This window comes from Pseudomonas sp. GD04091, assembly GCF_029836165.1.
Taxonomy (GTDB): Bacteria; Pseudomonadota; Gammaproteobacteria; order Pseudomonadales; family Pseudomonadaceae; genus Aquipseudomonas.
Genome location: NZ_JAOEBG010000001.1, coordinates 399,638 through 455,226 on the forward strand (window position 1 = coordinate 399,638; position 55,589 = coordinate 455,226).

Sequence of the window (55,589 nt, forward strand, 5' to 3'; positions counted from 1 at the left end):
ACTGCTCGGCGGTGCCCCAACCGAAGGCGACGACGTGGGATTCGTTGATGAAGGGGTCGCCCTTCTCGTCGTTCTTCAGGAACAGCTCGAAGGTGGACGGCTCCAGCTTGATGCCCTCCTCCACGCCCAGGCGCTTGACCAGGCTGCCGGCGGCGTAGTTGCGCACCACGCACTCGACCGGAATCATGTCGAGCTTCTTGACCAGGCACTCGTTGTCGCCCAGCAGCTTGTCGAACTGGGTCGGCACGCCGGCTTCTTCGAGCTTCTGCATGATGAAGGCGTTGAACTTGTTGTTCACCATGCCCTTGCGGTCGAGTTGTTCGATACGCTTGCCGTCGAACGCCGAAGTGTCGTTACGGAACAGCAGGATCAAGCGGTCGGCGTCGTCGGTCTGGTAAACCGATTTGGCCTTGCCGCGGTAGAGTTCGTCGCGTTTTTCCATGATGGGCTCCGCTTGCTTGAGTAGGTGGGCTAGGCGATCTGGCGCCAGTCGAGCCCTTGATCCTGATTGGCCACCTGGAGCCAGTCCGGGTCGCACCCGAGGGTGTCGACGAAGCACTGGCGGGCCAGATGTGGCAGGTTGTTCTTGCTGCTGAGGTGGGCCAGCACCAGGTGCTGCAGGCGTTGCCAGCCCAGCTCGGCCACCAGGCTCGCGGCCTGGTGGTTGTTCAAATGTCCCTGGCTGCCGCCGACCCGCTGCTTGAGAAAGTACGGGTAATGCCCGCGGGCCAGCAGGTCACGGCAATGGTTGGCCTCGATCAACAGTGCGTCCAGATCCTGGTAGCGCGCCAGCAAGTGACTGTCGTAGCTGCCCAGGTCGGTCAGCATGCCGAAGCGTCGGCGACCATCGCTGATCACGTACTGCAACGGCTCGTAGGCGTCATGCTCGACCCGCGCCGCGCTGACCTCCAGCTCGCCGATGCGCAGCACATCGCCACAACCGATGAAACCGGCCACCTCAACCGGCTTGCGCATGCCGCGCAAAGTGCCCTGGCTGAGGTAGACCGGTACATTGTAGCGGCGCGACAGCAGGCCCACCCCATGCACGTGGTCGGCATGTTCGTGGGTCACCAGCACCGCGCTCAGTTGCGTGGCCGACACCCCGAGCAGCGCCAGGCGCCGCTCGGTCTCGCGCAGGGAAAAGCCGCAATCGACCAGGATGAACGTGTCACCACTGGCGATGAGCGTGCCGTTTCCCTGGCTACCGCTTCCAAGAACCGCGAAGCGCACTTAGCCCAGACGGTCCTGGATCGCGCTCAGCACGCGGCGGGCGACATCGGCCGGGGCCACGGTGTTGATGTTCTTCTCGACCGTCACCTGAACGTTCTCGCCGACTTTGCTCAGGCGTACCTGGTAGCGCTCGGCACGGGCTTCACGTTCTTCCTTGCTCGGCTCGCTGCCGAACAGGCGGCTGAAGAAGCCAGGCTCCTTCTGCTTGTCGTCAGGCTTCTCGGACAGGTTGATGTAGTACAGGCCCAGGCTGCGGTTGATGTCCTCGACACGCCACTCGCCCTGCTCCAGCGCACGACCGACACCGGACCAGGCGCGGTCCAGGTCGGAACCGAGGTACAGCACCGGGTTGCCGCTGCCATCCTCGCTCAGGCTGACCTGGCTCGGGGCATCGAAGTCGCGGGCGGCGAGCAGGGACACCGAACCGCCCTTCTCGGCGCTGCGGTTCATGCTGGCCAGCATCTCGTCGACCAGCAGGGCGTCGGCGCCGCTGTTGGTGGAGCTGGACGGGAAATCAGGCTCGGCGCTGCTGCCAGCCGGGCGCTCGACCGTGACCACATACACCTCGCTGGTGTTGCGCTGCACGCCGGGCTCCATGCGCACCCGCACGCGGACTTCGCTGTCCGGGCTGCTGGAGGCGCTGGCCAGGCGCTGGCCAAGGGAGGCCGACAGTTCGTCGAAGCGCTGCCAGGTGGTGTTGAACTCGCCAGTCTGCGGACGCTCTTCGGCGATACGGAAACCGTTGTCCTCGAAGAACTGGCGGGCCACCGGCCAGACTTCGGCCGGCGAATGCTGGGCCAGCACCCAACGGCTGCTGCCGCTGCGCTGCAGGGTGTAGTCGCTGACGTCGGCGCTGGCCGACAGCGGCTGCGGACGCGGCACTTCGAACTCGCCGGTGGCGCGATCGTCGGCCACGTTGCGCGGGATCGGCAGCAGCGGATCCAGGCGCTTGACGTTGCTGGCGTCCGGCGGCAGCTGCATCGGCGCGGTCGGGTGCGCCTGCAGGTAATCACTGCCGCGGTCGCGGAAATAGCCATCCTCGCCCCACAACCAGCCGCACCCGCTGGTGCTGGAAATGATCAGGGCGAGAGCGGAAAGACCAGCCAGTCGCTTCATGCGGTGTACTTCCTCGATTAAACCAGTACGCCGGACTGGCGCAAGGCAGTACGGACTTTTTCGTGACAGCCTTCGCTCAGCCAGGTCAGCGGCAGGCGGATGCCCTGCTGCATCAGGCCCATTTCGACGAGCGCCCATTTCACCGGGATCGGGTTGGCCTCGCAGAACAGGTCCTTGTGCAGCGGCATGAGTTTTTCGTTGATCGCGCGGGCCTTCTCGGCATTGCCCTCAAGGGCGGCCTCGCACAGGTCGGCCATTTCGCGCGGAGCGACGTTGGCGGTGACCGAAATGTTGCCTTTACCGCCCATGAGGATCAGCTCGACGGCGGTCGGATCGTCGCCAGACAGGACGATGAAGTCCTTGTCGACGCCGTCCAGGATCTGCTTGGCACGAACCAGGTCGCCGGTGGCTTCCTTGATGCCGATGATGTTCTTGACCTTCGACAGGCGGATCACGGTGTCGGCCTGCATGTCGCAGGAGGTGCGGCCGGGCACGTTGTAGAGGATCTGCGGAATGTCGACGGCTTCGGCAATGTGCTTGAAGTGCTGGTACAGGCCTTCCTGGGTCGGCTTGTTGTAGTAAGGCACGACCAGCAGGCAGGCGTCGGCGCCGGCATTCTTGGCGTTCTTGGTCAGGTGCACGGCTTCGGCGGTGGAGTTGGCACCGGTACCGGCGATCACCGGAATCGGCTTCTTGCTGTGCTTGACGCGCTCGACCACATGTTTGATGACCAGAATGTGCTCTTCGACATCCAGGGTGGCGGACTCGCCGGTGGTGCCGACAGCTACGATCGCGTGGGTGCCGTTTTCCAGATGGAAGTCTACAAGTTTGTCGAGGCTGTCCCAGTCCAGACGCCCTTGTGCATCCATGGGTGTGACCAACGCCACCATACTGCCCGCAATCATGTAATTGCTCCTGCCGGAAAAAGAGAGCGGTAATGGTACTGGCGCCATCGGCCTTGCACAAGCGAAGCAGGCGGGCGGAGCATTCCCCTTCGCGCCGCTTTTCGCTACCCTTGATCCTTTGATCGGTGCAGCCCGGCCCGCCGGGCCGTCGACAGTGCTCCCGGCCTGCGTCCACAGCCGCCCAAACCGGCCGGAACCACGCTGACAAAGAAGGCTCGACCTCGTCCTGCACCGACCGCTCATCGCTTTAGGAATGCTGCATGTCCACCCCCACCGTTCGCGAACAATTCCTCGTCATCAGTGCCTTGGGCCCCAACCCCATGGAGCTGGCCAACGTCCTCAGCCGCGCCGCCTTCGAGAACCGTTGCGCGGTGGTCACCTCGCGCCTGTCGCGCCACGGCGAGACCAGCGCCCTGGTGCTGCAGGTCGGCGGCAGCTGGGATGCCCTGGCCCGCCTCGAAGCCACCCTGCCGGGCCTGGGCAAGAAGCACGGCCTGACCCTGGACGTGGTGCGCAGCGCCGACCAGGAAGTGCGCCCGCAGGCCCTGCCCTATGTAGCCTACGTCAGCGCCGCCTACCGCCCGGACATCATCAACGAACTCTGCCAGTTCTTCCTCGACCACCGCGTCGAGCTCGAAGCGATGACCTGCGACACCTACCTCGCCCCGCAGACCGGCAGCAGCATGCTCAATGCCCAGTTCACCGTGATCCTGCCGGCCGGCACCCAGATCAGCTGGCTGCGCGACCAGTTCCTCGATTTCGCCGACGCCCTCAACCTGGACGCGCTGATCGAACCGTGGCGCCCACAAAACCCCATGTAAGGAAGCTCCCATGGCCGTAGCACTCGACCAACCCGTCGCCGATTTCCAGGTCCAGGCCACCAGCGGCCAGACCGTCAGCCTTGCTGACCTCAAGGGCCAGCAGGTGGTGTTGTACTTCTATCCCAAGGACAGCACTCCGGGCTGCACCACCGAGGGCCAGGGTTTCCGCGACCAGCACGCGGCGTTCCAGGCCGCCAATACCGTGGTGTTCGGCGTTTCGCGCGATGGCATCAAGTCGCACGAGAACTTCAAGGCCAAGCAGGCCTTCCCCTTCGAGCTGATCAGCGACAAGGACGAGGCGCTGTGCCAGCTGTTCGACGTGATCAAGCTGAAAAAGCTGTATGGCAAGGAATACATGGGCGTGGACCGCAGCACCTTCCTGATCGACAGGGACGGTGTGCTGCGCCAGGAATGGCGTGGGGTGAAGGTGCCGGGGCATGTGGATGCCGTACTGGCGGCGGCGCAGAACCTCGCCAAGGCTTGAGATCGTAGGGGGCGCTTTGCGCCCCATTCGCGACACAAGGCCGCTTCTACAGGGGAGCGCGATCCCTGCAGGAGCGGCCTTGTGTCGCGAAAGGGCTGCAAAGCAGCCCCAGAATTACAGCATCGGCGCCACAGACCTGTCCTGCCGCGGCCACGCATCCAGCACCGCCTTGAACAGCGTCGCCAGCGGGATCGCGAAGAAGATCCCCCAGAACCCCCACAGCCCGCCGAACAGCAGCACCGCGCAGATGATCGCCACCGGGTGCAGGCTCACGGCCTCGGAGAACAGCAGCGGCACCAGCACGTTGCCGTCGAGCGCCTGGATGATCGCGTACACCGCCATCAGGTAGATGAACTGGTCGCCCCAGCCCCACTGGAACAGCGCGATCAGCGTCACCGGCACGGTCACCACCACGGCACCGACATACGGCACCACCACCGACAGGCCCACCAGCAGCGCCAGCAAGGCGGCATAGTTGAGGCCCAGGCTGATGAAGGCGATATAGGTGGCGATCCCGCAGATCAGAATCTCGATGCCCTTGCCGCGGATATAGTTGGCGATCTGCCGGTTCATCTCGTCGCCGACCCGATTGAGCAGGGTGCGCTCACGCGGCAGGTAGCCGCTGACCCAACGGCCGATCAGCTCGCGATCCTTGAGGAAGAAGAACACCAGGATCGGCACCAGCACCAGGTAGATCATGGCGTTGACCAGCAGCGGCAGGCTCGACAGCGAGAAGGTCAGCGCCCATTGGCCGAACTTGCCGATCTCGCCGCGCACCGACTCGATGGCACGCAGCACCTGTTCGTCCGACACCAGGTGCGGGTAACGCTCCGGCAACAGCAGCAGCAGCGACTGCCACTTGCCGAGCATGCCCGGCAACTCGTTGAACAGGGTGATCAGCTGATGCCAGAGCAGCGGCACCAGCACCAGCAGGAACACCGCCAGCGCGCCCATGAACAGCGCGAACACCAACCACACCGCCATCCGGGTCGGCACCCTCAGGCGCTCCAGGGCGTTGACCAGCCCCTGCATGAGAAACGCCAGCACCATGCCCGCCAGCACCGGCGCGAGCATGCCGCCCAGGGTCAGCACCACCGTGAAGGCCAGGAACAGCAGGACCGCCAGCACCACCGCCTCCTCATCGGAGAAGTAGCGCTGCATCCAGTCGCGAAGCACTTTGAACATTGACGATCCTTGGAAAAGACTCAGGCCTTGCGCAGCCAGTAAGTGTACACGCCGGCCTCGGCCGTTTCGCGCAGCAGCGTATGACCGGCAAGCTGGGCAAACGTGCGGAAGTCGCGCTGGGAACCGGCGTCGGTGGCGATCACCTTGAGCACCGCGCCACTGGCCAGGCGATTGAGCTCCATCTTCGCCTTGAGCAGCGGCAACGGGCAGTTCAGCCCGCTGGCGTCGAGTTCGGCGTCGCAGGTCGGGGTATCACTCATCGGGCGCGTCTCCAGGGCGGGGCGAAAAAGAACGGTAGGATACCGCCACTGGTCTGCATCGCGCGACCCGGCTACAGTAAGGCTTTTGATCGACGCGAGCTTCTGCATGAATCTACTGCGCCCTACCCTGTTGACGCTGGCTTGCCTGATGGCCCTGCCCGGCCACGCCGACGACCTGCCGTCACTGGGCGACGCCAGCTCCGCGATCGTTTCGCCGCAACAGGAGCACCAGCTTGGCCGCGCCTGGCTGAGCCTGTTGCGCGGCCAGGTCAACCAGCTCAACGACCCGCAACTCAAGGACTTCGTCGAAACCAGCGTGTACAAGCTGGCCGAGACCAGCCAGCTGCAGGACCGGCGCCTGGAATTCATCCTGATCGACAGCAAGGAACTCAACGCCTTCGCCGCGCCTGGCGGTATCGTCGGGGTCAACGGCGGCCTGTTCCTCAATGCCCAGAGCGAAGGCGAGTACGCCTCGGTACTGGCCCACGAACTGGCGCACTTGTCGCAACGCCACTTCGCCCGCGGCGTCGAGGCCCAGCAACGCATGCAGTTGCCGATGATGGCGGCCCTGCTGGCCGGCATCGTGCTGGCCGCGGGTGGCGGCGGCGATGCCGGCATCGGTGTCATCGCCGGCACCCAGGCCGCGGCGATCCAGGAACAGCGGCGCTTCTCCCGGCAGAACGAGCAGGAAGCCGACCGTATCGGCATCCTCAACCTGGAAAAGGCCGGCTACGACCCGCGCAACATGCCGTCGATGTTCGAGCGCCTGGCCCGTCAATACCGCTACGACGCCAAGCCGCCTGAGTTCCTGCTGACCCACCCAGTCACCGAGTCGCGTATCGCCGACACCCGCAACCGCGCCGAACAGGCGCCCAAGGGCGGTGTCGAGGACAGCTTGCGCTACCAGCTGATCCGCGCCCGCGTCGGCCTCACCTACGAAGGCACCCCAGGTCTGGCCGCCAAGCGCTTCCGCGCCCAGCTCGACGACAACCCGCAGATGGACGCCGCGCGCTACGGCCTGGCCCTGGCACAGATCAAGGGCGGCCAGCTCAACGAAGCGCGGGAGAACCTCAAGCCGCTGCTGGCCAAGGCCCCCAACGACATCACCTACAACCTGGCGCAGATCGACCTGGACATCACCAACAACCGCCTGGCCGACGCCCAGCAGCGCGCCACGCGCATGCAGGGGCTGTACCCGGGCAACTACCCGCTGAAACAGGTACGCGCCGACCTGCTGGTCAAGCAAGGCAAGCCAGCCGAGGCGGAGAAAGTGCTGGATGACCTGGTCAAGAACCGCCCGGACGACCCGGACGTGTGGTACGACGTCGCCGAAGTGCGCGGGCTGTCGGGCAACACCATCGGCCTGCACCGCGCCCGCGCCGAGTACTTCACCCTGGTCGGCGACTTCGATCAGGCGATCCAGCAGCTCGACTATGCCAAGCGCCGCGCCGGCAGCAACTTCCCGCTGGCCGCGCAGATCGACCAGCGCCAGCGCGAGATCATGGAGCAGCAGCGCATGGTCAAGGAGATGATGGGGCGCTAGGCCTGGCACTGATCGCGCTGTAGGAGCGGCCTTGCCGAGGCGTCGGCAAGGCCGCTCCTACAAAGCGATGTCCACCTTGTGTCAGGCGTTGCCCGACAACTTCAACCGCGCCGCCTGGGTGAAATCGAGCATGCGGTTCAGCGGCTTGATCGCCTTGGGAATCAGCGCAGGCTCCACGAAGATCTCGTTGCTGCCGGCACGTAGGCAATCGAGCACCCGCTCCAGGGTGTTCATCGCCATCCACGGGCAGTGCGCGCAGCTGCGGCAGGCCGCGCCGTTGCCGGCGGTCGGTGCCTCGACGAACTCCTTGTCCGGGCACAGCTGCTGCATCTTGTAGAAGATGCCGCGGTCGGTGGCGACGATGAAGGTCTTGTTCGGCAGGGTCTGCGCCGCCTTGATCAGCTGGCTGGTGGAACCCACCGCATCGGCCAGCTCGATCACCGCCTCCGGCGACTCCGGATGAACCAGAATGGCCGCATCCGGATACAGCGCCTTCATGTCGGCCAGCTGGCGCGACTTGAACTCCTCGTGAACGATGCAGGCACCATCCCACAGCAGCATGTCGGCGCCGGTCTGCTTCTGGATATAGCGGCCCAGGTGCTGGTCCGGCCCCCAGATGATGGTCTCGCCGTTGTCCATCAGGCTCTCGACGATCTCCAGCGCGCAACTGGAGGTCACCACCCAGTCGGCACGCGCCTTCACTGCGGCGGAAGTGTTGGCGTAGACCACCACGGTACGCTCGGGGTGCTGGTCGCAGAACGCCGAGAAAGCCTCGACCGGGCAGCCCAGGTCAAGGGAGCAGGTCGCTTCCAGGGTGGGCATCAGCACGCGCTTTTCCGGGGTGAGGATCTTCGCGGTCTCGCCCATGAAGCGCACGCCCGCCACCACCACGGTGTCGGCCGGATGGTTCTTGCCGAAACGCGCCATCTCCAGCGAGTCGGACACACAACCGCCGGTTTCCTCGGCCAGGGCCTGGATCACCGGATCGCAATAGTAGTGGGCCACCAGCACGGCGTTCTGCTTCTTCAGCTCGGCGGCGATGGCCGCACGGTAATCGGCCTCCTGCTCGGGCGTCAGCGGATTGGGCTGCTTGGCATCGAGATGGGCCTGAACCAACAGGCGTTCGGAAATCTGGGTCATGATCGCTGGACCTGCGGGGCGCCTGGGCGCGTCAGTCGAGTGTATCACCCGGCCCTGACAGATCGGCTAACGGTGCCGGACGGCCAGCGTCACGGCCCCTCTGCGGGCACGGATTATTATCGGACGGCGAAGGCTACAGGCAATCGGGGCGATGCAAAAGGGGTTTTTGCGTTGGCCAACCCAATGCAATCGCGGGGCAAGCCCGCGCCCACGAAGCCACCCGACTCATAGCGGCTTCGTGGGCGCGGACTTGCCCCGCGACGGGTTCTCGAGCCAGCAATCAGCCCTGCGGCTGAAGGGCCGCGAGGTGGCCACTGATCAGCATGGCGAACTCTTCGACGGTCATCTTCTTGCCGTTGAAATCGACCATGCCGTCGGCGTAATGCAGGCTCGACACCACATCGTTGCCCTGCACCGTGGCCATGCCGCTCTGCAGCGCCATCATGCCGACCATCTCACCCGCCTGGCTGGACTGCTGGGCGATGGCCTGGGCATCGGTCTCGCCATCGAGCAACGCCTGCAAGGTGGCCAGGTCGGCGACCATCGGCTTGGAGACGCTGAGCTTGGCCTTCAGTTGCGTGACCAACTGCTTGCCCAGCTGGTCCGCCGGCAGGTCGAATGACGTCGGGTTGGCGAAGTCCATGGCCAGGTTGAACTGGCTCACCCCGTTTGCAGTCTTGAACGCCAGCTTCTCCACCGCCACCTGCGGCTTGGCCTGGAGCAGCTTCTGCAAGTCGCCCTGGACCTTGGCCTGTTCCTCGGGCGTCATGTCGAGCGACGGCATCGCCTCGCCCTCGGCAGCGGCCTGCTGAATCTCCGGCATGCGCGTCTGGTACCACTCCATCAAGGCCTGCATGGCCGGAATATCGATGGATTTCATGGTCAGGACCATCTCGGCACTGCCAACCTTGCGCCCGGCGTAGCTGATGTCGTCGACCTTGTATTCCAGACGCCCGGCCAGCTTGTCCTTGGCCTCGCCCTCGGCGTTGTACAGGTTGTTCTGCTGCAGGCCCTTGAGCACCAGCACTTCCTGTTTCGGCCCGAAGGTGACCTGGGTGTCGGCCAGGGCCAGGTCGAAGTTGCCGACATAGACCATGTCGTGGGCGGTCTCGCTAAGCTTTCCGCCGGCCTTGAAGCCGTTGAGCAGGATCTTCACCGGCCCCTGCTGCTCGTCGACGAAGTTCAGCTCCAGGCGTTCGGCATTGCTGTGGATCTCCACCGCCTTGCCTTCGCGATCGCCACGCAGCTGCAGCTGCAGACCGGAGAAGTCCAGAACGTTGCTACCGTCTTCCTTGAGCGTGACCGGCGCCAGGCGGATATCACTGTCGACGCCGCCGTTGTAACCCAGGCTGACCTGGCCGGTGACCGGCGGCTTGTCACCGGCGGCGGCGAACCAACCAGCGGTGAAGTCATCCTTCTCCAGTTCACTGTTGCTGGTGGCCAGCACCGGCATCAGCTTGAGCGCCTTGACCCGCGACCAGGGAAACGGACCGTGCTCGATCTGGTCGACCACGCCCACCTGGAAATTCAGCTTCTCGGCCTCGCCGACCTGCACGTTCTCGGCCTTGAAGCGGTAGTGCGCGGTGCTGGTGAAGAAGCGCTGTTCCAGCGAGACCAGCTCGATGGTCATGCTGCCACCGTTGCCGATCATGGCCTTCTTCAGTTCTTCGTTGCCACGTGCGACGGAACGCTCCAGCTCGGCGGGCAACTGCTTGCCGGTATACCAGGCGCCAGCAGTGGTTGCGACGGCGATGGCGACGGCCAGGCCGGAAAGGATGCCTACTGTTTTCTTCATGAATAGAACCGATTGCTGTCCATAGAGGGGCGAATACGCGGACCACGGAAGTCGGCGTGCAAGGCGGCAAGAATACCACCGGCACTTGGGCAATGCGGTGTCCTCACCGAGAATTCTGCACCTGGGCACATCACCTCGCGGCGTCGTATCTCTTCATTTGCGGGCATCGAATCGTAAATTTTTACGAACACCGAAATCGACTTATGGCCTGCTCGATCCGCCAAAAATACTGCATAACGGCCAATAAAGCCGATTCTATGCTCACAATGTAAGCAACCTGTCATGTTTAACTTGACACTCATTTGGCCATCGTTTTTTATTCTTCGCACCTTGCACGCGCCCATGCCACGAAGAAGAAAACGCGCCGCCATGCCCGTCCGTCCCTGCCCTCACGCGCCGCCTTCCTCGCCCAGGCCCGGCCAGCCCTGATACCAGCGCCTACCCGCGCACTTCGCAGCTCCAACATAAAAGGTGAACAACATGGAGCCCATCCGCTCGACCTTGTCGTGCCCGTCGCACGCCGTGCCCGTTGTCCAGGTCCAGGAGCGCCGCCCGCATGCAGCCTGACCAAAGCGCCCCCGGCGACGCCCAGTTCCGCAAGTCCCTGCGCCTCTGGCACGTGGTGATCATCGGCCTGGCCTACCTCACCCCGATGACCGTGTTCGACACCTTCGGCATCGTATCCGGCCTTACCGCCGGGCATGTCCCCAGCGCCTACATCCTGGCCCTGGCCGGCATCCTCTTCACCGCCGTGAGCTACGGCACCTTGGTGCGACGCTTCCCACAATCGGGCTCGGCGTACACCTACACCCAGCGCGCCATCAACCCGCACGTGGGCTTCCTGGTGGGCTGGTCGTCACTGCTGGACTACCTGCTGCTGCCCATGGTCAACGCGCTGCTGGCCAAGCTGTACCTGTCGGCGATGTTCCCCGAGGTGCCGGCCTGGATCTGGGTGGCCGGCTTCGTCACCCTGATCAGCCTGATCAACATGCGCAGCGTCAACCTGGTGGCGCATTTCAACCTGCTGTTCGTGGCCGTGCAGGTGGCGATCATCGCCGTGTTCATCTACCTGTGCTGGCGTGGCCTGGACCACGGCGAGGGACTGGGCACCGCCTGGAGCCTGGTGCCGTTCGCCGACGAGCAGACCCAGTTCGCCGCCCTGGCCGCCGGCGCGACCATCCTGTGCTTCTCGTTCCTGGGTTTCGATGCGGTGACCTGCCTGTCGGAAGAAACCCGCGACCCGGGCAAGACCATCCCCCGCGCGATCTTCCTCACCGCGCTGATCGGCGGCGTGGTGTTCATCCTGGTGTCCTATTTCATCCAGGCCTACTTCCCGACCATGGCGCGCTTCCATGACCAGGAAGCGGCCCTGCCGGAAATCGCCCTGTATGTCGGCGGCAAGCTGTTCCAGTCGGTGTTCATCGCCTGCACGGTGATCAACACCATCGCCTCGGGCCTGGCCTCGCAGACCAGCGTGTCACGCCTGCTGTACGTGATGGGCCGCGACAACGTGATCCCGGCCGGCGTGTTCGCCCGCCTGCACCCGCGCTACAAGACCCCGGTGCTGAACATCGCCGTGGTCGGCCTGATCGCGCTGTCGGCGATCTTCTTCGACCTGGTCACCGCCACCTCGGTGATCAACTTCGGCGCGCTGGTGGCGTTCAGTTTCGTCAACCTGTCGGTGATCAACCACTGCTACCTGCGTGAAAGGCAGAACAAGGGCCTGACGAACAACCTCAAGTATCTGATGATGCCGACGATAGGCTTTTGCATCATCGTCTCGCTGTGGCTGGACCTGAACGAACACTCGCTGCTGTTCGGCGGCGCCTGGGCACTGCTGGGTGCGTGCTACCTGGCCTGGCTGACCAAGGCCTTCAGGATCGCGCCACCGAACTGCATCGCCGACTGAACCCGCCGACGCCCGCCTGACCGCGGGCGTCCTGTTTGTCCGAGAAGGAAAAGCCCATGTCGCTGCGCCGTCTCTCCATCCAGTGGAAGATCACCCTCCTCGCCGGCCTGTGCCTGCTGGCCATCGTCGCCCTGCTGGTGACCACCTCGCTCACCCAGGCCCGACGCAGTGCCGAGCAGGTGTTCCAGGCCAACACCGAACTGCTCGACCACAGCGCCCGCCTGCGCCTGCAGGCGCACGGTGAAACCCAGGCCCTGCGGATCCAGCGCTACTTCATGGACGCCTACCAGTACGGCAATGGTTTCGCCCGGCTGGTGCAGGCGCTCAAGGCCCGCGGCGGCGCCGACCTGCGCGGCGAGCTGACCCGCCAGGCACAGTCCGCCCTCGCCGGCAACGCCGACCTGATCGGCCTGTACCTGGTGTTCCAGCCCGATGCCCTGGATCAGCAGGACGCCCAGTACATCGGCCAGACCGACCGCGGCAGCAACGACAGCGGGCGCTTCTCCCTGTACTGGTCGCAGCCCAGCCCCGGCGCGCTGGAGGTGGAAGCCATGCCCGAATCGATGCTCGCCGACACCAGCGTCGGCGCCAACGGCTCGCCCTACAACCGCTGGCTGACCTGTCCTCAGGAGACCGCCAGGGCCTGCGTGCTCGACCCGTACTTCGACGAGGTCAACGGCCGCCAGGTGCTGATGACCAGCATCGCCCTGCCCCTGCTGGAAAACGGCAAGGTGATCGGCGTGGTCGGCCTGGACATCGGCCTGGACAACCTGCAGCAACTGAGCCTGGCCGGACGCCAGGAACTGTTCGACGGCCAGGGCCAGGTCAGCATCGTCAGCCCCGCGGGGCTGCTGGCCGGACACAGCCAGGATGCCACCCAGCTGAGCAAGACCGTGGAGCAGGCCTTCGGCGCCAGCGCCGCCGCCCTCACCGCGCCGCTGCGCGCCGGCCAGGCGGTCGAACGCCTGGACGCCGGCACCATGCGTATCTCCCGGCCATTCGCGCCGATTCCCGGCTCGGCGCCGTGGCAGGTCTTGCTGGAGCTGCCCGAGCAGGTCCTGCAGGCGCCCGCCGTCGCCCTCAACCAGCGACTGGACAGCCAGAACCAGAGCGCCAACCTCACCAGCCTGCTGATCGGCCTGGGCGCCGCGGTGCTGGGGCTGCTGCTGGTATGGCTGACCGCCCGCGGCGTGACCCGGCCGATCCTGGCCGTGGCCGCGCGCCTGAAGGACATCGCCAGCGGCGAAGGCGACCTGACCCGGCGACTGGACTACGCCCGCGACGACGAACTGGGCCAACTGACCGGCTGGTTCAACCGCTTCCTCGACAAGCTGCAGCCGGTGATCGCCCAGCTCAAAGGCTCGGTGCAGGAGGCCCGCGGCACCGCCGACCAGTCCGCGCTGATCGCCAGCCAGACCAGCGACGGCATGCAGCAGCAGCATCGCGAGATCGAGCAGGTCGCCACCGCCGCCAACGAAATGAGCGCCACCGCCCATGACGTGGCCCATAACGCCGCCCAGGCGGCCCAGGCGGCACGAGGCGCGGACCAGGCGACGCGCGATGGCCTGGCGCTGGTCGCCGCGACGCGCACCGCGATCGGCCAGCTGGCCGGCGGCATGGACGCGGCCATGGACGAGGCCCGCGCCCTGGAGAGCCGTGGCGAGCAGATCGGCTCGGTGCTCGAGGTAATCCGCGCCATCGCCGAACAGACCAACCTGCTGGCCCTCAACGCCGCCATCGAGGCCGCCCGCGCCGGCGAGGCCGGACGTGGCTTCGCGGTGGTCGCCGACGAGGTACGCAGCCTGGCCCAGCGCACCCAGGTGTCGGTCGAAGAGATCCGCCAGGTGATCGAAGGCCTGCAGCAAGGCACCCAGGACGTAGTCGGCGCCATGCACGCTGGCCAGCGCCAGGCCCAGGACAGCGCCGCGCAGATGGAGCAGACCTTGCCGGCCCTGCAACGCATCGGCGAGGCAGTGGCGGTGATCACCGACATGAACCTGCAGATCGCCTCGGCAGCCGAAGAGCAGAGCGCGGTGGCCGAGGAAGTGAACCGCAATGTGGCGGGGATCCGCGATGTGACCGAGTCGCTGTCCGGGCAGGCCGACGAGTCGGCGCGGATCAGCCAGGCACTGAACCGGCTGGCCAACCAGCAGCAGGTACTGATGGCGCAGTTTCGGGTCTGAAGTCCACCTCCCAACGGCGAGACCTGCAGATCTTTTACCAATCCCCCGCGAGCGAGGCCGATATCCGAGCAGTCAGGTATCGGCCTTTTTATTTGCTTTGAAGATGAGTTTTTTTCAGGAGTGCATTTTCAGGCACTTTTTATATTGCGCAAAAAGACGAGCTCCAATAGCAAAATGACGTGAACGACACCCATGAAAACCCTGAACAAAACGGAATCTTGCACGATAGAGTGGCTTTAACACCCTGACAAATTGACGAAACCATTCATTCCTAATTGGAATGATGTGGCAACTAATGGTCGTTTGTTGTGCACGCCTTTGCGAGCCGATACTGATTTCAATCAATGCAATCAATACCGCCGCGGCCCTGGAGAAACCGCTGGCAGGCCGGCGCCCACCCACCGCCAGCCCCTGCAATGGAAGTGGTCAGAACACAACAAGAACAACAACTCACCCGAATGCAGATCAGCAGGTTGCCCATGACCCATTCGAACAACGACGCAAAGTTGCCTGCCGCAACCCCACCCTCCGGACACCTCAAGCGCACCCTCACCAGCCGTCACCTGAACATGATCGCCATCGGCGGCTCCATCGGTACCGGCCTGTTCGTCTCCTCCGGCGCCACCATCGCCCAGTCCGGCCCCGGCGGCGCACTGCTGGCGTTCGCGGTGATCGGCCTGATGGTCTACTTCCTGATGACCAGCCTGGGTGAACTGGCGGCGTGCATGCCAGTCAGCGGCTCGTTCTCCACCTACGCCTCGCGCTACGTGGATGAGAGCTTCGGCTTCGCCCTGGGCTGGAACTACTGGTACTCCTGGGCCGTGACCATCGCCGTGGACCTGGTGGCCGTGCAGATCATCATGGTCTACTGGTTCCCGGACACGCCCGGGGTGATCTGGAGCGCGGCCTTCCTGGTCTTGCTGTTCGCCCTGAATGTCGCCTCGGTGCGCTTCTTCGGCGAGGCGGAGTTCTGGTTCGCGCTGATCAAGGTCGTCACCATCATCATCTTCATCGCCGTGGGCGTGCTGATGCTGCTGGGCATCCTCGAAGGCGGCCAGGACGGCGGCATCCACCTCTGGCAGATCGGTGACGGGCCTATCGCCGGTGGCCTGCCGGCGCTGATCGGCGTGGCGATGATCGTCGGCTTCTCGTTCCAGGGCACCGAGTTCGTGGGCATCGCCGCGGGCGAAACGGCGAACCCCGGGCGCAACATTCCCAAGGCCGTGCGCCAGATCTTCTGGCGGATCCTGCTGTTCTACGTGTTCACCATCATCGTGATCGGCCTGCTGATCCCCTATACCGACCCACGACTGCTCAAGGACGGCCTCGCCGACATCACCATCAGCCCATTCACGCTGATCTTCGCCAAGGCCGACATGCTCGCCGCCGCCGCGGTGATGAACGCGGTGATCCTCACCTCGGTGCTGTCGGCCGGCAATTCGGGCATGTATGCCTCCTCACGGATGCTCTACAGCCTGGCACGGGAGCGCAAGGCACCGGCCATCTTCGCCCGGGTGACCCGCAGCGGCACGCCGGTCTGGGCGTTGCTGGCCACCGCAGTGGTCGCCGGCCTGTGCCTGCTGAGCTTCCTGTTCAGCCCCGGCAAGCTCTACCTGTGGCTGCTGAACACATCCGGCATGCTCGGTTTCATTGCCTGGCTGGGCATCGCCGTCAGCCACTACCGCTTCCGCCGCGGCTACCTGCTGCAGGGCAACGACCTGGCCAGGCTGCCGTACGTGTCGAAGTTCTTCCCGTTCGGGCCGTTGTTCGCCTTCGGCCTGTGCGCCGTGGTGATGCTCGGCCAGAACTACCAGGCCTTCATCGGCGGCCAGATCGACTGGATCGGCGCCTTCGCCACCTACGTCGGCCTGCTGCTGTTCACGGTGATGTGGTTCGGCCACAAGCTGGTCACCGGCTCACAAGTCGTGCGCTATCGGGAGATGGATTTCTCGGTCATCGAGACGCGCAAGGCCAACGACCGGCAGGCTGTCGCCGCCGAAACGCCCGTCGCCACCAGCCAGCAGCCCGCCTGAGAACGCCAATGGCGGGCCTGACCCGGCCCGCCCATCACTGCCCGGGATCATGATGAACAGCACTTTCCTCGACTCGTACTACGAAGCCACCGCCAACAGGCCACTCTACCCGACCCAAACAGGCCGCACCGACACCCGCGTGTGCATCCTCGGTGGCGGCCTGGCCGGCCTGTCGACCGCACTGGGGCTCGCCGAACGCGGAGTCGGCGACGTGACCATCCTCGAGTCGCAGCGCGTCGGCCACGGCGCCTCGGGACGCAACGGCGGCTTCGTGTTCGGCGGCTACAGCCTCGGCAACGCCGAGCTGCTGGCAACCCTCGGCGCCACCGAGGCACGCCGCCTGTACCAGCTGACGCTCGACGCCGTCGAACTGATTCGCGAGCGTACCCGCAGGTACGCCATCGACTGCGACCTGATCGACCAGGGCGTGATCCTGGCCAACTGGTTCAACGACCCATCACGCCTGGAAAAACCGCGCCAGCTGATGAAAGAGGCCTATGGCGTGGAGTGGGAGCGCATCACGCCCGGCGAGCTGAAAGAACAGCTCAGGAGCGAGCGTTACTACGGCGGACTACGGGAACGCAACGCCTTCCACTTTCACCCGCTGAAGTACGTCTGCGGCATCGCCCGGGCCGCCGTGCAAGCGGGCGTGACGATCTTCGAGCAGTCACCGGTCATCGCCATCGAGAAGCAGGCCAATGGCTACATCGTGCGCACCGGCCAGGGTGAAGTCCATGCCGAGGAAGTGGTGTTCTCCGGCGGCGGCTACGCCCGAGGTGTCTACGCGCCGATCGAACGCGCCGTGCTGCCCATCGCCACCTACGTGGTGGCGACCCAGCCACTGGGCGCGCGCCTGGCCGACGCCATCGACTGCAAGGCGGCCATCTACGACACGCGCTTCGCCTTCGATTACTACCGCCTGCTGAAGGACACCCGGATTCTCTGGGGCGGGCGCATCTCCATCCTGGATCGCGGGCCGCAAGCCATCGCCCGCTTGCTCAAGGCCGACCTGACGAGCGTCTACCCACAGCTCGAGGATGTGCAGATCGACTACTCGTGGGGCGGCCTGATGAGCTACGGGCGCCATCAGATGGCGCAGATCGGCCAGGACGACAACGGCATCTGGCACGCGGTCGGCTTCGGCGGGCACGGCATGGCGCCGACCACCGTGGCGGGGGAAGTGCTGGCGGACGCCATCACCCGGCGCCTGCCGATCCCGGACGGCTTCGGCCAGTTTGGCCTCGACCGTACCTACGGCCTGGCTGGCCTGGTGGCCGCACAGGCCACCTACACCGCCTACCAGGCGCGCGACGCCTTCGATGCCCGACGCCTGAACCGTTGACACCGGCTCAGGATGCCTTTCAACAGGCATGAAAAAGCCCGCCATGTAGGCGGGCTCTTTCATACAGCATATGGTGGGTCGTGTAGGATTCGAACCTACGACCAATTGGTTAAAAGCCAACTGCTCTACCAACTGAGCTAACGACCCGTTGGATGGCGCGTATATTACTGATTTCTCAGAGGAAATCAACACCCCATCGGAAAAATTTTCAAGAATACCGGGTCGGGTCCTCTACACCGGCCGCCTTGAAGCCGTCGGCGCGCAGGCGGCAGCTGTCGCATTTGCCACAGGCGCGGCCGTCGTCATCGGCTTGATAGCAGGAGACGGTCAGGCTGTAGTCCACGCCACGGGCAATACCCGCCTGGACGATCTGTGCCTTGCTCAGGTTCTGCAATGGCGCCTGGATACGGAAGCCCTGCCCTTCGACACCCGCCTTGGTAGCCAGGTTGGCCATGCGCTCGAACGCTTCGACGAACTCCGGGCGGCAGTCCGGATAGCCGGAGTAGTCCACGGCATTGACCCCAATGAAGATGTCACGGGCCTCGAGCACCTCGGCCCAGCCCAAGGCCAGGGAGAGGAACACGGTGTTGCGAGCCGGCACATAAGTGACCGGAATACCTTCGGTCGGCGCCTCTGGCACATCGATGCTGCTGTCGGTCAGGGCCGAGCCGCCAATGCCATCGAGGCTCAGGCCGATCACCTTGTGCTCGACCACGCCCAGGTCACGGGCAACCCGCGCCGCCGCGTTGAGTTCGGCACGATGGCGCTGCCCGTAGTCGAAGCTCATGGTGTAGCACTGGTAGCCGTCAGCCTTGGCCATGGCCACCACGGTGGCCGAGTCCAGGCCGCCGGACAGCAGGATTACCGCGCGTTTCTCAGTCATGTCTCTTCCTCTCAGCGTCCAGGTTCGTCGTTCCACAGCAGCTTGTGCAGCTGCAGCTGGAAACGCACGGGCAGGTTGTCGGCAACGATCCAGTCGGCCAGGTCGGTGGCGCTGACCTGATGATGGCTCGGCGAGAACAGGACCTCGCCGGCACGCTCGGCCAGGTTGTACTGGATCAGCTTGGAAACCGCCCAGTCGTAGTCTTCACGGGAGCAGATGACGAACTTGACCTGGTCGTTGCGGGTCAGCAGCTCGATGTTCTCGTAGCGGTTGCGGTGCGACTCCTCGGAGCCGGGGGTCTTGAGGTCGACCACGCGACTGACCCGGGTGTCGGTGCCGCCGATGTCGAGGGCGCCGCTGGTTTCCAGCGATACGTCATAGCCGGCATCGCACAGGCGCTGCAGCAACGGCAAGGCATTGGGCTGGGCCAGCGGCTCGCCGCCGGTCACACAGACGTAACGTGGCTTGAAGCCGGCGACTTGCTCGAGGATCGAGTCGAGGGTACGAATGGTGCCGCCACTGAAGGCATAGGCACTGTCGCAGTACTGGCAGCGCAGGGGGCAACCGGTCAGGCGCACGAATACCGTGGGCAGCCCGGCCGTTCGCGTTTCACCCTGCAACGAGTAAAACACTTCGGTGATGCGTAATGTGTCTTGCATGATCGCCACGGGCGTGACAGCTGAACAGGCTGTCCGCCTCCGTCAGGCACTGTCGCGGACTCGACATGGCGTTATCCGCGGCAGCGTGTTTAGGAAAAAAGGGCAGAGATTCTAACGAAAAAACCCGCGACAAGCGCGGGTTTCTTTCAAACGGTACTGCTTACAGCTTCTGCAGATCGCGCTGGGCCAGTTGCGCGGCGGAGGTGCCAGGATACTGGGTGATGACCTGCTGCAGGATGCCCTTGACCTTGTCGGTATGGCCCATGCGGCGCTCGACATCGGCCAGTTTGTAGAGCGAATCCGGCACCTTGCTGTGCTGCGGGTACAGCTGGCTGACCTTGGCGAAGGCCTGACCCGCGCCTTGCAGGTCGCCTTTGGCGAGATTGACCTCGCCAAGCCAGTACTGGGCATTGCCGGCGTACTGGCTGTTGGGGTACTTGCGCAGGAAGGCATTGAAGGCCTGGCTGGCCTTGTCGAAATCCTTCTGCTTGATCAGGTCGAAAGCGGCATCGTAATACAGCTTCTCTTTCGCCGGATCACCCGGCTCGCTGCTGGCGGCCGGTTGCTGCGCGGCGCTGGCGCCGGCGGCGGCACCCGTGGCTGCGTTGTTCGCACCACCGGTGGAGGAATTGTCGGGAGTCGCGGCAGGCGCGGCACCGCTGCTGATGCGGCGGTCGAGATCCTGGTAGCGCTCGAGGTTTTCCTGCTTCATGCGCGACACATCGTTTTGCAGCTCTTCGATAATGCCTTGCTGGCGGGAAATCTGGTCCTGCATCTGCTGCAGCTGCATGAACAGCTGGCCATTTGCAGAAGCAGGGGCCGAAGCCCCTGCTCCGGCATAGGCGCCGCTCGTGCCATAACCCGCAGGTGGATAGCCACCGGCGTTGTCATCTACTACGGGAACCGCAGCCCACGCCGAGAGGGGCAGGCTGAGTGCGAGGACGGTTACAACACGACGGCACATACGCATAAGAACTTACTTACGCAGTTCTACGCGACGGTTCTGAGCCCAGGACTGCTCGTCGTTGCCGGTGGCAACTGGACGCTCTTCGCCGTAGGAAACCAGTTCCAGCTGAGCAGGGGAAACGCCCTGCAGAACCAGGTAGCGCTGAACGGCCTTGGCACGACGCTCACCCAGAGCCATGTTGTACTCGCGGGTGCCGCGCTCGTCGGTGTTGCCTTCCAGGACAACGCGGTTGCCGTTGGCTTTCAGGTCCTTGGCGTGAACGTCCAGGGCGCGCATGGCTTCTGGCTTCAGATCCGAGCTGTCGTATTCGAAGTAGAAGGTGGTGATTGCGCGCAGGGCGGCTTCTTCGCTCAGGGAGCCGTCGACAGCGCCAGTGTTGGCACCGTAGCCAGCGTTCGGGTCGACAGCGCCTTCACCAGCATTGTCACCGCCCTTCGAGGAGCAACCTACAGCTACGGCCATGGCCAGAGCCAGCGCAGCGAATTTACCAAACTTCAGCATTTCCATCGTGAAACTCCTAATGAAACCCCAGTGTGTTAAGCAAAAATATTACGCCGCAATCAGTTCAGGTAAGGGGACCAGGACGGTTCTCTGACTTCGCCTTGAGCGGTAGGAAGTGGGAGCCTCACACGGCCGTTAAGCGACACGAGCATCAAGACTCCCCGGCCCTGCTGGCGGGTGGCGTAGATTAGCATGGTGCCGTTTGGCGCAACAGTGGGAGACTCATCAAGACTGGTCTCGGAGAGAATCTTTACACTTCCGCGTTGCAGGTCCTGGGCGGCCACCTTGAAGTTGGTGAAACCCTGCTGGCGATGGATCATCACCAGGGTCTTCTCGTCCGCCGACAGTTTCGGGTTGGCGTTGTAGTTACCAACGAACGTCACACGCTCGGCACCACCGCCACCCACCGACTGTTTATAGATCTGCGGCTTGCCGCCACGGTCGGAGGTGAAGTACAGGGTGTTGCCATCCTTGCCCCAGAACGGCTCGGTATTGATGCCCGGGCCTGCGGTGACGCGGCTGATCTGACGCGACGCCACGTTCATCACGTAGATGTCCGGGTTACCGTCCTTCGACAGCACGAACGCCAGGCGGGTACCGTCAGGCGACCAGGCCGGCGCGCCGTTCAGGCCTTCGAAGTTGGTGATCTGCTCGCGGCGACCGGTGTCGATGTGCTGGATGAAGATGCGTGGACGCTTCTGCTCGAACGAGACATAGGCGATGCGCTTGCCATCCGGCGCGAAACGCGGCGACAGGATCGGCTCGCGCGACTGCAGCAAGGTCACCGCACGAGCACCATCGTAGTCCGAACGTTGCAGGGTGTAGCGGGTGTTGTTGGTCGAGAAGCGCTCGGCGGTCACGTACAGCATGCGGGTGGAGAACGCGCCCTTGATGCCGGTGAGTTTCTCGAACGACTGGTCGGCGATGTAGTGCGCCATGTCGCGCAGCTGGTCGACGCCGCCCGCGACGCTACCGGTCAGCACCTGCTGCTCGGTGGCGACGTTGAACAGCGCGTACTGCACCTGCAGGCGGCCACCGGCCGGCACGATGCTGCCGACCATGACGTACTGGGCGCCCAGCGCTTTCCAGTCACGGAAGATCACTTCGCTGGCCTGGCTTGGCAGGCTGATCATGTTCTGCCGCGGAATGGGCGCATAGTAACCGGAGTTACGCAGGTCGTTGCCGATGATGTCGGCCATGTCTTCCGGCAGCACGCTGCCGCCCTGCACGCCGAACGGCACTACCGCGATGGGGGTTGCCCGGTCGCTGCCACTGGTGACCAGGATGTTCTTTTCCTCGGCCATGGCCATGCCTGCCACGCAGCAGAGCAAGACCAGGAGTCCTCTCAGACGTTTAATCACAACGCTAGATCCTCAGGTGTAAATGTCATCTTGAATGAACGATACGGATTGAATTCGTTCGGCTTCAAGCCCTGCATTTCGGTCAACCGACCAATGTTCTTCACCGCGGCCACGGCCGAGCTGTCGAACGGACCGTCGCCGCTGGATTTGGCCACACTCACGTTGGTGATGGTGCCGTCCGGCAGCATGTTGATCTGCAGAACTACCGTCATGCCCTTGCGCGCAGATGGCGGACGCGCCCAACCTTCGGCCGCGCGCATGCGAATCAGGTCGTCGAAGTCGCCGGCCACCTGGTCACCCTGCTCGTCAGCCAGCGCCTGCTGCCGCTCGGTGGTGTCGGACAACAACTCGGCCAGTGCCTGCGCCTTCTTGTCTTCCGCCGCCTTGCGGGCCGCTTCCTGTGCTTTTTTCTTCTGGGCGTCTGCAGCGGCCTTTTTCTTGGCCTCTTCAGCTGCCTTCTTCTTCGCGTCCTCGGCCGCCGCTTTCTTCTTGGCGTCCTCGGCTGCTTTTTTCTTCGCGTCTTCGGCGGCTTTCTTCTTCGCCTCTTCCGCGGCTTGTTTCTTGGCCTCTTCTTCGGCCTGTTTCTTGGCCTCTTCCTCGGCTTTCTTCTTGGCGATGTCGGCCTGTTGCTTTTCGGCGGCCTTCTTCGCTTCTTCGGCTTTCTTGGCCTCGGCGGCCTTCTTCTGCTCGGCGGCTTCGGCTTTCTTGGCCTCGGCGGCCTCGCGCGCCTCCTCGGCCTTTTGAGCTGCGTCGGCTTTCTTTTGTTCCGCCGCCTTCACGGCCTCCTGCTCGACCTTCTTCTGCTCCAGCTGCTCGACTTCGGTCTGGCGAGAAGCGGTCTTCTTGGCCTCCCCGGCAATCTTCTGATTGGTCTGGGTAGTCGCCTGACTCTTGGACTTGAGCTGGTAGAGCGTGGCCTGGACGATCGGCTTGGAGGGCGGCAGCTCGGGCGTCATGGCAAAGCTGACGAACAGCATGCCGAACACCAGCACGTGCAGGCCAATGGCCCAGACACTGGGCCAGAAGTAGCTTTCCGAGGCGGATGGCTCTCGCTGTTGCATCAGGGCGCCTCGGTAATCAGGCCAACGTTTCCGACACCGGCCTTCTGCAACCCGCCCATGGCGCCCATGACCGCACCGTAGTCGACGGCCTTGTCGCCACGGATGAAGACCTGGGTCTGCTTGCCCTGGTCACGGCCGGCGGCGATGATCTTGGTCACCGCACCCGTCATTTCCGGCAAGGTCATGGCCTTGTCCATCTGCTTGTCGGTGTCGACTTCGCTGCCAAGGTTCCAGTAGTAGGTCTTGTCTGCCTTGATCGAGATGGTCAGGACCTGGACGTTGTTGTCCTGCGGCAGGGCTTCACTGGAAACCTTGGGCAGGTCCACCTTCACGCCCTGGTTGAGCATGGGGGCGGTCACCATGAAGATGACCAGTAGCACCAGCATCACGTCGATGTAGGGCACCACGTTCATCTCGGCGACCGGCTTGCGTTTGTGGCGAACTCGGGCCATGGGTTTCTACCTGATCACTCTTCGCTGGTGTGTACTTTGCGGTGCAGGATCGCCTGGAACTCGTCGGCGAAGGTGTAGTAGCGACCAATCAGCACTTCACTGCGCGCGGCAAAACGGTTGTAGGCGATAACAGCCGGGATCGCAGCGAACAGGCCGATCGCGGTGGCGATCAGGGCTTCGGCGATACCGGGAGCCACGGTGGCCAGGGTTGCCTGCTGGGCACTGGCCAGGCCACGGAACGAGTTCATGATGCCCCACACGGTACCGAACAGGCCGATGTACGGGCTGGTGGAACCGACGGTGGCCAGGAACGGCAGGCTCTGCTCGAGCTTTTCTTCCTCGCGGGAGATGGCCACGCGCATGGCACGACCGACGCCTTCCATGACCGCGTCCGGGTCGACACCCGGCTGCTGGCGCAGGCGCGAGAACTCCTTGAAGCCGGCGCGGAACACCTGCTCGACACCCGAGTCCGGATCAGGGTTGCTGCCCGCCTGACGGTACAGCTTGGAGAGGTCGATGCCCGACCAGAAGCGCTCTTCGAAAGCGTCCAGTGCACGACGACCGGCGCGCAGCATGGTGCTGCGCTGGAAGATCATGATCCAAGAGGTCACCGAGGCTGCCACGAGGGTCAGCATTACCAGCTGAACCACGATACTGGCATTGGCGACCAGGCTCCACATGGAGGTATGGTCGACGACGTTTGCTTCCACGCTTATTCTCCTGCGTTCGATTGAGTACCCGTGCCGTCCGCCAGGAAGGCGTCGCGCAGTTCTGGGGGAATGGCCCGGGGTTTGAAAGTGTCGGCGCGCACCGCGGCCACAAGGAACTGCCCTTCGCAGAGCAGCACTTCATCCTTTGCTCGCCATACCTGCTGCACGAAGCGCAGGCTGGCGCGATTCAATTCAAGCACCTGCGCGGTCACCCGCAATTCGTCGTCCAGGCGCGCCGGCGCGTGGTAGCGCGCTTCGCTCGAGTGGACCACGAACAGCAGGTTGTCCTGCGCCAGCTGGGCCTGGGAGAACCCCAGGTGACGCAGCCGTTCGGTGCGTGCGCGCTCCATGAATTTGAGGTAGTTGACGTAGTACACCACCCCGCCGGCATCGGTATCTTCGTAATAGACGCGACAGCGGTGTGCGAACGGTTCCAGCCCATTTTGCGCGCGCATACTCTAGTGCTTACTCCTGTGCTTGCCAATCCGCCCCGGCAACTGTTTTTGCTTCGATAATGTCGTATTGCCAGCGAACCGGCGGCATGCCAGCGGTAGGACCACGAAAATGCCGATTCGATCTGTCATTCGTCGTCCTGCGCTGCATATTCCCCGCCTTCGCAGAAGCGCCCGGGTATGTTCAGGCCGAAATGCAGGTAAGCATGACGGGTGACCACGCGCCCCCGTGGGGTGCGCATGATGTAACCCTGCTGGATGAGGTAGGGCTCGAGCACGTCCTCGATGGTGTGGCGCTCTTCGCCGATCGCTGCGGCAATGTTGTCGAGCCCCACCGGCCCACCGTCGAACTTCTCGATCATGGTCAGCAACAGACGCCGGTCGGAGTGATCGAAACCGCGCTCGTCGACATCCAGCAGGTTGAGCGCCATATCCGCGACCGCCTTGGTGATCTCACCCTTGCCACGCACTTCGGCATAGTCGCGCACCCGGCGCAGCAGGCGATTGGCGATCCTCGGCGTGCCCCGTGCCCGGCGGGCGATCTCGAAGGCACCCTTGTCATCCATCGGCAGCCCGAGAATACCGGCCGAACGACTGACGATGGTGGCCAGGTCCTTGTTGCTGTAGAACTCCAGGCGCTGGACGATGCCGAAACGGTCGCGCAGCGGGTTGGTCAGCATGCCGGCGCGGGTGGTGGCGCCGACCAGGGTGAACGGCGGCAGGTCGAGCTTGATCGAGCGTGCAGCCGGACCTTCGCCGATCATGATGTCCAGCTGGAAATCCTCCATCGCCGGATAGAGCACCTCCTCGACCACCGGCGACAACCGATGGATCTCGTCGATGAACAGCACGTCATGGGGCTCGAGGTTGGTCAACATCGCCGCGAGGTCGCCCGGGCGTTCGAGAATCGGGCCCGAGGTGCTCTTGACCGACACGCCCATCTCCTGGGCAATGATGTTGGCCAGGGTGGTCTTGCCCAGACCCGGCGGGCCAAAGATCAAGGTGTGGTCAAGGGATTCGTTGCGCCCACGCGCGGCCTGGATGAACAGCGCCATCTGCTCGCGCACCACCGGCTGGCCGATGTACTCGTCCAGGCGCAGCGGGCGGATCGCGCGGTCCTGGACTTCTTCACGGTCGCGGCCACTGGCGGCGATCAGGCGGTCGGTTTCGATCACTTGGCAATCATCCCTTTAAGGCTGCGACGGATCAGCTCCTCGCTGCTCAGGCCGGCCTTGTCCTTGATCGCGGCAATCGCCTTGCTCGCCTCTTGTGGCTTATAGCCCAGGGAGACCAGGGCACTGACCGCGTCGGCCTCGGCCGAGGACTCACTGGCCGCCGGCAGCGGGCCGTCGGAGACCAGGGTGAACATCGCCGGGGAGGTTTCCCACGCCTTGAAGCGATCCTTGAGCTCGACCAGCAGGCGTTCGGCGGTTTTCTTGCCAACACCGGGCACACGCACCAGGACCGAGGCGTCCTGGGCCTGCACGCAGCGCACCAGCTCGTCCACTTCCAGGCCGGACATCAGCGCCAGCGCCAGCTTCGGCCCAACGCCGTTGAGGCGGATCAGCTCGCGGAACAGCTCGCGCTCGCGCTTTTCCGCGAAACCATAGAGCAGGTGGGCGTCTTCGCGCACCACCAGGTGGGTGTGCACGGTCACTGGCTCGCCGACCTTGGGCAGGCGGTACAGGGTGGTCATCGGCACTTCCAGCTCGTAGCCCACGCCGTTGACGTCGATAATCAGGTGCGGCGGCTGTTTTTCCGCCAGGGTGCCACGCAAACGTCCAATCACGTTCCGATCCTTCCTCTCGGGTACCGGTCGAAAACCGGTCCACCCTATCAGCAAATGCGCCGGGAGCGCGCGCCACCCGGACAAAATGTGTATCAGCGCATGAAGCGGTTACAGACGCAAGCGCCCGCCGCGCCGCCGCGCCGTCGCCAGCCCATGGGGAATCAGGCTGGAACGGGTATGGGCATGGCACAGGGCGATGGCCAGGGCGTCGGAGGCGTCGATCTGCGGCTTCTGGGTCAGCTTGAGCAGGTGCATGACCATCATCATCACCTGTTCTTTATTGGCCCCGCCGGTGCCGGCCACGGCCTGCTTGACCTGGCTGGCGGTATATTCGGCGATCTCCAGGCCCGCCTCGGCCGCAGCGACGATCGCCGCACCGCGGGCCTGGCCCAGCTTGAGCGCAGAGTCGGCATTGCGCGCCATGAACACCCGCTCGATGCCCATGGTCACCGGCTCGTGCTGGCGGATGATCTCGCTGACCCCACGAAAGACGATCTGCAGGCGCTCGTGCAACTCACCACCGCCCGTGCGTATACAGCCCGACGCCACGTACTCGCAGCCACGGGCGGTCTGGCGGACCACGCCAAAACCGGTAATGCGCGAGCCGGGGTCGATACCAAGAATGAGAGTCATAGCGCCTACAAAGGTGTGCGAATTTGCCGACCTTATCGCGGGACAAGCCCGCCCCCACAAAGGCTACACCGCAATCCGGCGCAGGCCTTGTGGGGGCGGGCTTGCCCCGCGATCAAGCCGATTGCCGAAACGATCAGCCCAACGTTTCCATGATCTCATCGGAGATCTGTGCATTGGAGTAGACGTTCTGCACGTCATCCAGGTCCTCGAGCATGTCGATCAGCTTGAGCACCTTCTCCGCGCCGTCCTTGTCCAGTTCGGCGCTGGTGGTCGGCTGCATCACGATCTCGGCGTCCGAAGCCTTGAAACCAGCCTCTTCGAGCGCATTGCGCACGGCATAGAAGCTGTTGAACGAGGTGAACACCTCGAAGGAACCGTCGTCGTTGGCCACCACGTCGTCGGCGTCGGCCTCCATCGCGGCCTCCATCAGCACGTCCTCGTCGAGCTTCAGCTCGGCGGCGAAGCTGATCTGCCCCTTGCGCTCGAACAGGTAGGCCACCGAACCGTCGGTACCGAGGTTGCCACCGCACTTGGTGAAGGCATGACGCACGGCGGCGGCGGTACGGTTGCGGTTGTCGGTCATGGCCTCGACCATGATCGCCACACCGCCCGGACCGTAGCCCTCGTAGCTCAGCTCCTCGACGTTGTCGCTTTCGTTGGTGCCGGCACCGCGGGCCACGGCGCGATCGATGATGTCGCGACTCATGTTGGCACCCAGAGCCTTGTCCAGCGCCAGGCGCAGGCGCGGGTTGGAGGCCGGATCAGGGCCACCCTGCTTGGCCGCGACGGTCAGTTCGCGGATCCACTTGGTGAAGACCTTGCCTCTCTTGGCATCCTGGCGCTCTTTGCGGTGCTTGATGTTCGCCCACTTGGAATGACCAGCCATAACGACTCCGAATCCTTGAAACAGAAACAGGTTCCGCCCCGAAGGGCGGAACGTGAAGAATCCTGCGCTTCAAGCGCGGGGCGCCCCGCTACCGGGGCGCCCAGGCCGATTACTCGACCTTGGTCTGCTCGCGCAGACGGATGTGCAGCTCGCGCAGAGCCTTGGCATCGACCATGCCCGGGGCCTGGGTCATCACGCAAGCGGCGCTCTGGGTTTTCGGGAAGGCGATCACTTCACGGATCGACTGAGCACCGGTCATCAGCATGACCAGACGGTCCAGGCCGAAGGCCAGGCCACCGTGAGGCGGTGCACCGAACTTCAGGGCATCGAGCAGGAAGCCGAACTTCTCTTCCTGTTCTTGCGCCTCGATACCCAGCAGGCGGAAGACCGCTTGCTGCATCTCTTTACGGTGGATACGGATCGAACCGCCACCCAGCTCGGTGCCGTTCAGGACCATGTCGTAGGCACGCGACAGCGCGGTGGCCGGGTTGGCCTCCAGCTCTTCAGGGGAGCACTTCGGCGCGGTGAACGGGTGGTGCAGCGCGGTGAAGCTGCCGTCTTCGTTCTCTTCGAACATCGGGAAGTCGACGACCCACATCGGCGCCCACTCGCAGGTCAGCAGCTCGAAGTCGTGGCCCAGGCGGATACGCAGCGCGCCCAGGGCTTCGCTGACGATCTTGAACTTGTCGGCACCGAAGAACACGATGTCACCATCCACGGCACCAACGCGATCAAGGATGTTGTTGAGGTTGGCCTCGGGGATGTTCTTGACGATCGGCGACTGCAGACCCTCGACACCCTTGGCGCGCTCGTTGACCTTGATGTAGGCCAGGCCCTTGGCACCGTAGATGCCGACGAACTTGGTGTACTCGTCGATCTTGCTGCGCGGCATGCTGGCGCCGCCCGGCAGGCGCAGGGCGGTGACGCGGCATTTCGGATCGTTGGCCGGACCGGCGAAGACCTTGAAGTCGACATCCTTGAGCTGGTCGGCGACATCGACCAGCTCCAGCGGAATACGCAGGTCCGGCTTGTCGGAACCGTAGCGGCGCATGGCTTCTTCGAAGGTCATGTGCGGGAACTCACCGAACTCCAGGTCCAGCACTTCCTTGAACAGCTTGCGGATCATGCTTTCGGTCAAGCCCATGATCTCGGACTCGTCGAGGAAGCTGGTCTCGATGTCGATCTGGGTGAATTCCGGCTGGCGGTCGGCACGCAGGTCTTCGTCGCGGAAGCACTTGGCGATCTGGTAGTAGCGGTCGAAGCCGGCGACCATCAGCAGCTGCTTGAACAGCTGCGGCGACTGCGGCAGGGCGAAGAAGCTGCCCGCGTGGGTGCGGCTCGGCACCAGGTAGTCGCGCGCGCCTTCCGGGGTGGCGCGGGTCAGGATCGGCGTCTCGACGTCGAGGAAGCCGTTTTCGTCGAGGAAGCGACGGATGCTGCTGGTGATGCGCGAACGCAGGCGCAGCTTGTCGGCCATCTCAGGACGACGCAGGTCGATGAAGCGGTAGCGCAGGCGGGTTTCCTCGCCGACGTCGGAGTACTCGTTGAGCGGGAACGGCGGGGTTTCCGCTTCGTTGAGCACGTTCAGCTGGTAGCCGAGGATCTCGATGGCGCCGGACGCCATGTTGGCGTTTACCGCGCCGTCAGGGCGCTTGCGCACCTTGCCGGTGATCTGCACGACGTATTCGCTGCGCACACGGTCGGCGGCGGCGAAGGTTTCGGCGCGATCCGGGTCGAACACGACCTGGGCCATGCCTTCACGGTCACGGATATCGAGGAAGATCACCCCGCCGTGGTCGCGGCGACGATGGACCCAGCCGCAAAGGGTGACTTCCTGGCCGTCCAGGGACTCGTTCAGTTGGCCGCAATAATGGCTGCGCATCATGATCGTGGTTTCGCTTCTCGTGATTCGTGTATTCGGTGGAGGTCTTCGCCGCCCAAGGGGCTAATACTGCAAGACCTGGTCGGTGCAATTCAACTCAGTCGGCCTTGTCGCCGCCTGCCAGATTCTTTTTCGCCCCGGTTTTGAAGTCGGTCTCGTACCAGCCGTTGCCGCTCAGGCGGAAGCCGGGGACCGACAGCTGCTTCTTCAATGCCGGCGCCTGGCACGCCGGGCAATCGGTCAGCGGCGCGGCACTGATCTTCTGCAACACCTCCATCCGGTGATCGCAGGATGCACATTGATAGTCGTAAAGGGGCATGGGTGTTTCTCGTCAACCACATCGCACGCTGCCCAGGGCAGCAAAGAGCGGGATTATATATGGTTAAGGAGTGCAGTGCAGCCCGCTGGGCGGTCAATGCGCATCCGGCACATCCTGCAGCCAGTTCACGCAGATGACCCGGACAAGGCCGCTGAAATTCCTCACGCCGCCATGGCGCAGGTGCACTTCACGATCCACATAGGACAGCACGGCGCTCACCGAGCAATGATTGGCTTCGGCGATGCGCTCCAGGATCCGCCAGTACACCGCCTCCAGGCGCAGGCAGGTGGCGAAACCGTTGAGACGCACCGACCGCGAGACAGGCCCGGCCTGATCCATGTCGAAATCGTGCCTGAAGGGATCCATGCGGGGCCTCCCCGCCCACAGCCCCTGCCTGGCATTGCCGCCGTTGATACCTTGTGCCACGTACGCCATCGCTTCGCTCCATCGTCACGAAATTCCCCCACTCACTCCTGCGAGCGGAATCAATGACGCCCATGAAGCCGCGAAACGACCTCGCGGAGCAGCGGCAAAGCCTTCCCCGCAAATGACCGGGCCCGACCACGCAAACGTGGCCGGGCCCAACCTGAAAGCCTTTACGATGGATAGCTGCCGACCATTACTCTTCGAGCAGAACGCGCAACATCCAGGCAGTCTTCTCATGCACTTGCATGCGCTGGGTCAGCAAATCGGCAGTCGGTTCATCACTGACCTTGTCCACCACCGGGAAGATGCTGCGCGCCGTACGTACCACCGCCTGCTGCCCCTCGACCAGTTGACGAATCATCTCGTCCGCCGCTGGCACTCCCTCCTCCTCCTTGATCGAGGAGTGGCGAGCATAGTAGGCGTAAGCGCCCGGCGCCGGAAAACCCAGTGCGCGAATACGCTCGGCAATGGAGTCGACCGCCAGGGCCAACTCGTTGTATTGCTCCTCGAACATCAGGTGCAAGGTACGGAACGATGGGCCTTTGACGTTCCAATGGAAGCTATGGGTTTTCAGATACAGCACATAGGTATCCGACAACAGACGGGACAGCCCATCGGCGATGGACTTGCGATCTTCTTCACTGATACCGATATCGATTGCCATGAAGTTCCCCTTTCCATAAGGCTTGATAACCAAGCGGGCACGGCAACTGTAACAAGAGTTACCGTCCAGCGCATGCGACATGAGGCCGTACCGGTGACCACCTGGAGCGCACAGTTTGAGAACCCTCTGCCTTTGCTGTTAAATAGGCAGGGTGCCACCCGTGCGGATTGTCAGTGCCGGGTGCATAGGCTGGTCCGTCACGTTTTCGCGCTTACACCTCATGCGCACCGTGCGACCAGCTCATCCTGTGATCGGCCTTATCAATGTGAGCCAAACCAAATGTTCAAGATCGTCCATCTGGTGACGGGCGTGGCGGCTTTGCTGCTATCGCTCATACCCAGTCTGAAAACTGACGCGACACCTTTCCTCCAACAACCAGAAGCCGTCTACCTGGCGCTGCTTGGCCTGCTGAACCTGGTGCTGGCCCCCGTCCTGCCGCAGTACTACAAGGGCATGCGCCAGCAACTGCAACGCGCCAGCAGCATCCTGCTGGTCGTGGCCGTGATCCTGCAGACCCTCACCCTGCTGGCCCGTCCAGAGCTGGGCAACCTGCCAGCACTGGCCTGCGCCACGCTGGCCAGCGCCCTGCACCTGATCGCCGGTTTCGTCCGTGGCACGCGAAAGGCCCGAACCGGCCTCGGCACCACGCCGGATGGTGGCAAGCGCGATACCGGCACGGTGAAGTGGTTCAACACCTCCAAGGGCTTCGGCTTCATCTCCCGCGACTCCGGCGACGATATCTTCGTGCACTTTCGCGCCATCCGCGGCGAGGGCCATCGCGTCCTGGTCGAGGGACAACGCGTGGAGTTCTCGGTAATGCACCGCGACAAGGGCCTGCAGGCCGAAGACGTGGTCGCGGTCTCGCGCCGCTGACCACCTCGCCTCCGCCGCCCTCAGTAATGAGGCGGCGGTGGCTCCTCCCCTCCCCCCGCGTACTGGCCGAGCATCTCTTCGTGACGCTTGATCAGCTCGGCCATCTGCAGCTGCAGACGCTCGATCATCCGATGCTGCTCGACCACCACATCGTTGAGCGCCTGAATGGTGTCATCCTGGAAAGCCTGACGGGTTTCCAGCTCGGTGATACGCAATTCCAATTCCTGCGACACGTTCAGACCTCCTGGAAGCTCTCACCAAGCAGTGCACGCATCCGCAGACGGATACCTTCCACCTGCTCGGGCGAGTAGTCGACAGCCTGCACCTTGCCCCACACAGGTGCAGGCCAGGCCGCATCGCCATGGCGACGCACGATCACATGCATGTGCAGTTGGCTGACCACATTCCCGAGGGTTGCGACATTCATCTTGTCAGCGGCGAAGGCATCTTTCAGCGCCTCGGCCAGTGCGGCCGTCTCCGTCCACAGCTGCTGCTGGTCAGCCTCATCGAGCTCGAACACCTCGCTGACATCGGCACGGCGCGGCACCAGAATGAACCAGGGATAGTTGGCATCCTTGCTCAACAGCAGGCGGCACAGCGGCAGATCGCCCAGAACCAGGGAGTCCTGTTGCAGGCGCGAATCGAGGGTGAACACGGCAAACCTCCTTAACAGCGAACAGCCCGCCCACTCGGGCGGATACAGGCGCGCAGGATACCCCGCTTCCTCCATCGCCACACGCCCCATTCAGGGAAACTGCGCTTGTGGCACGCAACTGACGGGGCTGTCGCCCCGCTTCGGTAACACTGCGCTACTTTTCGCACCATAATGATGCCGCCTCCAATCCCGCCACCACACTTGCGTCACATAAAACAGCCAGGATCAACAGTGGCCGGTAACACCTTGACTTTGAAGGCAGCCTCGCTCGGTTTAACGCCATCATCGAGCTACACCACAGAAAGCACGCCGCGCCCCGTATTTACGGCGGTTTCGCCGCACAGAGCGGTGAAATGTGAAAATTTCATCAGCTGTTCGCGATTTTGAGCACGCTTGTTGCTTTCTCTACACGCCAAGTCGGCACGACCCCTGCATTGCAGGGCAAGCGCGACAAATAACAACAGCGGCATCGGATAACCAGGGAGTTTCACAAGCCGTACTTTGTATTTATACATTCATGACGGTTTCGAGACAGCGCTGGTGTTGTGCGCCCTATTAAAACAGGGCGTGATTTGCGACATGGAAATAACCAACAGCGACATGGCCATAAAGTTACCGAAAGGTTGTTTACGGCCATATCGCCAAGAATAGTCTGCGTGATATAAATTTTCGCCGACATAACAAGAAAGAGCTGCCCCTATAACTAAATACATCCGGGTGCAGCGGTACTCTTCCTAAAAACCAAAGGAGCAAATCACGATGCGCGTGATGAAGTGGAGCATGATCGCCCTGGCCGTCGCGGCGGGCACTTCGCAGATGGCTGTCGCCTCTTCGCAGGATGAATCCAAGGGTTTCGTCGAAGACAGCAAACTCAACGTCAAGACCCGGATGCTGTATTTCAGCCGTGATTTCCGCAACAACGAACGGGATGAAGACGGCAACCGCCAGAGCCGCGTGGAAGAAACCGGCCTGGGCTTCCTCGGCACCTTCGAGTCGGGCTTCACCCAGGGCACCGTGGGCGTGGGTATCGACGCCATCGGCATGCTCGGCCTGAAACTGGACAGCGGCAAAGGCCGCGCCGGTACCGGCCTGTTCCCGCAGGGCTCCGACGGCCGCTCGCAGGATGACTACTCCGAAGGCGGCGCCGCCATCAAGTTCCGTGTCTCCGACACCGTGCTGAAGGTCGGCAACCAGTTCACCGCCCTGCCCGTATTCGCCACCGACGACAGCCGCCTGCTGCCGGAAGTCGCCGAAGGCGCGCTGATCACCAGCAATGAAATCAAGGGCCTGACCCTGCACGCCGGCCGTTTCACCGGGATGAACGCCCAGGCCCAGACCTACCGTGACAGCCTGCACCTGACCGAGGCGGATGTCGTCGGCGGCACTTACGCCTTCACCGACAGCCTGTCCACCAGCCTGTACTACTCGAAGGTCGAGGACTACTGGCGCAAGTACTACGCCAACGTCAACTGGGCGCTGCCGATCTCCGACAAGCAAGGCCTGGTGTTCGACTTCAACATCTATGACACCAAGAGCGACGGCGCCGCCAAGGTCAAGGCGTTCGACGGCGACAAGCTGGACAACCGTGCCTTCAGCCTTTCGGCCGCCTACAACATCGGCGCCCACACCTTCACCCTGGCCTACCAGAAGGTCACCGGTGACGGCGACTACGCATACGGCGTGGACGGTGGCGGCACCGTGTTCCTGGCCAACTCCATCGCTCGTTCCGACTTCAACGCCGAAGACGAGAAGTCCTGGCAGGCGCGGTACGACCTGAACTTCGCCGAGTTCGGCATTCCGGGCCTGACCTTCATGACCCGCTACGCCCGCGGTAGCGACGCCAACGTCGCCGGCACCAACAACGGCAAGGAATGGGAACGCGACATCGACATCAAGTACGTGCTCCAGGAAGGCCCGGCCAAAGACCTGAGCTTCCGCGTGCGTCAGGCCACCTACCGCTCCGCCGACGGCGTCTACTATGGCTCCCCGTCGCTGGACGAGCTGCGCCTGATCGTCGAGTACCCGCTGAGCATCCTGTAAGCCTGCGCTTGCATCGCCACGCGAATGAGGAAGCCCGGCAAACGCCGGGCTTTTTCTTGGCTGACAGAATCGCCTGCTTGCTGCATTCTGTACGCTTTCGTTTCGCCCCCGTACAATGCGGGGTCATTTCACTTTCAGGCATTCGACACGGCTCCCCATGCGCACCAGTCAATACTTGCTCGCCACCCAGAAAGAAACCCCGGCCGATGCAGTGGTCATCAGCCACCAGCTCATGCTGCGTGCCGGCATGATCCGCAAGCTGGCCTCTGGCCTCTACACCTGGCTGCCGATGGGCCTGCGGGTGATGCGCAAGGTCGAGGCCGTGGTCCGCGAGGAAATGAACGCCGCTGGCGCGCTCGAAGTATTGATGCCGAGCATCCAACCCGCCGAACTGTGGCAGGAGTCCGGTCGCTGGGAGCAGTACGGCCCTGAACTGCTGCGCCTGAAGGACCGCCATCAGCGCGATTTCTGCGTCGGTCCGACCCACGAGGAAGTGATCACCGACCTGGCCCGCAACGAGCTGTCCAGCTACAAGCAGCTGCCACTGAACATGTACCAGATCCAGACCAAGTTCCGTGACGAGATCCGTCCGCGCTTCGGCCTGATGCGCGGCCGCGAATTCATCATGAAGGACGCCTACTCCTTCCATGCCGACCAGGCTTCCCTGCAGGAAACCTACGATCGCATGCACCTGGCGTACTCCAACATCTTCACCCGCCTGGGCCTGGACTTCCGTCCGGTGCAGGCCGACACCGGCTCGATCGGTGGCAGCTACTCCCACGAGTTCCACGTGCTCGCCTCCTCGGGCGAGGACGACGTGATCTTCAGCGACTCCTCCGACTACGCCGCCAATATCGAGAAGGCCGAGGCCATCCCACGTGAAACCGTGCGCCCGGCTCCGACCGAGGAGCTGCGCCTGGTCGACACGCCGGATGCCAAGACCATCGCCCAGCTGGTGGAAAACTACGGCCTGGCGATCGAGAAGACCGTCAAGACCCTGATCGTGCACGGCGCCGAAGAAGGCAAGCTGGTCGCGCTGATCGTCCGTGGCGACCACGAGCTCAACGAAATCAAGGCCGCCAAGCTGGAGCAGGTCGCCGACCCGCTGGTCATGGCTTCCGACGCCGAGCTGCGCGCCGCCATTGGTGCCGGCGCCGGCTCCCTCGGCCCGCTGAACCTGCCGCTGGAATGCGTCATCGATCGCTCGGTCGCCTTGATGAGCGACTTCGGCATCGGCGCCAACATCGACGACAAGCACTACTTCGGCGTCAACTGGGAGCGCGACCTGCCGGTTGCGCAAGTCGCCGACCTGCGCAACGTGGTCGAGGGCGACCCAAGCCCGGACGGCCAAGGCACCCTGGTGATCAAGCGCGGCATCGAAGTCGGCCATATCTTCCAGCTCGGCACCAAGTACAGCGAAGCGCTCAAGTGCCAGGTGCTGGGCGAGAACGGCAAGCCGGTGGTGCTGTCCATGGGCTGCTACGGCATCGGCGTGTCCCGCGTGGTCGCCGCCGCCATCGAGCAGAACCATGACGACAAAGGCATCATCTGGAACGACGCCCTGGCTCCGTTCCAGATCGCCCTGGTACCGCTGCGCTACGAAACCGACGTGGTCCGCGAGGCGACCGACAAGCTGTACGCCGAACTGACCGCCGCCGGCTACGAGGTGCTGCTGGACGACCGCGACAAGAAGACCAGCCCCGGCATCAAGTTCGCCGACATGGAGCTGATCGGCATCCCGCACCGCATCGTCGTCAGTGACCGCGGCCTTGCCGAAGGCAACCTGGAGTACAAGCACCGTACCGAGGCGGACGCCCAGGCACTGCCGCTCGATGAAGTGCTGACCTTCCTGCAGGCCCGTATCCGCCGCTGATAACCGTTGCGCGAGTGATCATGTCCAAGCGAAGTACCTACACCCTGGGGGGCGCCGCACTGTGCGGCGCCCTGCTGCTCAGCGGTTGCGCCAACCAGATGTCCCAGCGCAGCGACCACGAGGAGCGCGTCGAGCGCAAGCTGCTCGAGCACAGTCTGCAGATCGATGTCGGCGAGCCCAAGGTGATGGAGCTTCCGCAACGGCGCGTGCGCATTCACGAACTCAAGCGCTTCGAAGTCACCGAATTCGAAGTGACACGCCGTTACGACCGCTACACCCCCTATCAGCCCTGGCGGGAAATCTACGAGATCCCCCTGGGCGCGGTGGCCGTGGTCGCAGGTGTCGGCGCCAATGTGGTCAATGTGTTCGCGCTGGGCAACCTGCCGGACAGCATGACCCATGACTGGCTCAGCTATGGCGTGGCCGGCATCAACCCGTTCATGAACGTGCAGTCCAATGGTCGCGCGCAGCAGAACCTGGCCGGCATCAGCGAAGTCGAGAAGGGCAAGCGCGAGGAGTCCATCAGCCTGCCCTGGAACGAGCGTCTGGTGGAGGTCAAGGCCGGCAAGATGAGCCACGAGCTGACCACCGACAAGCATGGCGTGCTGCGCCTCAACCTGCTGGACAGCCCGTTCTCCGAGCAGAACCTCAACCATATCGGCACCTTGCACCTGCACGTGGTCGATGAGGACAACGGTGTGCGCGGCGACGCCAGCCTGCTGGTCAGTGGCAACTTGCGCAGCAAGCTGCTGGAAGCCCATGAGCTGATTTTCGATGACCTGGAGGACGACGATGTCGGCCAATGGGTGCATCGGGTCAAACGCCTGTCGGAGCTTGGCCTGGAAGAGGAAGCCAGCGAACTGGAGCAGAGCCTGATCGAGCTGACCCGCAACGATCCGGAGCTGCAACAGGAGTTCGTGCAAAGCCTGACCAAGGCAACCGGGCGACTGGTCGCCGACCCGGGCGCACAGTAAGACGAAAAAGGGGCCGTTTTTGCGGCCCCTCTTCTATACATCTATTTGTCCGCGAACAACTCCAGCTGCTCATGCGCCCCACGCAGATCACGCAGCCGTACGCCAACCCCCAGCAATCGCACCGGCTTGCCTCCCCGCGCAAACGCCTGGCTCAGCAATTGACGGTAGCTCTCCAGGTCCCGCCCCGCGCCTGCCTGCTCCATCGTGGTCTGGCTGAAATCATGGAACTTGACCTTGACGAAGGGTTTGTCGGGCCGATAGCTGCTGTCCATCCGCGCGATCCGCTCGTTCAGGGTGGCCAGAAGGCCTGGTAATTTTTCCAGGCAGCTGGGCAGGTCCGGCAAGTCCTGATCGTAGGTGTTTTCCACACTGACCGATTGCCGACGGCTGTCATTGTGCACCGCGCGCTCGTCGATGCCTCGCGACAGCCCCCACAAGCGCTCGCCAAAACTGCCGAATTCGCGGACCAGCGCCAGGCGCGACCAATCGCGCAGTGAAAGGCAGGTATCGATCCCCAACCGTGAAAGCTTGTCTGCGGTGACCTTGCCGACCCCATGCAGGCGCGCCACCGGCAAGGCCGCGACAAACGCTTCAACCTGATCCGGCGTGATGACGAACAGGCCATTGGGCTTGCGCCAGTCGCTGGCGATCTTGGCCAGGAACTTGTTCGGTGCCACCCCCGCAGAAACGGTGATATGCAACTGCTGGGCAACCCGACGGCGAATATCCTCGGCAATTCGCGTGGCGCTGCCGGAGAACCACTGACTGTCGCTGACATCCAGGTAGGCCTCGTCCAATGACAGCGGTTCGATCAGCTCGGTGTAATCGCGAAAGATCCCGTGAATCTCCCGGGACGCTTCGCGGTAGGCCTCGAAGCGTGGCTTGACGATCTCCAGGTCCGGACACAGCTTCAGCGCATGCCCGGACGACATGGCCGAACGCACGCCGTAGGCACGCGCCTCATAATTGCAGGTGGCAATGACTCCACGCTGACCCGGCTGCCCGCCGACCGCCATCGGGCGCCCGACCAGGCGCGGGTCGTCACGCATTTCGATGGCAGCGTAGAAACAGTCACAGTCGATGTGAATAATCTTGCGCAGAGACATGGACGACAGCCACTACTGTAAATTCATACAGATATTACTCCATGCCTCCCGCCACACGACAGCCCAGCTACGACAATCGGCCTACAACCCCCGCCGTACCTGACCTGCGAGGCGATTCAGCCAGCTAAGGGTTTGAACGAAAAAGGTTTTTTTTGAATTTCTGCTTGACACCAGGAAGGATTTCCGTAGAATTCGATCTCACAGGCGCGGGATGGAGCAGCCTGGTAGCTCGTCGGGCTCATAACCCGAAGGTCGTCGGTTCAAATCCGGCTCCCGCAACCAGATTAAAGAAAAGGCCACTGTTTCGACAGTGGCCTTTTTTATTGCCTGAAATTTGCTTCATGAAAAAAATAGCGAAAAATCAAAGATTAACGCTTGACACCCCGCCGCATATCCGTAGAATGCGCACCACTGACGCGGGATGGAGCAGCCTGGTAGCTCGTCGGGCTCATAACCCGAAGGTCGTCGGTTCAAATCCGGCTCCCGCAACCATATTCGTCAGGACAGGCCCCGCTTATCGAAAGATAACGCGGGGCTTGTTGCATTCTGCCCCCTCGCTTTCCTCATGCCAGATGGTGATTCACCGTTTGCCCGCATGCCTGCCTGCAGCGCTCATCCACCAAGGCCGGATGAACTATCTTTAACTATCCTGAAACAGATAAACCATCTGGCCCGGAGTAATATCTGGACACGTTTTTCCAAAGGGATTTTCACTTGGCCGTAGCCCGCTCCTGCCTCGCGCTGATTGCACGAGGCACCCCATGACCACCCCCACTCCCGAAACCCAGGCACCGCTGACCGCGGCCTTGCCTGCGGCAGCACAACGCCTGCCCTGGCTGGAACGCCTGAGCAAGTACCGCCAGCCACTCGGCCTGGCGCTGACCCTGCTGCTGTTCGCCATGGGCTTGATCGCCTGCCGGCACCTGTTGAGCGAGCTGGACATCTATGCACTGCACGATGCCATGCTCAGTGTCCCGCCTCATGCACTGCTTGGCGCGCTGCTGGCCACCGTGGTCGGGTTCGTGATCCTGCTTGGCTACGAATGGTCGGCCAGCCGCTACGCCGCCGTTGAGCTCCCGCCGCGCACCCTGGTGCTGGGCGGTTTCAGTGCTTTCGCCATCGGCAACGCCATCGGCCTGTCGATGCTCTCGGGCGGTTCCGTACGCTATCGCCTGTATGCCCGCCAGGGGCTGGGGGCCGCGGAAGTGGCGCGCATGACGGTGTTCGCCAGCCTTTCACTGGGTTGCGCGCTGCCTCCGCTGGCGGCGATCGCCACGTTGAGCGACCTGCCGGCAGCCGCCACCGCGCTGCGCCTGCCCGCCCCGCTGCTGGGCGCAATCGCGGTGGCGGTACTGGTCGCGGCGCTGGCCCTGGTGCTTGGCCTTTACCGTCGTCGCTTGCCGGAACAACCATTGCCAGACAACCTGCTGGTGCAGTTCGGGCGCCGCACCCTGCGCCTGCCCGGTGCCCGCCTGACCGCCCTGCAACTGCTGATCACCGCGCTTGATGTTGCCGCCGCCGCGACCGTGCTCTATCTGCTGCTGCCGCAAGCACCGCCTTTCGGCGCTTTCGTACTCGTCTACCTGCTGGCCCTGGCCGCCGGCGTGCTCAGCCACGTGCCAGGCGGCGTGGGCGTGTTCGAGGCCATCCTGCTGGCCGCCTTCGCCAACCAACTGGGCGCGGCACCGTTGGCCGCCGCGCTGCTGCTGTACCGCCTGATCTATGTAGTGCTGCCTTTGCTGGTGGCCTGCGTGCTGCTGCTCGCCAACGAGGCCCGGCGCCTGCTGTTCGCCCAGCAAGCCATCCGCGCCGCCTCGGGCCTGGCGGCACCGGTGCTGGCGATCCTGGTGTTCCTGTCTGGCGTGGTGCTGCTGTTCTCCGGCGCCACCCCCGAGATCGATAGCCGCCTGGAGCACATGGGCTTCCTGATTCCTCATCGTCTGATCGATGCGTCGCACTTCGGCGCCAGCCTGATCGGCGTGCTCTGCCTGCTGCTCGCCCAAGGCCTGCGTCGACGCCTGTCGGCCGCCTGGCTGCTGACCACGGTACTGCTGCTGGTCGGCGCCGTGCTGTCGCTGCTGAAGGGCTTCGACTGGGAAGAAGCCACGCTGATGTGCTTCACCGCCGCCTTGCTCGCCCTGTTCCGTCGTTCGTTCTACCGCCCCAGCCGCTTGCTGGAGCTGCCCTTCTCGCCGGTTTACCTGGTAGCCAGCGCCTGCGTGGTCGGCGCCTCGGTGTGGTTGCTGCTGTTCGCCTACCAGGACGTGCCTTACACCCACAAGCTGTGGTGGCAGTTCACCCTGGATGCCGACGCCCCGCGCGGCCTGCGTGCTGCGCTGGGCAGCGCCGTGCTGCTGGTCGTCGTCGCCCTGACCTGGCTGCTGCGTACTGCCCGCCCAGTAATCCACCTGCCCAACGCCGAAGAGCTGCAGCGCGCCAACCAGATCCTGCTGGCCTCGGATCAGCCCGACGGTGGCCTGGCCCTGACCGGTGACAAGGCGCTGCTGTTCCACCCCAACGACAACGCCTTCCTGATGTACGCCCGTCGTGGCCGGAGCCTGGTGGCCCTGTACGACCCGATCGGCCCGGCCCAGGAGCGCGCCGAAATGATCTGGCAGTTCCGCGACCTGTGCGACCTGCATCACGCCCGCCCGGTGTTCTACCAGGTGCGCGCGGAGAACCTGCCGTTCTACATGGACATCGGCCTGACCGCGATCAAGCTGGGCGAAGAGGCCCGGGTCGACCTGCGCCAGTTCGACATCGAGGCCAAGGGCAAGGAGATGAAGGACCTGCGCTACACCTGGAATCGGGGTGGCCGCGACGGCCTGACGCTGGAAATCCACGAACCCGGCCACGCCCCCTTGGCGGAGCTCAAGGAAATCTCCGACGCCTGGCTCACCGGCAAGAACGTACGCGAGAAAGGCTTTTCCCTTGGCCGCTTCAGCCCCGAATACCTGCGGCACTTTCGCATCGCGCTGATCCGTTTCCAGGGACGCCCGGTGGCCTTCGCCAACCTGCTGGAAACCCACAGCAACGAACTGGCCAGCCTCGACCTGATGCGCGCCCACCCCGAGGCGCCGAAGCTGACCATGGAATTCATGATGATCGGCCTGATCCTTCACTATAAGAGCCACGACTATGGCCGCTTCAGCCTGGGCATGGTGCCCCTTTCCGGCCTGCAACCGCGCCGTGGTGCGCCCTTGACCCAGCGCCTGGGCTCGATGGTGTTCCAGCGTGGCGAGCAGCTCTACAACTTCCAGGGCCTGCGGCGCTTCAAGGACAAGTTCCAGCCGGACTGGGAACCCCGTTACATGGCTGTGCCGGCCGGGCTCGACCCGCTGGTGGCACTGGCTGACACTGCCGCCCTGATCGCTGGCGGCCTGACTGGATTGGTGAAACGTTGATGATCCGACGCTACTGGCTGTACGTACTGATTCCCCTGCTGCTGGCCGCGCTGGCCGCAGGCACGGCCTTCTGGCTGTGGACCCGCCCGGCGCCCGAGGCGCGCCTTGAGCACCTGACCCTGAGCGATGGCAGCCACCTGACCCGCGCCACTCCCGGCGTGCACGCCAAGTCCCGGGTGGCCATCGGCGTACCGCAGGATCAGGCCCTGACCGACAAGCAGCTGCTCGACCTGAGCCAGGCCGGCGAGGCCCAGCTGGTGCAGGTCATCCTGCCGCCCGCCGATTGCGCCAAGCAGCAAGCGGCGATGGACCAGGCCCTGACCCAGCTGGCCGACAAGCCGAGCCTGGTCGCCGGCATTGGCCCTGGCGCCAGCCAGGCCTGGCGCTGGCTGGCCAGCCAGGACAACGACAAGGCCCGCGCCATCTCGGTGGACTTCACCCTGGAGCAACCAGGCTGCCAGGCCGCCCTGCCCAAGTCCGCCGCCCATGGCCACTGGAACGTCGCCTGGAACGACAACCCGGATGACGCCAGCGCCGCCTTCGTGCGCGACCAGGCCAACGCCGAGACCAGCATCGCCGACTACGACATTCACCTGCCCCAGGTGCTCAAGGCTCAGCTGACCCAGGCCCTGGTCGGCCAGGACGGCAATGCCCTGGCCATTCCGGTGGTGGAAGTCCCGGCCGGCCAGACCACCGACACCGTGACCCTGTTCCTGTCCGGCGACGGCGGCTGGCGCGACCTGGACCGCGACGTCGCCGGCGAGATGGCCAAGCTCGGCTACCCGGTGGTCGGCATCGACACCCTGCGCTACTACTGGCAGCACAAGACCCCGGAACAGAGCGCCGCCGACCTGTCCGAACTGATGCAGCACTATCGCCAGAAATGGGGCACCAAGCGCTTCGTGCTGACCGGCTACTCGTTTGGCGCCGATGTGCTACCCGCCATCTACAACCGTCTGCCCGCGCAAGACCAGACGCGTATCGACGCAGTGATCCTGCTGGCGTTCGCTCGCAGCGGCAGCTTCGAGATCGAGGTTGAAGGCTGGCTGGGCAAGGAGGGCCAGGAGGCCCCGACCGGGCCGGAAATGGCCAGGCTGCCAGCGGCCAAGGTGGTGTGCATCTATGGCGTGGAAGAGACCGACGAAAGCGGCTGCACCGACAAGACCGCGGTGGGCGAGCGCATGAAGCTGCCGGGCGGTCATCACTTCGATGAAAACTACCCGGCCCTGGCCAAGCGCCTGATCGGCGAGATCGAGACCCGCCAGGGAAAGGCCAACGTCGCTGAAAAATGATGTGAAAGGGGCCGCTTCGCGGCCCTTTGCCCGGTCTAGATCTCGACCTGCGTCCCCAATTCGATCACGCGATTGAGCGGCAGGTTGAAGAACCGCAGGTTGCCGTTGGCGTTCTTCAGCAGGAATGCGAACAGATTCCCCCGCCAGCGCGACATCCCTTCCAGGCGCGACGCGATCACCGTCTCCCGGCTCAGGAAATAGGTGGTGCGCATCGGACTGAAGTCCAGCCCGTCCAGATGGCACAGCTTCAACGCCGCCGGCACGTCCGGTTCGTCCATGAAGCCGAAGTGCAACAGCACCCGGAAGAACCCGTCGCCATAGGCCTCCACCTCGAACCGTTCGGCCTCGGGCACCCGCGGCCGGTCCTCGCTGACCACTGTCAGCAGCACTACCTGGCTATGCAGCACCTGGTTGTGCAGCATGTTGTGCAGCAGGGCGTGGGGGACGGCATCCGGACGGGCCGTCAGGAACACGGCGGTACCCTCCACCCGGTGCGGCGGCTGTACGCGAATGCTGCTGATGAATACCGGCAACGGCAGCGCGCCCTCGTCGATGCGATCGACCAGGATCTGCTTGCCACGCTTCCAGGTGCTCATCAACACGAACAGCACGATCCCCGCCAGCACGGGGAAGGCACCGCCCTGGACGATCTTCGGCACGTTGGCGGCGAAGAACAGCCCGTCGACGAAGAGGAAGCCCACCAGCAACGGCACCGCCAGTACCGGTGGCCATTTCCACAGCAGCAACATGACCACGGCCACCAGGATGGTGGTCATCAGCATGGTGCCGGTGACCGCCACGCCGTAAGCGGCGGCCAGGGCGCCGGAGGACTCGAAGCCGATCACCAGCAGCACCACCCCGACCATCAGTGTCCAGTTCACCGCGCCAATGTAGATCTGCCCCTGCTCGTCGCTGGAGGTGTGCTGGATCTGCATGCGCGGCACATAGCCCAGCTGGATGGCCTGGCGGGTCAGGGAGAAGGCGCCGGAAATCACCGCCTGGGAGGCGATCACGGTGGCCATGGTGGCCAGCCCGACCAAGGGCAGCAGTGCCCAGCCCGGCGCCAGCAGGTAGAACGGGTTGCGCGCGGCTTCCGGATTCTGCAGCAGGATCGCGCCCTGACCGAAGTAGTTGAGCACCAGGGCCGGCAACACCAGCGCGAACCACGCCCGGGCGATGGGCTTGCGTCCGAAGTGCCCCATGTCGGCATACAGCGCTTCGGCGCCGGTCAGCGCCAGCACCACAGCCCCGAGAATCGCGACGCCCATGCCCGGGTGCACGATGAAGAAATTCACCGCCCAGCCCGGATTGAAGGCCTTGAGCACTTCCGGGCTCTGCAGGATGCCATGCACCCCCAGCGCCCCCAGCACCACGAACCAGGTGACCATGATCGGGCCGAACAGCTTGCCGATCTTCTCGGTGCCATGCTTCTGCACCAGGAACAGTGCCACCAACACCACCAGCGACAACGGCACCACCCAGTGGTCGATGCCGTCGAAGGCCAGGCCCATGCCCTCCACCGCCGACAACACCGACACCGCCGGGGTGATCATGCTGTCGCCGTAGAACAGCGAGGCGCCGACCAAGCCACAGCCGACCATGAGCGTGCGCAACCGCGGATACTGCGCCGTGGCCCGCCGCGCCAGCGCGGTGAGCGCCATGGTGCCGCCCTCGCCCTGGTTGTCGGCGCGCAGGATGAACATCACGTACTTGAACGACACCACCCACAGCAGCGACCAGAGGATCAGCGACAAGATGCCCAGCACGCCGTCGTGATGGACCTGTACGCCATAACCGCCGGTAAAGACCTCCTTGAGGGTGTACAGCGGGCTGGTGCCGATATCGCCATAGACCACCCCAACAGCTGCCACGAGCAGGCCCAGCGACCGCGTCGCGCCCTGCTTCCCCGCGTGCCCGCCCTCGGCGTGACTGCTTGCCTGAACCATCGACCACTCCCGCAGACGGCCTTGTAGACCGGTTGAATTCTCACCCGCGCGGGGACATCCCGAATGCCCCGGCACAACGGCGCGAAGCATAGCGCAGCGTTCGTCGTATTTCTGCTGGTCAAGCGTCCTTGTGCTCGCTAGAATTGCGCACTTTTTGATCAGAGGCGCCGAAAGCGCCCCCCAGGATCGCCCCCGTTACCGGTCGGGCGACCTGTATTCAATACCGAGGTTAGCCATGTCCACCACTCCCGCCACCCCGAAGGTCGGCTTCGTTTCCCTGGGTTGCCCCAAGGCCCTGGTCGATTCCGAGCGCATCCTGACCCAGCTGCGCATGGAGGGCTACGAAGTCGTGCCCACCTACGAGGACGCCGACGTGGTGGTGGTCAACACCTGCGGCTTCATCGACAGCGCCAAGGCCGAGTCGCTGGAAGTGATCGGCGAAGCGATCAAGGAGAACGGCAAGGTCATCGTCACCGGCTGCATGGGTGTCGAGGAAGGCAGCATCCGCGACGTGCACCCGAGCGTGCTGTCGGTCACCGGCCCGCAGCAGTACGAGCAAGTAGTCAACGCGGTGCACGAAGTGGTGCCGCCACGCCAGGACCACAACCCGCTGATCGACCTGGTGCCGCCGCAGGGCGTCAAGCTGACCCCGCGCCACTACGCCTACCTGAAGATTTCCGAAGGCTGCAACCACAGCTGCAGCTTCTGCATCATCCCGTCGATGCGCGGCAAGCTGGTCAGCCGCCCGGTCGGCGAGGTGCTGAGCGAAGCCGAGCGCCTGGTCAAGGCCGGCGTCAAGGAGATCCTGGTGATTTCCCAGGACACCAGCGCCTACGGCGTCGACGTCAAGTACAAGACCGACTTCTGGAACGGCCGCCCGGTCAAGACCCGCATGCTCGAGCTGTGCGAGGCCCTGAGCAGCCTGGGCGCCTGGGTGCGCCTGCACTACGTGTACCCATACCCGAACGTCGACGACGTGATCCCGCTGATGGCCGCCGGCAAGATCCTGCCGTACCTGGACATCCCGTTCCAGCACGCCAGCCCCAAGGTGCTCAAGTCGATGAAGCGCCCGGCCTTCGAAGACCGTACCCTGGCGCGCATCAAGAACTGGCGCGAACAGTGCCCGGAGCTGGTGATCCGCTCGACCTTCATCGTCGGTTTCCCCGGCGAGACCGAGGAAGACTTCCAGTACCTGCTCGACTGGCTGACCGAAGCACAACTCGACCGCGTCGGCTGCTTCCAGTACTCGCCGGTCGAGGGCGCCCCGGCCAATGACCTGGGCCTGGAAGAAGTACCGGACGACGTCAAGCAGGAGCGCTGGGACCGCTTCATGGCCCACCAGCAGGCCATCAGCGCCGCCCGCCTGCAGCAGCGTATCGGCAAGGAGATCGAAGTGCTGATCGACGAAGTCGAGGAGCAGGGTTCGGTGGGGCGCAGCTTCTTCGACGCACCGGAAATCGACGGCAGCGTGTTCATCGATGGCGACCACGGTTTCAAGCCGGGCGACAAGGTGCGTTGCCGCATCGTCGACGCCGACGAGTACGACATGTGGGCCGAGCCGGTCTGACCGCACACCCTTGATTGGGGCTGCGCTGCAGCCCATCGCGGGCAAGCCCGCCCGCACAACCCTGTACGATGGGCCGCCAAGCGGGCCATCGTACAGGCCTGATCACCTGGCGGCGCAGTGTTTTGCATCTATGGTTGTGCAAAGGCCATTCGACGCACAGGAGCCGATCAGGATGAAGGCACCGCTGACGCTGCAGACTCCCCGCTATGCCGACTACCCGCAACTGGCCCGGATCTGGGAAGCCTCGGTGCGCGCCACCCATGACTTCCTGCCCGAACACTACATCCTGCTGCTGCGCGACCACGTGCTGCACAAGTACCTGGACGCGGTGATGCTGGTCTGCTGCAGGGACAGCAAGCAGCGCATCCTCGGCTTCGCCGGTGCGGCCAATGGTCGCGTCGACCTGCTGTTCGTCGATCCCGAGTTCCGTGGCCAGGGCGTCGGCCAACGTCTGCTGCAGCATGCCGTGGCCGAGCTGAATGCCGAACGCCTGGACGTCAACGAGCAGAACTCGCAGGCCCTGGGCTTCTACCTGCACGAGGGTTTCGAGGTGGTTGGCCGTTCGGACACAGACGGCCTGGGCCAACCCTATCCGTTGCTGCACATGAGGCTGGCGCATCCACCGTCCTGGTCTGCCCCGAAGTGGCGCAAATGACAGCGATTGGCCGGCGCAACCCTGCTGGGGCAGGTACAATGCAGCCTTTTCCCGCCGCGTGAATCAATTGTCCATGTCCGAACCCATTCGCCTGTCCAAACGCCTGATCGAACAGCTTGGCTGCTCCCGCCGAGAGGCTGAACTGTACATCGAGGGAGGCTGGGTCACGGTCGACGGCGTGGTGGTCGAGCAACCGCAGTTCAAGGTCCTCGCGCAACGTGTCGAACTGCTGCCTGGTGCCCGTGCCGAAGCCCTCGAGCCGGTCACCTTGCTGCTCAACCAGCTCGCCGGCCAGGACATGGCAAGCGCCCAGGCCAGCATGACCATGGCCAGCCTCAGCGAAGCCCACCGTGAAACAGTGCGCCCGCTGCACGGTCATTTCACCCGGCAGTCCTGCATCGCCCCGCTGTTGCCCGGCGCCAGCGGCCTGCAGCTGTTCACCCAGGACTGGCGGGTGACCCGCAAACTCGACGCCGACCTGCGCCGCATGGAACAGGAATACATCGTCCAGGTCAGCGGCGAGACCAAACCAGGAGCGCTGGAGCGCCTGGCCCGCGGCGTGGAGCGCAAGGGCGTCGAGCTGCCACGGGCCAAGGCCAGCTGGCAGAACGAACAGCACCTGCGCATGGTCCTGAAGAACCCGCAACCCGGGCAGATCGAACAACTGTGCGAAACCGCCGGCCTGAAGGTACTGGGCATGCGCCGTATCCGCCTGGGCGGGGTATCCATGGGCAAGCTGCCATTGGGGCAGTGGCGCTATCTGACCGCCACCGAACGCTTCTAGCATCACCGCCGCGCCCGACAGCGCGGCACTTGAACAGGATTCGCTGCAATGAACCACAACGATGTACTGCGCAGCCTGCGCTACATGCTCAAGGTCAACGACCAGAAGATGGCTGAGATCATCGGGCTGTCCGGCCTGCAGGTGACCGCCGAGGCTGTCGCCGGCTACGTGAAGAAGGAAGAGGAACCTGGCTTCGTCCGCTGCCCCGAAAAGGTCATGGCGCATTTTCTCGATGGCCTGGTGATCCATCGTCGCGGACGCGACGACAGCCGCCCGGCGCAGCCGATCGAGGTGCCGGTGACCAACAACACCGTCCTCAAGAAGCTGCGCGTGGCCTTCGAACTGAAGGAGGACGACCTGCATGCGGTGCTCAAGGCGGTCAACTTCCCGGTCTCCAAGCCCGAGCTGAGCGCGCTGTTCCGCAAGGTCGGCCACGACAACTACCGCCCCTGCGGCGACCAGTTGCTGCGTAACTTCCTCAAGGGCCTCACCCTTCGCGTGCGCGGCTGAGCCGTGATGCAGCATACCGTCTCACCGGTCGGCATCGTCCACTCCTGCTTCAAGGAGAAGTTCGCCATCCCACGCCAGCCACAGCTGGCGCCGGCCGCCCGTGGCGTGCTGGAGCTGCTGCCGCCCTTTGACCAGGGCGATGCCGTCGAAGGCCTGGAACAGGTCAGCCATGTATGGCTGCTGTTCCTGTTCCATCAGGCACTGGAAGACAAGCCACGCCTGAAGGTGCGGCCACCGCGCCTGGGCGGCAACAAGAGCATGGGGGTGTTCGCCACCCGGGCTACCCACCGCCCCAATGGCATCGGCCAGTCGGTGGTGCGCCTGGAAGGCGTCGAGCCGGGGCGTTTGCTGCTGTCAGGGATCGACCTGCTAGACGGTACGCCGGTGCTGGATATCAAGCCTTACGTGCCGTATGCCGACAGCATTGCCGGCGCGAGCAACCTGATGGCCAATGATGCACCAGAGGCGATTGCCGTCCAATGGAGCGAAAGCGCCCTGCCCCAAGCCCGCGACCATGCACTGCGCCTGGATCAGCCACTGGTGGAGCTGATCGAACAGTGTCTTGCGCAGGACCCGCGACCGGCCTACCAGGTACCGCCTGCGGAGCGGGTCTACGGGGTGAAGTTCTGGGATGTGCAGGTCAGGTGGCACTATCCGCACCGGGATCGGATCCGGGTGCTGGAAGTGGTGCGCGAAAGCTGAAGCGCTTTCGTTTTCAGGCCCGGCCATTTCACGGGTAAACCCGCGAAGAGGCCGGCACTGGCAACCTCGATCTTGCAGGCATAAAAAAACGCAGACTCAGGTCTGCGTTTTTCATCAGCGCGACTCGCCTTACTTCTCGACGAAAGCACGCTCGATCAGGTAGTCGCCCGGCTCGCGCATGCGCGGGGAGATCTTCAGGCCGAAGCTGTCGAGCACTTCACTGGTCTCGTCGAGCATGCTCGGGCTGCCGCAGATCATTGCACGGTCATCCTGCGGGTTGATCGGTGGCAGGCCGATGTCACTGAACAGCTTGCCACTGCGCATCAGGTCGGTCAGACGGCCCTGGTTCTCGAACGGCTCGCGGGTCACGGTCGGGTAGTAGATCAGCTTGTCACGCACGGCGTCGCCGAAGAATTCGTTCTGCGGCAGGTGCTCGGTGATGAACTCGCGGTAGGCCACTTCGTTCACGTAACGCACGCCGTGGACCAGGATCACCTTTTCGAAGCGCTCGTAGGTCTCGGGATCCTGGATCACGCTCATGAACGGTGCCAGCCCGGTACCGGTGCTCAGCAGGTACAGGTGCTTGCCCGGGTTCAGGTCATCCAGCACCAGGGTGCCGGTCGGTTTCTTGCTGATGATGATCTCGTCGCCTTCCTTCAGGTGCTGCAGCTGGGAGGTCAGTGGACCGTCCGGCACCTTGATGCTGAAGAACTCCAGGTGCTCTTCCCAGTTCGGCGAAGCGATGGAATAGGCGCGCATGAGCGGGCGGCCACTGTCCTGTTGCAGGCCGATCATCACGAACTGACCGTTCTCGAAGCGCAGGCCCGGGTCGCGGGTGCACTTGAAGCTGAACAGGGTGTCGTTCCAGTGGTGCACACTGAGGACACGTTCGTGGTTCATGTTGCTCATCGATGGGGCTCCTGAAGGAAAACGCGGCGCGCGCAGGACGCGCAGTTGCGCGATAGTTTAGGGGCAGCGACAATATCTGTTAACTGAATTATCAAGATATGTGTTATCGGTTATATAGATATGCGATTCACACTTCGTCAGCTCCAGGTCTTCGTCGCCGTCGCCCAGCACCAGAGTGTGTCCCGGGCCGCTGGCGTGCTGGCCTTGTCACAATCGGCCGCGAGCACATCGATCACCGAACTGGAGCGCCAGTCCAGCTGCCAGCTGTTCGACCGCGCCGGCAAACGCCTGAGCCTCAACGCCCTGGGTCATCAACTGCTGCCCCAGGCGGTCGCCCTGCTCGACCAGGCCAAGGAAATCGAGGACCTGCTCAATGGCAAGTCGGGCTTCGGCTCGCTCGCGGTGGGCGCCACCCTGACCATCGGCAACTACCTCGCCACACTGCTGATCGGCAGCTTCATGCAGGTACATCCGGAGAGCCAGGTCAAACTGCATGTGCAGAACACTGCGCATATCGTGCAACAGGTAGCCCACTACGAAATTGACCTGGGTCTAATCGAAGGTGACTGCAACCATCCCGATCTGGAGGTGCAGCCCTGGGTGGAGGATGAGCTGGTGGTGTTCTGCGCACCGCAGCATCCGCTGGCCAAGGTCGGCCACGCGGATATCGAGCAGCTTTCCCATGAGGCCTGGATTCTGCGCGAGCAAGGCTCTGGCACACGCCTGACCTTCGATCAGGCCATGCGCCACCACCGCGCCAACCTGAACATCCGCCTGGAGCTGGAACACACCGAGGCGATCAAGCGTGCCGTGGAATCGGGCCTGGGCATCGGCTGCATCTCACGCCTGGCGCTGCGCGACGCATTCCGCCGCGGCAGCCTGGTGGCGGTGGAAACCCCGGCCCTGGACTTGTCGCGGCAGTTCTACTTCATCTGGCACAAGCAGAAGTACCAGACGTCGGCCATGCGTGAATTTCTCGAGCTGTGCCGCAGCTTCACCGCCGGCGTGCACCGCAGTGACGAGATCGTTCTGCCGCCGATCGCCTAGCCGAGCAGGATCACGCCCCAGACCACCGCGACCATGGTCATCGCCACCAGCTGCGCGGCGCTGCCCATGTCCTTGGCGTTCTTCGACAACGGATGGCGATCGAGAGAGATGCGGTCGATCGCCGCTTCCACCGCCGAGTTGAGCAACTCGACGATCAGCCCAAGCAGGCACACGGCGATCAGGATGGCCCGTTCGGCGCGGCTGACCGGCAACCAGAAGGCCGTCGGGATCAGCAACACGTTGAGCAACACCAGTTGCCGAAAGGCCGCCTCGCCCTTGAAGGCGGCGCGCAGGCCGTCAAGCGAATAACCCGCGGCGTTGAAGATGCGTTTGAGGCCGGTCTGGCCCTTGAATGGCGACATGGGTGTCACTTCACCGTTGAAAGGCCGGAAGGCTAATCCAGCGCGGGTCAAAAAAGCGTGAATGCTCGGGCACTTAGCTGGCCGAAACCGATTCAAGTTGTTGCAACAGCAGCGCCGCCTGGGTCCGCGTGCGCACCCCCAGCTTGCGGAAGATCGCCGTCACGTGGGCCTTGATGGTCGCTTCCGAAACATTGAGCTCGTAGGCGATCTGTTTGTTCAGCAGACCTTCGCAGACCATGGTCAGCACCCGGAACTGTTGCGGCGTCAGGCTGGCCAGCCCCTCGCTCGCGGCCTTGGCTTCCGCCGAGACATCGACCTTGTCGAACGCTTGCGGTGGCCACCAGACATCACCGTCGAGGACCTTCTGCACGGCGTCCTGGATGACCTCCAGATTACTCGACTTGGGAATGAAACCGCTGGCGCCGAACTCGCGGGACTTCACCACCACCGCCGCCTCTTCCTGTGCCGAGACCATCACCACCGGAATCTGCGGGTACTGCCCACGCAGCAGCACCAGCCCCGAGAAGCCGTAGGCGCCGGGCATGTTCAGGTCCAGCAGGACCAGGTCCCAGTCCGCTTTCTCGCTCAGGCGGGTTTCCAGTTCGGCGATGCTCGCCACCTCCACCAGACGCACGTCCGGGCCCAGACCGAGGGTGACGGCCTGGCGCATCGCGCTGCGGAACAAGGGGTGGTCATCGGCAATCAGGATTTCGTATGTGGCCATCGATCTATGGATCCTGTTCTGTGCCAGGCGCAAGGGGGTATGGGAAACGCCTGGCGGGCAACTCATGGCGCGAACGGCAGGGCCGCCGGCCGGGATGGCACGGCGAAGTCCGGGATAACAGCAGCTTCGTCGTGCCCGAAGCGGCGCCAAGGATGCCGAGCGGGTCCCGGGTGGTCAAGCCAAACCCGGTCGCTCCGCCCACCCTGGCTGCCAGCCCCGACAGTATGAACCAATCCGTCGCGCCTGCCCCTTGGACTATAGGAAGGTATGCAAACGCTGGTGGATCTCGTCCTGCTCGTCCAGTGGCAGGCGGCGCTTGCCGCTGAGGTAGTGCAGGCTGAACAGATCGAGGTAGGCGTCCAGCGCCTGCGAGGCCTGGTTGTCCCCCGCCAGGTCCAGGCACATGGCGGCCACTTCGGCGGTGCAGAAGTGGTCGTCGCGCTTGGAGCGGCGCAGGCGGTAGCGCGACATCTGCTCGGCCTGCAGGCTCAACACGGGGAATTTGTCGAGGTAGGGGCTCTTGCGAAACATCTTGCGCGCTTCGGTCCAGGTAGCGTCGAGCAGGATGAACAGCGGGCGTTTGCCCGGCTCGCGCAGCACTTCGCCGACCACCCGCTCCTGGGCCACGAACTCGCCCGGGAAGACGATATAGGGCTGCCACTGCGGATCCTCGAGCAGCGCCAGCAGGCGCTCGTCCACGGAGGTGCGCAGCCAGCCGAACGCCGAGGTGTCCTCGATCAGGTCGGCGATCAGCCAGCCGGTGTTGGTCGGTTTCAGCGGCTCGGTGTCGTGCATCAGCAGGCAGACACCGGACTGCGCCTGGACCCGCGGTTTCCAGGCGCACAGACAATGGGTGGCGATGACCCGGCAGTCCGGACAGCGTTCGGCGCGCGAACCACGGGCGATGAAAGGTTTGTTGCTGCGGGCCAGGCGCTCGGCGCGCAGGCGCGCTACCGCGTGGCTCATGGCTGCAGGCCTTGGCAGGAAGATGGGAGAGGCACAGGGGATGACTCGGTCAAGACAAAGCGCCAGTCTACCAGAGCACACGTCATTTGCCGTGCAGCCCTGCCAGCGGCTCCTTTATAATCGCGGTCTTTGGCGGCCTGGAAACCTGCGGTTTCATGGAACGCCGCCCGCCGGCGCCGGTCAAAGCGCCAGTCATCGAACCAGGAGAGATTCATGCTGCGTCTTATCGCCCCGACCCTGAGCCTGCTGCTCGCCCTGCCCCTGGCCGCACAGGCTGCCTCCAAGCAGGAATACGAGCTCACCCAGATGCTGCAGAAGGTCGCCAAGGAAAGCAGCGTCGGCACCCCTCGGGCCATCAATGAAGACATTCTCGACCAGGGCTATACCGTCGAGAAAGGCAAGGCGCTGGTCAATCACCTGAGCGTGCGCGCGGAGCATGCCGAACGTATGAAGGCCAACCCGCAGCAGGTTCGCAGCCAACTGGGCAACAGCGTATGCCGCAACACTGGGTACCGCCAGTTGATGTCCAAGGGTGCAGTGATGGTCTACCGCTTCAGTGTGTACAAGACCAACCAGCCGGTCATGGACCAGGCCTTCGACGCCGCCAGTTGCGTAGCCGGCACCAAGGGAAAGTGATTCAGGCGACCTGATCGCTGTCACTGGCGCGCCGCTGCTCCTCATCGGCGCGCAACTCGGCCAACAGGGCCTGGAAATAACGCGAATGCCTCGTATCGCCCTCCAGGCGACGCAGGCACTCGCCCTCCAGGCTCAAACGATGTTCCTGTGCCGATCGTTCCAGCAACTTCAATAGTTGCCCATCCACCTCGATCACCAGCCGATGCATACCGCCACCTCCGCGCATCGTGCTCCGCTATCCCCAGTAAACCAAAGCTCCAGACAGCTTGGATCCGATCCGACCAGCGGTTCTCTCAGGCCCGAGGGCGGCGCGAATCCGCGCCAGCGTCTAGATTGAAAGCGAGTACCCAACACAACGACAACAAGATGGAATTGCCACTGCACCACGGCCTTGAAGGCCTACTGCAACGCTTGAGGCTCACACTCAGGCCACAGCAGCCAGCGACACACGCAGTGTCGCGGCCGGGACACACCATCGGCCCGGTCAGAGGTTTTGCTGCAGAAGGAGACGTTGAATGCCTTATCAACCGAACGAGCTGTTGTTCAACCACTTCCGGGACAACGGCATCGACTTGAGCAAGATCGACGAACAACTGCAACTGGTCGCCCCGAACAGCCCCAACCTGCCGCTGTACCGCGACATGATGCTGACCGTCCTGCGCATGGCCCATGACGACCGCAACCGCTGGAACGCCAAGATCACCCTGCAGGCCCTGCGCGAACTCGACCACGCCTTCCGCATCCTTGAACGCTACAAGGGTCGACGCAAGGTCACAGTATTCGGCTCGGCGCGCACGCCACTGGAGCATCCGATGTATGCGCTGGCGCGCGAGCTGGGCGCCACCTTGGCGCGTTCGGACCTGATGGTGATCACCGGAGCCGGCGGCGGCATCATGGCCGCCGCCCATGAAGGCGCCGGTACCGAGCACAGCCTCGGCTTCAACATCACCCTGCCCTTCGAGCAACACGCCAA

Annotated in this window: 57 protein-coding genes and 3 tRNA genes (2 of these 60 running past the window's edge); 23 read left to right on the plus strand and 37 right to left on the minus strand. The window is 63.8% G+C overall.

The window, feature by feature from the left end; translation table 11 throughout:
- The 4 genes in view from purC to dapA are tightly spaced (at most 29 nt apart) and all read right to left on the minus strand, a layout consistent with a single transcriptional unit that may run on beyond the window.
- On the minus strand, nucleotides 1-442 hold the 5' portion of the coding sequence (gene purC / locus N7422_RS01815; protein WP_279804858.1) for a phosphoribosylaminoimidazolesuccinocarboxamide synthase. It extends 269 nt beyond the left edge of the window; the window shows 442 of its 711 coding nt (coding positions 1-442); the start codon lies at nucleotides 440-442; its stop codon lies off the left edge, out of view.
- A gap of 29 nt (nucleotides 443-471) precedes the next feature.
- Nucleotides 472-1,230 carry an MBL fold metallo-hydrolase gene (locus N7422_RS01820; protein WP_279804859.1) on the minus strand — a complete coding sequence of 253 codons (759 nt, stop codon included), beginning with the start codon at nucleotides 1,228-1,230 and terminating at the stop codon, nucleotides 472-474.
- Nucleotides 1,231-2,346, minus strand: coding sequence for an outer membrane protein assembly factor BamC (gene bamC / locus N7422_RS01825; protein WP_279804860.1), 1,116 nt, complete (start codon nucleotides 2,344-2,346; stop codon nucleotides 1,231-1,233). It abuts the gene before it with no gap.
- A 17-nt stretch (nucleotides 2,347-2,363) separates the two neighbouring features.
- On the minus strand, nucleotides 2,364-3,251 hold the full coding sequence (gene dapA / locus N7422_RS01830) for a 4-hydroxy-tetrahydrodipicolinate synthase (RefSeq protein WP_279804861.1): 888 nt from the start codon (nucleotides 3,249-3,251) through the stop codon (nucleotides 2,364-2,366).
- Between the two features lie 260 nt (nucleotides 3,252-3,511).
- On the opposite strand from dapA, the gene N7422_RS01835 reads away from it, so the two are divergent.
- Both N7422_RS01835 and N7422_RS01840 read left to right on the plus strand, forming a co-directional pair.
- Complete coding sequence (locus N7422_RS01835) at nucleotides 3,512-4,072, plus strand: glycine cleavage system protein R (protein WP_279804862.1); 561 nt, start codon at nucleotides 3,512-3,514, stop codon at nucleotides 4,070-4,072.
- Nucleotides 4,073-4,082: 10 nt separating this feature from the next.
- A complete protein-coding gene (locus N7422_RS01840; RefSeq protein WP_279804863.1) occupies nucleotides 4,083-4,556 on the plus strand; it encodes a peroxiredoxin in 474 nt (157 codons plus the stop codon).
- 114 nt (nucleotides 4,557-4,670) lie between these two features.
- On the opposite strand, the gene N7422_RS01845 is transcribed toward N7422_RS01840, so the two are convergent.
- Nucleotides 4,671-5,741, minus strand: coding sequence for an AI-2E family transporter (locus N7422_RS01845; protein WP_279804864.1), 1,071 nt, complete (start codon nucleotides 5,739-5,741; stop codon nucleotides 4,671-4,673).
- 20 nt (nucleotides 5,742-5,761) lie between these two features.
- Entirely contained in the window at nucleotides 5,762-6,001 is a 240-nt protein-coding gene (locus N7422_RS01850; protein WP_011535136.1) for a sulfurtransferase TusA family protein, read from the minus strand.
- A 106-nt stretch (nucleotides 6,002-6,107) separates the two neighbouring features.
- On the opposite strand from N7422_RS01850, the gene N7422_RS01855 reads away from it, so the two are divergent.
- The gene (locus tag N7422_RS01855) at nucleotides 6,108-7,544 is read left to right on the plus strand and encodes a M48 family metalloprotease (RefSeq protein ID WP_279804866.1); all 1,437 of its coding nucleotides are present in this window, start codon (nucleotides 6,108-6,110) and stop codon (nucleotides 7,542-7,544) included.
- 81 nt (nucleotides 7,545-7,625) lie between these two features.
- Here N7422_RS01855 and nadA read toward each other — a convergent pair whose 3' ends face one another.
- From nadA to N7422_RS01870, 3 genes are all read right to left on the minus strand, one after another.
- Nucleotides 7,626-8,684: a quinolinate synthase NadA gene (nadA, locus tag N7422_RS01860; RefSeq protein WP_279804867.1), complete on the minus strand. Its 1,059-nt coding sequence runs from the start codon at nucleotides 8,682-8,684 to the stop codon at nucleotides 7,626-7,628.
- Nucleotides 8,685-8,964: 280 nt separating this feature from the next.
- Nucleotides 8,965-10,479 (minus strand): YdgA family protein, encoded by a 1,515-nt coding sequence (locus tag N7422_RS01865; protein WP_279804868.1) that lies wholly within the window; start codon nucleotides 10,477-10,479, stop codon nucleotides 8,965-8,967.
- Nucleotides 10,476-10,850 (minus strand): hypothetical protein, encoded by a 375-nt coding sequence (locus N7422_RS01870; protein ID WP_279804869.1) that lies wholly within the window; start codon nucleotides 10,848-10,850, stop codon nucleotides 10,476-10,478. Before N7422_RS01870 ends, N7422_RS01865 begins: the two co-directional genes overlap by 4 nt.
- Nucleotides 10,851-11,035: 185 nt before the next feature.
- Here N7422_RS01870 and N7422_RS01875 point away from each other — a divergent pair, with 185 nt between their 5' ends.
- The 4 genes from N7422_RS01875 (at nucleotide 11,036) to N7422_RS01890 (ending at nucleotide 17,946) form a co-directional block, all read left to right on the plus strand.
- Nucleotides 11,036-12,388, plus strand: a complete 1,353-nt coding sequence (locus N7422_RS01875) for an APC family permease (RefSeq protein WP_279804870.1) — start codon at nucleotides 11,036-11,038, stop codon at nucleotides 12,386-12,388.
- A 56-nt stretch (nucleotides 12,389-12,444) separates the two neighbouring features.
- Complete coding sequence (locus tag N7422_RS01880) at nucleotides 12,445-14,571, plus strand: methyl-accepting chemotaxis protein (protein ID WP_279804871.1); 2,127 nt, start codon at nucleotides 12,445-12,447, stop codon at nucleotides 14,569-14,571.
- A 479-nt stretch (nucleotides 14,572-15,050) separates the two neighbouring features.
- Nucleotides 15,051-16,604, plus strand: coding sequence for an amino acid permease (locus N7422_RS01885; RefSeq protein WP_279804872.1), 1,554 nt, complete (start codon nucleotides 15,051-15,053; stop codon nucleotides 16,602-16,604).
- Between the two features lie 52 nt (nucleotides 16,605-16,656).
- On the plus strand, nucleotides 16,657-17,946 hold the full coding sequence (locus N7422_RS01890) for an FAD-binding oxidoreductase (protein WP_279804873.1): 1,290 nt from the start codon (nucleotides 16,657-16,659) through the stop codon (nucleotides 17,944-17,946).
- Between the two features lie 71 nt (nucleotides 17,947-18,017).
- Here N7422_RS01890 and N7422_RS01895 read toward each other — a convergent pair.
- The 18 genes from N7422_RS01895 to N7422_RS01980 all read right to left on the minus strand — a co-directional run bounded on the left by N7422_RS01895 (nucleotide 18,018) and on the right by N7422_RS01980 (nucleotide 31,591).
- Nucleotides 18,018-18,093 (minus strand) — tRNA-Lys (locus N7422_RS01895).
- Between the two features lie 61 nt (nucleotides 18,094-18,154).
- Nucleotides 18,155-18,829, minus strand: a complete 675-nt coding sequence (gene queC, locus N7422_RS01900; RefSeq protein WP_279804874.1) for a 7-cyano-7-deazaguanine synthase QueC — start codon at nucleotides 18,827-18,829, stop codon at nucleotides 18,155-18,157.
- A gap of 11 nt (nucleotides 18,830-18,840) precedes the next feature.
- Nucleotides 18,841-19,488 (minus strand): 7-carboxy-7-deazaguanine synthase QueE, encoded by a 648-nt coding sequence (queE, locus tag N7422_RS01905; RefSeq protein ID WP_279804875.1) that lies wholly within the window; start codon nucleotides 19,486-19,488, stop codon nucleotides 18,841-18,843.
- A 160-nt stretch (nucleotides 19,489-19,648) separates the two neighbouring features.
- Entirely contained in the window at nucleotides 19,649-20,458 is an 810-nt protein-coding gene (gene ybgF, locus N7422_RS01910; protein WP_279804876.1) for a tol-pal system protein YbgF, read from the minus strand.
- Between the two features lie 6 nt (nucleotides 20,459-20,464).
- Nucleotides 20,465-20,962 carry a peptidoglycan-associated lipoprotein Pal gene (gene pal, locus N7422_RS01915; protein WP_023381906.1) on the minus strand — a complete coding sequence of 166 codons (498 nt, stop codon included), beginning with the start codon at nucleotides 20,960-20,962 and terminating at the stop codon, nucleotides 20,465-20,467.
- A 53-nt stretch (nucleotides 20,963-21,015) separates the two neighbouring features.
- Complete coding sequence (tolB, locus tag N7422_RS01920; protein WP_279805095.1) at nucleotides 21,016-22,266, minus strand: Tol-Pal system beta propeller repeat protein TolB; 1,251 nt, start codon at nucleotides 22,264-22,266, stop codon at nucleotides 21,016-21,018.
- A gap of 47 nt (nucleotides 22,267-22,313) precedes the next feature.
- Nucleotides 22,314-23,378: a cell envelope integrity protein TolA gene (gene tolA / locus N7422_RS01925; protein ID WP_279804877.1), complete on the minus strand. Its 1,065-nt coding sequence runs from the start codon at nucleotides 23,376-23,378 to the stop codon at nucleotides 22,314-22,316.
- Entirely contained in the window at nucleotides 23,378-23,830 is a 453-nt protein-coding gene (gene tolR / locus N7422_RS01930; RefSeq protein WP_011535155.1) for a protein TolR, read from the minus strand. Before tolR ends, tolA begins: the two co-directional genes overlap by 1 nt.
- Nucleotides 23,831-23,844: 14 nt before the next feature.
- A complete protein-coding gene (tolQ, locus tag N7422_RS01935; RefSeq protein ID WP_279804878.1) occupies nucleotides 23,845-24,540 on the minus strand; it encodes a protein TolQ in 696 nt (231 codons plus the stop codon).
- 2 nt (nucleotides 24,541-24,542) lie between these two features.
- Nucleotides 24,543-24,995, minus strand: coding sequence for a tol-pal system-associated acyl-CoA thioesterase (ybgC, locus tag N7422_RS01940; protein WP_023628696.1), 453 nt, complete (start codon nucleotides 24,993-24,995; stop codon nucleotides 24,543-24,545).
- 125 nt (nucleotides 24,996-25,120) lie between these two features.
- Nucleotides 25,121-26,167: a Holliday junction branch migration DNA helicase RuvB gene (ruvB, locus tag N7422_RS01945; RefSeq protein ID WP_240063769.1), complete on the minus strand. Its 1,047-nt coding sequence runs from the start codon at nucleotides 26,165-26,167 to the stop codon at nucleotides 25,121-25,123.
- Nucleotides 26,164-26,781 carry a Holliday junction branch migration protein RuvA gene (ruvA, locus tag N7422_RS01950; protein ID WP_134689425.1) on the minus strand — a complete coding sequence of 206 codons (618 nt, stop codon included), beginning with the start codon at nucleotides 26,779-26,781 and terminating at the stop codon, nucleotides 26,164-26,166. The genes ruvB and ruvA overlap by 4 nt, the downstream gene beginning before the upstream one ends.
- Before the next feature lie 108 nt (nucleotides 26,782-26,889).
- Nucleotides 26,890-27,414, minus strand: coding sequence for a crossover junction endodeoxyribonuclease RuvC (gene ruvC, locus N7422_RS01955; protein ID WP_023628699.1), 525 nt, complete (start codon nucleotides 27,412-27,414; stop codon nucleotides 26,890-26,892).
- Between the two features lie 133 nt (nucleotides 27,415-27,547).
- Entirely contained in the window at nucleotides 27,548-28,300 is a 753-nt protein-coding gene (locus N7422_RS01960) for a YebC/PmpR family DNA-binding transcriptional regulator (RefSeq protein ID WP_279804881.1), read from the minus strand.
- Between the two features lie 109 nt (nucleotides 28,301-28,409).
- Complete coding sequence (gene aspS, locus N7422_RS01965) at nucleotides 28,410-30,185, minus strand: aspartate--tRNA ligase (RefSeq protein WP_279804882.1); 1,776 nt, start codon at nucleotides 30,183-30,185, stop codon at nucleotides 28,410-28,412.
- 94 nt (nucleotides 30,186-30,279) lie between these two features.
- Entirely contained in the window at nucleotides 30,280-30,501 is a 222-nt protein-coding gene (locus N7422_RS01970) for a zinc ribbon domain-containing protein (RefSeq protein WP_279804883.1), read from the minus strand.
- Between the two features lie 93 nt (nucleotides 30,502-30,594).
- Nucleotides 30,595-30,936: a ribbon-helix-helix domain-containing protein gene (locus N7422_RS01975; protein WP_279804884.1), complete on the minus strand. Its 342-nt coding sequence runs from the start codon at nucleotides 30,934-30,936 to the stop codon at nucleotides 30,595-30,597.
- Between the two features lie 184 nt (nucleotides 30,937-31,120).
- Nucleotides 31,121-31,591 carry a DNA starvation/stationary phase protection protein gene (locus tag N7422_RS01980; protein ID WP_279804885.1) on the minus strand — a complete coding sequence of 157 codons (471 nt, stop codon included), beginning with the start codon at nucleotides 31,589-31,591 and terminating at the stop codon, nucleotides 31,121-31,123.
- Nucleotides 31,592-31,870: 279 nt separating this feature from the next.
- Here N7422_RS01980 and N7422_RS01985 point away from each other — a divergent pair, with 279 nt between their 5' ends.
- Entirely contained in the window at nucleotides 31,871-32,464 is a 594-nt protein-coding gene (locus tag N7422_RS01985) for a cold shock domain-containing protein (RefSeq protein ID WP_279804886.1), read from the plus strand.
- 20 nt (nucleotides 32,465-32,484) lie between these two features.
- Here the strand turns inward: N7422_RS01985 and N7422_RS01990 are convergent, their stop codons facing one another.
- The 3 genes from N7422_RS01990 to N7422_RS02000 form a co-directional block, all read right to left on the minus strand.
- Complete coding sequence (locus N7422_RS01990) at nucleotides 32,485-32,697, minus strand: SlyX family protein (RefSeq protein WP_279804887.1); 213 nt, start codon at nucleotides 32,695-32,697, stop codon at nucleotides 32,485-32,487.
- A gap of 2 nt (nucleotides 32,698-32,699) precedes the next feature.
- Nucleotides 32,700-33,119, minus strand: coding sequence for an HIT domain-containing protein (locus tag N7422_RS01995; RefSeq protein WP_279804888.1), 420 nt, complete (start codon nucleotides 33,117-33,119; stop codon nucleotides 32,700-32,702).
- 290 nt (nucleotides 33,120-33,409) lie between these two features.
- Nucleotides 33,410-33,634 (minus strand): hypothetical protein, encoded by a 225-nt coding sequence (locus N7422_RS02000; protein ID WP_279804889.1) that lies wholly within the window; start codon nucleotides 33,632-33,634, stop codon nucleotides 33,410-33,412.
- Nucleotides 33,635-33,878: 244 nt separating this feature from the next.
- On the opposite strand from N7422_RS02000, the gene N7422_RS02005 reads away from it, so the two are divergent.
- From N7422_RS02005 to N7422_RS02015, 3 genes are all read left to right on the plus strand, one after another.
- Nucleotides 33,879-35,159, plus strand: a complete 1,281-nt coding sequence (locus N7422_RS02005; RefSeq protein WP_279804890.1) for an OprD family porin — start codon at nucleotides 33,879-33,881, stop codon at nucleotides 35,157-35,159.
- Between the two features lie 157 nt (nucleotides 35,160-35,316).
- Nucleotides 35,317-37,032: a proline--tRNA ligase gene (locus N7422_RS02010; RefSeq protein WP_279804891.1), complete on the plus strand. Its 1,716-nt coding sequence runs from the start codon at nucleotides 35,317-35,319 to the stop codon at nucleotides 37,030-37,032.
- A 20-nt stretch (nucleotides 37,033-37,052) separates the two neighbouring features.
- Nucleotides 37,053-38,006, plus strand: coding sequence for a hypothetical protein (locus N7422_RS02015; RefSeq protein ID WP_279804892.1), 954 nt, complete (start codon nucleotides 37,053-37,055; stop codon nucleotides 38,004-38,006).
- A 41-nt stretch (nucleotides 38,007-38,047) separates the two neighbouring features.
- On the opposite strand, the gene dinB is transcribed toward N7422_RS02015, so the two are convergent.
- The gene (dinB, locus tag N7422_RS02020) at nucleotides 38,048-39,106 is read right to left on the minus strand and encodes a DNA polymerase IV (protein ID WP_279805096.1); all 1,059 of its coding nucleotides are present in this window, start codon (nucleotides 39,104-39,106) and stop codon (nucleotides 38,048-38,050) included.
- Between the two features lie 211 nt (nucleotides 39,107-39,317).
- On the opposite strand from dinB, the gene N7422_RS02025 reads away from it, so the two are divergent.
- The 4 genes from N7422_RS02025 (at nucleotide 39,318) to N7422_RS02040 (ending at nucleotide 43,808) form a co-directional block, all read left to right on the plus strand.
- A tRNA-Met gene (locus N7422_RS02025) sits at nucleotides 39,318-39,394 on the plus strand.
- Between the two features lie 133 nt (nucleotides 39,395-39,527).
- Nucleotides 39,528-39,604: transfer RNA gene (locus tag N7422_RS02030), tRNA-Met, on the plus strand.
- Nucleotides 39,605-39,873: 269 nt separating this feature from the next.
- Nucleotides 39,874-42,516, plus strand: a complete 2,643-nt coding sequence (gene mprF / locus N7422_RS02035) for a bifunctional lysylphosphatidylglycerol flippase/synthetase MprF (RefSeq protein ID WP_279804893.1) — start codon at nucleotides 39,874-39,876, stop codon at nucleotides 42,514-42,516.
- Nucleotides 42,516-43,808, plus strand: a complete 1,293-nt coding sequence (locus tag N7422_RS02040) for an AcvB/VirJ family lysyl-phosphatidylglycerol hydrolase (protein WP_279804894.1) — start codon at nucleotides 42,516-42,518, stop codon at nucleotides 43,806-43,808. The genes mprF and N7422_RS02040 overlap by 1 nt, the downstream gene beginning before the upstream one ends.
- A gap of 35 nt (nucleotides 43,809-43,843) precedes the next feature.
- On the opposite strand, the gene N7422_RS02045 is transcribed toward N7422_RS02040, so the two are convergent.
- Nucleotides 43,844-45,754 carry a potassium transporter Kup gene (locus tag N7422_RS02045; protein WP_279804895.1) on the minus strand — a complete coding sequence of 637 codons (1,911 nt, stop codon included), beginning with the start codon at nucleotides 45,752-45,754 and terminating at the stop codon, nucleotides 43,844-43,846.
- Between the two features lie 235 nt (nucleotides 45,755-45,989).
- Here N7422_RS02045 and rimO point away from each other — a divergent pair, with 235 nt between their 5' ends.
- The 5 genes from rimO to tsaA all read left to right on the plus strand — a co-directional run bounded on the left by rimO (nucleotide 45,990) and on the right by tsaA (nucleotide 49,972).
- Nucleotides 45,990-47,321, plus strand: a complete 1,332-nt coding sequence (rimO, locus tag N7422_RS02050) for a 30S ribosomal protein S12 methylthiotransferase RimO (RefSeq protein ID WP_279804896.1) — start codon at nucleotides 45,990-45,992, stop codon at nucleotides 47,319-47,321.
- A gap of 172 nt (nucleotides 47,322-47,493) precedes the next feature.
- Nucleotides 47,494-47,976: a GNAT family N-acetyltransferase gene (locus N7422_RS02055; RefSeq protein WP_279804897.1), complete on the plus strand. Its 483-nt coding sequence runs from the start codon at nucleotides 47,494-47,496 to the stop codon at nucleotides 47,974-47,976.
- A gap of 73 nt (nucleotides 47,977-48,049) precedes the next feature.
- A complete protein-coding gene (locus N7422_RS02060) occupies nucleotides 48,050-48,760 on the plus strand; it encodes an rRNA pseudouridine synthase (RefSeq protein ID WP_279804898.1) in 711 nt (236 codons plus the stop codon).
- A gap of 48 nt (nucleotides 48,761-48,808) precedes the next feature.
- Nucleotides 48,809-49,270 (plus strand): DUF1456 family protein, encoded by a 462-nt coding sequence (locus N7422_RS02065; protein ID WP_279804899.1) that lies wholly within the window; start codon nucleotides 48,809-48,811, stop codon nucleotides 49,268-49,270.
- Nucleotides 49,271-49,276: 6 nt separating this feature from the next.
- Entirely contained in the window at nucleotides 49,277-49,972 is a 696-nt protein-coding gene (gene tsaA / locus N7422_RS02070) for a tRNA (N6-threonylcarbamoyladenosine(37)-N6)-methyltransferase TrmO (protein ID WP_279804901.1), read from the plus strand.
- A 129-nt stretch (nucleotides 49,973-50,101) separates the two neighbouring features.
- Here the strand turns inward: tsaA and fpr are convergent, their stop codons facing one another.
- Entirely contained in the window at nucleotides 50,102-50,881 is a 780-nt protein-coding gene (gene fpr / locus N7422_RS02075; RefSeq protein WP_028690607.1) for a ferredoxin-NADP reductase, read from the minus strand.
- 120 nt (nucleotides 50,882-51,001) lie between these two features.
- Here fpr and finR point away from each other — a divergent pair, with 120 nt between their 5' ends.
- Nucleotides 51,002-51,928: a LysR family transcriptional regulator FinR gene (gene finR, locus N7422_RS02080; RefSeq protein ID WP_279804902.1), complete on the plus strand. Its 927-nt coding sequence runs from the start codon at nucleotides 51,002-51,004 to the stop codon at nucleotides 51,926-51,928.
- Here the strand turns inward: finR and N7422_RS02085 are convergent.
- From N7422_RS02085 to N7422_RS02095, 3 genes are all read right to left on the minus strand, one after another.
- A complete protein-coding gene (locus N7422_RS02085; protein WP_279804903.1) occupies nucleotides 51,925-52,299 on the minus strand; it encodes a diacylglycerol kinase in 375 nt (124 codons plus the stop codon). The two genes, finR and N7422_RS02085, sit on opposite strands and share 4 nt — an antisense overlap.
- Nucleotides 52,300-52,363: 64 nt before the next feature.
- Nucleotides 52,364-53,014 (minus strand): response regulator transcription factor ErdR, encoded by a 651-nt coding sequence (erdR, locus tag N7422_RS02090; RefSeq protein WP_279804904.1) that lies wholly within the window; start codon nucleotides 53,012-53,014, stop codon nucleotides 52,364-52,366.
- Nucleotides 53,015-53,269: 255 nt separating this feature from the next.
- Nucleotides 53,270-53,980: a DTW domain-containing protein gene (locus N7422_RS02095; protein ID WP_279804905.1), complete on the minus strand. Its 711-nt coding sequence runs from the start codon at nucleotides 53,978-53,980 to the stop codon at nucleotides 53,270-53,272.
- Nucleotides 53,981-54,193: 213 nt separating this feature from the next.
- Here N7422_RS02095 and N7422_RS02100 point away from each other — a divergent pair, with 213 nt between their 5' ends.
- Nucleotides 54,194-54,616, plus strand: a complete 423-nt coding sequence (locus N7422_RS02100) for a quorum-sensing-regulated virulence factor family protein (RefSeq protein ID WP_279804906.1) — start codon at nucleotides 54,194-54,196, stop codon at nucleotides 54,614-54,616.
- A 1-nt stretch (nucleotide 54,617) separates the two neighbouring features.
- Here N7422_RS02100 and N7422_RS02105 read toward each other — a convergent pair whose 3' ends face one another.
- Nucleotides 54,618-54,824, minus strand: a complete 207-nt coding sequence (locus tag N7422_RS02105; RefSeq protein WP_279804907.1) for a hypothetical protein — start codon at nucleotides 54,822-54,824, stop codon at nucleotides 54,618-54,620.
- Nucleotides 54,825-55,131: 307 nt separating this feature from the next.
- Here N7422_RS02105 and N7422_RS02110 point away from each other — a divergent pair, with 307 nt between their 5' ends.
- A protein-coding gene (locus N7422_RS02110; RefSeq protein ID WP_279804908.1) for an LOG family protein crosses the window boundary here: on the plus strand, nucleotides 55,132-55,589 show its 5' end (the start). Its footprint extends 661 nt past the window's final position; 458 of the gene's 1,119 nt are visible here — the first part of the coding sequence; the start codon lies at nucleotides 55,132-55,134; its stop codon lies beyond the right edge, outside the window.

Coding starts and splice junctions, on each gene's coding strand:
- bamC (WP_279804860.1), bottom strand. CDS start 2,346: ATGAAGCGACTGGCTGGTCTTTCCGCTCTCGCCCTGATCATTTCCAGC.
- dapA (WP_279804861.1), bottom strand. CDS start 3,251: ATGATTGCGGGCAGTATGGTGGCGTTGGTCACACCCATGGATGCACAA.
- N7422_RS01835 (WP_279804862.1), top strand. CDS start 3,512: ATGTCCACCCCCACCGTTCGCGAACAATTCCTCGTCATCAGTGCCTTG.
- N7422_RS01840 (WP_279804863.1), top strand. CDS start 4,083: ATGGCCGTAGCACTCGACCAACCCGTCGCCGATTTCCAGGTCCAGGCC.
- N7422_RS01845 (WP_279804864.1), bottom strand. CDS start 5,741: ATGTTCAAAGTGCTTCGCGACTGGATGCAGCGCTACTTCTCCGATGAG.
- N7422_RS01850 (WP_011535136.1), bottom strand. CDS start 6,001: ATGAGTGATACCCCGACCTGCGACGCCGAACTCGACGCCAGCGGGCTG.
- N7422_RS01855 (WP_279804866.1), top strand. CDS start 6,108: ATGAATCTACTGCGCCCTACCCTGTTGACGCTGGCTTGCCTGATGGCC.
- nadA (WP_279804867.1), bottom strand. CDS start 8,684: ATGACCCAGATTTCCGAACGCCTGTTGGTTCAGGCCCATCTCGATGCC.
- N7422_RS01865 (WP_279804868.1), bottom strand. CDS start 10,479: ATGAAGAAAACAGTAGGCATCCTTTCCGGCCTGGCCGTCGCCATCGCC.
- N7422_RS01870 (WP_279804869.1), bottom strand. CDS start 10,850: ATGGCGGCGCGTTTTCTTCTTCGTGGCATGGGCGCGTGCAAGGTGCGA.
- N7422_RS01875 (WP_279804870.1), top strand. CDS start 11,036: ATGCAGCCTGACCAAAGCGCCCCCGGCGACGCCCAGTTCCGCAAGTCC.
- N7422_RS01880 (WP_279804871.1), top strand. CDS start 12,445: ATGTCGCTGCGCCGTCTCTCCATCCAGTGGAAGATCACCCTCCTCGCC.
- N7422_RS01885 (WP_279804872.1), top strand. CDS start 15,051: ATGACCCATTCGAACAACGACGCAAAGTTGCCTGCCGCAACCCCACCC.
- N7422_RS01890 (WP_279804873.1), top strand. CDS start 16,657: ATGAACAGCACTTTCCTCGACTCGTACTACGAAGCCACCGCCAACAGG.
- queC (WP_279804874.1), bottom strand. CDS start 18,829: ATGACTGAGAAACGCGCGGTAATCCTGCTGTCCGGCGGCCTGGACTCG.
- queE (WP_279804875.1), bottom strand. CDS start 19,488: ATGCAAGACACATTACGCATCACCGAAGTGTTTTACTCGTTGCAGGGT.
- ybgF (WP_279804876.1), bottom strand. CDS start 20,458: ATGCGTATGTGCCGTCGTGTTGTAACCGTCCTCGCACTCAGCCTGCCC.
- pal (WP_023381906.1), bottom strand. CDS start 20,962: ATGGAAATGCTGAAGTTTGGTAAATTCGCTGCGCTGGCTCTGGCCATG.
- tolB (WP_279805095.1), bottom strand. CDS start 22,266: ATGGCCATGGCCGAGGAAAAGAACATCCTGGTCACCAGTGGCAGCGAC.
- tolA (WP_279804877.1), bottom strand. CDS start 23,378: ATGCAACAGCGAGAGCCATCCGCCTCGGAAAGCTACTTCTGGCCCAGT.
- tolR (WP_011535155.1), bottom strand. CDS start 23,830: ATGGCCCGAGTTCGCCACAAACGCAAGCCGGTCGCCGAGATGAACGTG.
- ybgC (WP_023628696.1), bottom strand. CDS start 24,995: ATGCGCGCGCAAAATGGGCTGGAACCGTTCGCACACCGCTGTCGCGTC.
- ruvC (WP_023628699.1), bottom strand. CDS start 27,414: ATGACTCTCATTCTTGGTATCGACCCCGGCTCGCGCATTACCGGTTTT.
- N7422_RS01960 (WP_279804881.1), bottom strand. CDS start 28,300: ATGGCTGGTCATTCCAAGTGGGCGAACATCAAGCACCGCAAAGAGCGC.
- aspS (WP_279804882.1), bottom strand. CDS start 30,185: ATGATGCGCAGCCATTATTGCGGCCAACTGAACGAGTCCCTGGACGGC.
- N7422_RS01970 (WP_279804883.1), bottom strand. CDS start 30,501: ATGCCCCTTTACGACTATCAATGTGCATCCTGCGATCACCGGATGGAG.
- N7422_RS01975 (WP_279804884.1), bottom strand. CDS start 30,936: ATGGCGTACGTGGCACAAGGTATCAACGGCGGCAATGCCAGGCAGGGG.
- N7422_RS01980 (WP_279804885.1), bottom strand. CDS start 31,591: ATGGCAATCGATATCGGTATCAGTGAAGAAGATCGCAAGTCCATCGCC.
- N7422_RS01985 (WP_279804886.1), top strand. CDS start 31,871: ATGTTCAAGATCGTCCATCTGGTGACGGGCGTGGCGGCTTTGCTGCTA.
- N7422_RS02000 (WP_279804889.1), bottom strand. CDS start 33,634: ATGTATAAATACAAAGTACGGCTTGTGAAACTCCCTGGTTATCCGATG.
- N7422_RS02005 (WP_279804890.1), top strand. CDS start 33,879: ATGCGCGTGATGAAGTGGAGCATGATCGCCCTGGCCGTCGCGGCGGGC.
- N7422_RS02010 (WP_279804891.1), top strand. CDS start 35,317: ATGCGCACCAGTCAATACTTGCTCGCCACCCAGAAAGAAACCCCGGCC.
- N7422_RS02015 (WP_279804892.1), top strand. CDS start 37,053: ATGTCCAAGCGAAGTACCTACACCCTGGGGGGCGCCGCACTGTGCGGC.
- mprF (WP_279804893.1), top strand. CDS start 39,874: ATGACCACCCCCACTCCCGAAACCCAGGCACCGCTGACCGCGGCCTTG.
- N7422_RS02040 (WP_279804894.1), top strand. CDS start 42,516: ATGATCCGACGCTACTGGCTGTACGTACTGATTCCCCTGCTGCTGGCC.
- N7422_RS02045 (WP_279804895.1), bottom strand. CDS start 45,754: ATGGTTCAGGCAAGCAGTCACGCCGAGGGCGGGCACGCGGGGAAGCAG.
- rimO (WP_279804896.1), top strand. CDS start 45,990: ATGTCCACCACTCCCGCCACCCCGAAGGTCGGCTTCGTTTCCCTGGGT.
- N7422_RS02055 (WP_279804897.1), top strand. CDS start 47,494: ATGAAGGCACCGCTGACGCTGCAGACTCCCCGCTATGCCGACTACCCG.
- N7422_RS02060 (WP_279804898.1), top strand. CDS start 48,050: ATGTCCGAACCCATTCGCCTGTCCAAACGCCTGATCGAACAGCTTGGC.
- N7422_RS02065 (WP_279804899.1), top strand. CDS start 48,809: ATGAACCACAACGATGTACTGCGCAGCCTGCGCTACATGCTCAAGGTC.
- tsaA (WP_279804901.1), top strand. CDS start 49,277: ATGCAGCATACCGTCTCACCGGTCGGCATCGTCCACTCCTGCTTCAAG.
- fpr (WP_028690607.1), bottom strand. CDS start 50,881: ATGAGCAACATGAACCACGAACGTGTCCTCAGTGTGCACCACTGGAAC.
- finR (WP_279804902.1), top strand. CDS start 51,002: ATGCGATTCACACTTCGTCAGCTCCAGGTCTTCGTCGCCGTCGCCCAG.
- erdR (WP_279804904.1), bottom strand. CDS start 53,014: ATGGCCACATACGAAATCCTGATTGCCGATGACCACCCCTTGTTCCGC.
- N7422_RS02095 (WP_279804905.1), bottom strand. CDS start 53,980: ATGAGCCACGCGGTAGCGCGCCTGCGCGCCGAGCGCCTGGCCCGCAGC.
- N7422_RS02100 (WP_279804906.1), top strand. CDS start 54,194: ATGCTGCGTCTTATCGCCCCGACCCTGAGCCTGCTGCTCGCCCTGCCC.
- N7422_RS02105 (WP_279804907.1), bottom strand. CDS start 54,824: ATGCATCGGCTGGTGATCGAGGTGGATGGGCAACTATTGAAGTTGCTG.